The organism is Gemmobacter caeni (genome assembly GCF_003054195.1).
GTDB lineage: Bacteria > Pseudomonadota > Alphaproteobacteria > Rhodobacterales > Rhodobacteraceae > Gemmobacter > Gemmobacter caeni.
Genome location: NZ_QBKP01000012.1, coordinates 1 through 55,510 on the forward strand (window position 1 = coordinate 1; position 55,510 = coordinate 55,510).

Consider the following 55,510-nt stretch of genomic DNA (forward strand, 5'->3'; position numbering starts at 1 on the left):
ACTGCCTCCCCTTCAACGTCGCCCGCGCATACGACGAAGCAAAAGGCATCGACACTCCCAAAATCTGGACCGCACAACGCGATCAACAAATGTGGAATGATCTCCAGGCGTGAAAATATAACGCGGGACGGTGTTCAGATCGCCGGATTGGCTACGGCGCGATGAAGCGCCGCAAGACCCTGATCCAGCGCTGCGCGCTCGGCCTCTGTCATGGCGCCAAGAATGGCATTCGCCCGTGCTTCGACCTGTGAAAAGGCGCGGGCGAAGGTGCTGCGGCCCAGCGGCGTGATGGTGTAGAGCCGCAGCCGCCGGTCCTCAGCCGGGATGGAGCGCAGGATCAGCCCCTTGTCCTCAAGCCGCTGGGTCGCGCGGCTGACCTGCACCTTGTCCAGGGTAGTGCGCCGGGCCAGTTCCAGCGAATTGATCTCTTCCGCGCCCTCGATCAGGAACAGAAGCCGCCATTCCTCCCGTGTGAGGCCATGGTCATGGCCATAGACCTCGACCAGTTGACGCGAAAACGCTTCGGCGACGACCGCCAGACGATAGGGAAAGAAGGATTCCAGTTGCATAGGCCGCCATACTGCTGATGTGCCTTCATTGCATATGTAATGAACCGGATCAAACGGTGCGTGCATCCTTGCCGCAGCGAAAACCGGCAGCGGAATCGTTCAAATTCGAAGTATTTCCGCTTTAAACCGCCATACCCGTTTCGGTTCTGCGCAGATCGTCAGCGACCGAAACTGTGGCGCTGTTTTTTTGACCGGAATGCAGCAGCAGCGCAGCGACGGCTTTCTGCGGCGCGGCATCTGTCTTGCGTGCTCTGACACGGCTGCGGCTTATTCGTTCTGCGGCAGCACAGCGCAGGCGGGAACGACCGCGCACTGCCTCCGCAAAAGGAAAAGAAAAAAACGTCGGAACGGTTTTGTCGCGCCTGCTGTCAGGCGCGGCCCGATCCCGGCATGCAACGGGGAATGGATATGAATCTGACACGTCGCTCGCTTCTGGCCACAGCCGCCGCCGCCCTTGCCGCGCCGCTGACCGCGCCGCGTTTTGCCTTTGCGCAGGAAGGCCCGATCAGGATCGGCGTCCTGCATTCGCTGTCGGGGACCATGGCGATTTCTGAAACCACGCTGAAAGACACGATGCTGATGCTGATCGAGGAACAGAACGCCAAGGGCGGCGTGCTGGGCCGACAGCTTGAGGCGGTGGTGGTCGATCCGGCCTCTGACTGGCCGCTGTTCGCCGAAAAGGCGCGCGAGTTGCTGACCGTGTCCAAGGTGGACGTGATGTTCGGCTGCTGGACCTCCGTCAGCCGCAAATCGGTGCTGCCGGTCATCGAGGAACTGAACGGCCTGCTGTTCTACCCGGTGCAATACGAGGGCGAGGAATCCTCGAAAAACGTGTTCTACACCGGCGCGGCGCCGAACCAGCAGGCGATTCCGGCGGTGGATTACTTCCTCAACGAGTTGGGGATCGAGAAATTCGCGCTGCTGGGCACCGATTACGTCTATCCGCGCACCACGAACAACATCCTTGAAAGCTATCTGAAGGCGAAGGGCATCGCGGCCGAGGATATCTTCGTCAACTATACCCCGTTCGGCCACAGCGACTGGTCGAAGATCGTGGCTGACGTGGTGGCGCTGGGGGCCGATGGCAAGAAGGTCGGCGTGGTTTCCACCATCAACGGTGACGCCAATATCGGTTTCTACAAGGAACTGGCCGCAGCGGGCGTCACCGCCGACAAGATCCCGGTCGTGGCCTTCTCGGTCGGCGAGGAAGAGCTTTCGGGGCTGGATACCACCAACCTCGTCGGCCATCTGGCAGCATGGAACTATTTCATGTCGGCCGATACGCCCGAGAACAAATCGTTCATTGAGGCGTGGCACAAGTTCATCAAGGACGACAAGCGTGTCACCAACGACCCGATGGAAGCGCATTACATCGGCTTCAACATGTGGGTGAATGCGGTGACAGCGGCGGGCACCACGGCGGTCGATCCGGTGATCGACGCCATGGTCGGGCAGAAGTTCCCCAACCTGACCGGCGGCATGGCCGAGATGCTGCCGAACCACCACCTGACCAAACCCGTGCTGATCGGCGAAATCCGCGCTGATGGTCAGTTTGATATCATCAGCCAGACCGAGCCGGTGCCCGGCGACGCCTGGACCGATTTCCTCCCGGAATCGGCGGTGCTGGAATCGGATTGGAAAGACCTGAAATGCGGCATGTATAACACCGAGACCAAGACCTGCGTGCAGCTGACCTCCAACTACTGATCTGATCCGCGAGGGGTGCCGTGGCGCCCCTCGCCCTATCGAAGGGGTTGGAATGTTCCGTTTCCTGCTGCCGCTTGCCATGGCGGTCTGTCTTGCCTTGCCTGCCCTTGCGCAGACCCTGCCCGAAGTGGTGGAGGCATCGCGCGCCCAGATCGAGAAACCCTCGCGCCAGACCGTTGGCCCGGTGATCGACGCCATCGCCTCGACCGGCGATCCGGCGGCGGCGGCGCTGTTGCAGGCCTGGGCCGACCGCAAGTTGGGGGTGCGCAAGGCCGATGGCGTGTTCTTCCTGCTGGAAAAGGCGCCGGAGGGCTGGGCGCTGACCGGACTGGACGGAGCTGCCGCCGGAACCGCGCCGACATCGGACATTACCGACCTCAAACCCAATGCCGGTGTGCGCGAACTGATCGGTGCGGTGCTGGTGCAGTTCACCCTGACCGACCCCGATCCGGCGCAGCGCACCCGTGCGCTGGACGCCATCGCCCGCTCGCCTGCCAAGGCGCAGCTCGCGCCCTTGCGTGCTTCGATCGAGGATGAGGCCGACCCGGGGCTGAAAGCCCGGAAGGAACACCTCGCCACTTTCCTGACCCTGCAATTCGGAGACGACAGTGCGACCCGCGTCGTCGCCATCGAAAGCCTTGCAGGCGATACCGCACTGGACGTGCGCGCCGCGCTGAACCCGCTGCTGGTCACCAGCCGCAAGGTCGCCGTGGCGCTACCGCAGGGCGTGAACATCGCGGCTACCCTGACACCGGGCAAGGACATCCCGCGCGAGGCCGCCTATGACCTGCTGGTCGGTGCCGGCCTCGCCCCCGCGCGCCTTACGCTGGCCGATCAGAAGGCCGCGCTGGCCGCCCATCTGGAAAACGGGGCTGTCGGTGGCGTGCCGCTGGCCGAACTGGCCAGCCAGCAGCTTCGTGACGCGGCCTATGAGGCGCTGGAGAAATCGGGCCAGGTGCCCGCCGCCGCTACTGATGCCGAGGTCGCTGCCGCGCTGGAGGCGCATGTGTTCTACGATCAATATGCAGAACCCGACCCGGCCGTCACCGATGCGGCCCGACGGACTCTTGCCAGTATCGAAACCCGCGTGGGCTTGATGACGGCCGCCGATCTGGGGCTTGATGCCCTCTCGCTTGCCTCGATCTACTTCCTTGCCGCCATCGGTCTTGCCATCACTTTCGGCGTGATGCGGGTGATCAACATGGCCCATGGCGAGTTCATCATGATGGGCGCCTATACCGGCTATGTCGTGCAACAGATGATCCCGAATTACACCGTCTCGATCCTTGTCGCGCTTCCGCTGGCCTTCGCGGTGACCTTCGCGGCGGGCGTGGCGATGGAACGGCTGGTGATCCGTCACCTCTACAAACGCCCGCTGGAGACGCTGCTTGCGACCTTCGGCATCTCCATCGCGCTGCAACAGATCGCCAAGAACATCTTCGGCACTCAGGCCCGGCCGCTGACCGCGCCTGCCTGGCTGGACGGTGCGCTCAGCTTCAACGACATCATCTCGATCAGCTATATCCGGGTCGCCATCTTCCTGCTGGCGCTGCTGTTCCTCGGCTTCTTCCTCTGGCTGATGAAACGCACCCGGCTGGGGCTGGAGGTGCGCGCCGTGACGCAGAACCCGGCCATGGCCGCCAGCATGGGCATCGACCCCGACCGCATCAACATGCTGACCTTCGGGATCGGCTCGGGCATCGCCGGGATCGCGGGCGTCGCCATCGGGCTTTTTGCCAAGGTCACCTCGGAGCTTGGCTCGGATTATATCGTGCAAAGCTTCATGACAGTCGTGGTGGGTGGGGTCGGCAATATCTGGGGCGCGCTGGCGGGCGCCGCCATGATCGGCGGCTTCCAGAAGGTGATCGAGTGGCTGAACCCCTCGAACACGCTGGCCGCACAGACCTACATGATCCTTTTCATCATCCTGTTCATCCAGTTCCGCCCTCGCGGCATCATCGCCCTCAAGGGCCGCGCGGCAGGAGATTGAGCCGATGTTCAGACCGCCGCTGTCCTTCCCTTCATCTTGGCCCAAATATCCCACGGGGGCGCGGGGGTGTGAAACCCCCGCTGCAACGCCGGAAGCCCCGCAATGACCCGGACATTCCTTGCCCGCAACCCCTCGACCCTGTGGTTCCTGCTGGTGCTGGCGCTGTTCACCCTTTGCGTCACCGTTCTGGCCGAGGGCTTTGGCATCGGCCTCATCCCCACCGCCTTCGTCAAGGTGCTGGGCAAGACCTTATGTCTCTGCCTCGTCGCCCTGGCGATGGATCTGATCTGGGGATACACCGGCATCCTTTCGCTGGGCCACATGGCCTTCTTCGCCCTTGGCGGCTACATGACCGGCATGTGGCTGATGTATGCCCGCACCGAGGAGATCGTGGTGCAGGCGCTGGCCGGATCGCCCATCCCGCCCACGCCCGAAGAGGTGGCGCAGGGCGTTGCGACACAGATATTCGGTGTGGTCGGCGGATCTGACCTGCCTGTTGTCTGGACCTTTGCGCACAGCGCCTTCCTGCAACTGCCGCTGGTGCTGATCGTGCCGGGCGTTCTGGCGCTGGTCTTCGGCTGGCTGGCGTTCCGGGCGCGGGTGAACGGGGTGTACCTGTCGATCCTGACACAGGCCATGACGCTGGCGCTGACGCTTTACCTGTTCCAGAACGACAGCGGGCTGCGCGGCAATAACGGGCTTTCAGGGCTGCAAAATCTGCCTGGCCTCGCCGATGTGCCACAATCCACGTTGTCGATCCTGTTCTTCCTCGCCTCGGCCCTGTTGCTGGCGGCAGGGTATCTGTTGCTGGCCTGGGTCACCTCGGGCAAGTTCGGCAGTGCCCTGCGCGCGATCCGCGACGATGAACAGCGGCTGCGTTTCCTTGGCTACCCGGTCGAGGGTTACAAGCTGTTTGTCTTTACCCTGACCGCCATGGTCGCCGCCGTGGCGGGTGCTTTCTATTACCCGCAGGCGGGCATTATCAACCCGGCCGAGCTTGCGCCAATCGCCTCGATCTACCTCGCCGTCTGGGTCGCCATTGGCGGGCGCGGACGGCTTTATGGGGCGGTGATCGGGGCGGCCTTCGTCTCGTTGTTGTCCTCGTGGTTCACCGGGGGCATGGCGCCCGCCATTCCGCTCGGGTTCTACACAATCAAATGGGTGGACTGGTGGACGGTGCTTCTCGGCCTCGCCTTCGTGCTGGTGACGCTGTTCGCGCCACGCGGGATCGGCGGGCTGTTCGACCGGCTGCCCAGCCCGCGCCGCCATGGCGCCCAGCTTGGCCCCGATGACGGCGCGCTGCGCGAGAAGGAGGCCGACGCATGACCACCATCGCCCCCGCCCGCACGACCTCGCTGCTGGAGGTTTCCGGCGTCTCGGTCACCTTCGACGGCTTCCGCGCCATCAACAATCTGTCCTTCGCCATCGGCCCGCAGGAACTGCGCGCAGTGATCGGACCGAATGGCGCGGGCAAGACCACCTTCATGGACATCGTGACCGGCAAAACCCGGCCGGACGAAGGCACGGTTGTCTTCGGGGAGGTGCCCCGCTCATTGCTGCGGATGTCCGAGGCGCAGATCGCGCGCGCAGGCGTCGGCCGCAAGTTCCAGCGCCCCACGGTGTTCGAGGATCAGAGCGTTTCCGAAAACCTGATGTTGGCGCTGAAGGCGGCGCGCACGCCCTGGCGGGTGCTGTTCTGGCGCGAAACGGCGAAAGACCGTGTCCGCGTGGCGGAGCTTGCAGCACAGGTGGGCCTTGCCGATCACCTGTCCCGCAAGGCGGGCGAGCTGTCCCATGGCCAGAAGCAATGGCTGGAAATCGCCATGCTGCTGGCACAGGAACCGCGCCTGCTGCTGGTCGATGAACCTGCGGCGGGGATGAGCTTTCTGGAGCGCGAGCAGACCACCGCGCTGCTGGTCGAACTGGCGAAAACCCGCGCCGTCGTCGTGGTGGAGCATGACATGGAGTTCATCCGGCGGCTGAACTGCAAGGTCACGGTGCTGCACGAAGGCTCGGTTTTGGCCGAGGGCAGCCTGGATCACGTCACCAAGAATCCGCAAGTCATCGAAGTCTATCTGGGGCGCTGAACATGCTGACAACCGAAGGGCTGACCCTGCATTACGGCGGCAGCCAGATCCTGAACGGCATCGACCTTGAGGCGAAGGCTGGTGTGGTGACCTGCGTCATGGGCACCAATGGCGTAGGCAAGACCTCGCTTCTGAAGGCGCTGGCCGGAACGCATCCGCGCTCCGGTGGCAGGCTCACGCTGGATGGCGAGGTGCTGCCGGTCCTGCCCGCGCAACATATGGCGCGGCGCGGACTGGCGGTGGTTCCGCAGGGGCGGATGATCTTTCCGCTGCTGACTGTGCGCGAGAACCTCGAAACCGGCTTTTCGCTGCTGCCGAAGGCCGATCACAAGGTGCCCGACGAAATCTATGACCTGTTCCCGGTGCTGAAGGATATGGGCCACAGGCGCGGCGGCGATCTGTCGGGCGGGCAGCAGCAACAGCTTGCCATCGCGCGGGCGATGATCATGCGTCCCAAGGTGCTGTTGCTGGACGAACCGACCGAGGGCATCCAGCCCAATATCATCCAGCAGATCGGCCGCGTGATCGAATATCTGAAGGCCAAGGGCAATATGGCCATCATTCTGGTCGAACAGTATTTCGATTTTGCCTTCGATCTGGGCGACCAGTTCTATGTGCTCAAACGCGGCGCGGTGAACCTGTCGCATCCGAAAGAGGGCCTGACGCGCGAGGCGCTGCAAGCCGCGCTGAGCATCTGATTACGCCCCCAGCGCGTATTGGCGCAGCCGGTCGTAATGTGGCAGCGCGGCCTCGACCAGCCCCGCATATTCGGGCGCAAGGTCGGGCAGCGGGCCTTCCGGGGCATCAAAGCCGGTGGAGGCATGGACCGCATTATACCAATGCGGCGCCCATGCCCCGTCAAAGGGCTTCGGCCCCGCAGGCCAGCGCAGCATGCTTTCGGTGAACGGAATGTCCAGGGCCGCACAAAGGACATGCAGGCTGACAGCCGGGTTGGCGCGGATATCCTCGCTGTCCACCACCACCGGCGCCGCGCCGGTCATGTCAGCCACCTGATCAAACAGTTCCCCTTGCTGGACAAAGCCGATGTCGGCCAGCGTCGGGCTTTCGCGCTTCCTGGAGTAGCTTGCCACCACCCGCGCCGGATGGCGGATCAGGAACACATTGGTCAGCCCGCGCAGAAAGCCCCGATCAAAGCCGGGGATCATATGAAGCGTCATATGCTTCTGATACCACAGCGGTTTTCCGTCAGGGTTTGGCCCCGGACAGGCAGCGGCGACCTTTGCCGGATCGGCCTCGCCCGCCGCGATCACCTCGGCCGACATCGGATGGTCTATGCCGGTCGCGGCCAGATAGGCGGCATAGAAGGGTTCATCCCACACCGCGCAATCACCACGCGCGGCGAAAGCATACATCATGGCGGTCGACAGATTGCGCGGGCCGCTCCACATCGCGATTTTCATGGTGCTGACCGTCATGCCAGCACGAGTTGCTTGTAAAGGCCGCGCAGGCGTTCCGTCATCGGCCCCATCTGGCCGCTGCCGATCTGCCGCCCATCGATGCTGCCGACCGGGGTTTGCGCGCCGAAAGTGCCGGTCAGGAAGGCCTCATCCGCCGAATAGGTGTCGACGAGGCTGAAATTCCGCTCGAACACCGGGATGCCATTGGCGCGGCACAGGTCGATCACCTTGCGGCGGGTGATGCCGTTCATGCAGTAATCGCCGGTCGAGGTCCAAACCTCGCCCTTCTTCACGATGAAGAAGTTGCAGGCATTGGTCGTGTTCACAAAGCCATGCACGTCCAGCATCAGCGCCTCGTCCGCGCCGGCCTTCTGCGCCGCGATACAGGCAAGAATGCAGTTCAGCTTGGAATGCGAGTTCAGCTTCGGATCCTGCGTCATCGGCAGCCCGCGCAGATGCGGCACGGTGGCCAGCGTGATCGGGCGCGGGATTTTGGGGCGCGAGTGCTCCATGATGATGGTGACGGTCGGCCCCTGCTGCGACAGCTGCGGATGCTGGAAGGGGCGGGTCTTCACCCCGCGCGTCACCATCAGCCGCGCATGAGCGTCGGTGGTCATGCCATTCGCTGCCTGGGTGTCGCGCAGCGCCTGTTCCAGTTCGGCTGCGGTCATCCTGATATCAAGGTCGATGGCCTTCGCCGCCTCGAACAGCCGGTCAAGGTGCTCGTCCAGAAAGGCCCAGCGGCCCTCGTAAAGCCGCATCCCTTCCCATACGCCGTCGCCCATCATGAAGCCGGAATCGTACACTGAAACCAGTGCTTCGGCCTTGGGCACGATCCGGCCATTCAGGAACAGCATCAGGTTTTCGTTGCGGGCGTCCTCTTCCGCCTGGTGGGTGGAAACGTGTTCAGTCATGGCGCCCTCCTGTTCGCGGCCCACGCTAGGGCCGCACCGGGCGGGGTTCAAGATGCGACGCTCACGCAGGCTTGTGTTGTGCCGGGATGTGGTTGGGGCGAGCCTGTTGCGGGATGCAACAGGAGGGTGCGATGCGGCGGATCTATGCAATTCTGGTGCTGGCCGTGGCCCTGACCGGTGGTGCGGCGGTTGGAGAGGCTCGCGCGGCGGAGGAAAAGGCGCTGGTCGCCGGGGGCTGTTTCTGGTGCGTCGAAGCCGATTTCGAAGGCGTCAAAGGCGTGAAATCCGTGGTGTCGGGTTATAGCGGCGGCAAGGTGCAGAACCCGAGTTACAAGCAGGTCTCTGCCGGGGGTACGGGCCATTACGAGGCGGCCGAGATCACCTTTGACAACAGCGTCATCAGCTATCACGACCTGATTGCGCTGTTCCTGCGGTCAGTTGATGTCACCGACGCGGGCGGGCAGTTCTGCGACCGGGGCGACAGCTATCGCACAGCGATTTTCGCGCGGGGCGCGGCGCAGAAGGCGGCGGCGGAGCAGGCGGTGGCCGAGGCTCAGGCCGCGCTTGGGCAGGAGATCGTGACGCCGGTCCTCAAAGCCGGGAAGTTCTGGCCAGCCGAGGAATATCATCAGGATTACTATCGCTCGTCCGACATCGTGCTGACGCGCGCCGGACCGAAGCAGAAGAAAAATGCCTACAAATTCTATCGCAAGGCCTGTGGCCGTGATGAGCGGGTGAAGGCGTTGTGGGGCCAGATGGCCTTCCGGCCCTGAGGGTCAGACGGTGCGCAGGCCCTGAGTGCCCAGTCGTTGCACGTTGTCGCGGGTCCGGTCGCGCACTGGCGCAAGCGCAGCCATGGCCACCTGACCGGCGCCTTGCCCGCCCATCAGCGCCTGCCCGGCGGCGGCCAGCGATTGCAGCGCCGCTTCGGCTTTTTCCTGCACCATGCGCACGGGCTCGTCCGAGGTCACATTCCACAGGCCAGCCATTCCCCAAAGCCGCATGGCAACAACCATCTGCGCCTCGGCCAGCATGAGGCCGGTTTCCATCGACAGCAGCGTCGCCTCTTCCGGGGTAAAGAACATCATCGGCCTCCGGTTGCGCGGCTTTCCGCAAGCCGTCACATCAGAATGACTGCATGCGATCCGGGTGCAAGCATTACGCTAGGTTAATTGCACGAAAGTCTTAATCCTGGATACCGCATTTCAGCCCCTCCAGCACCGCATCCTCGGCGCTGCGCGGGGTCAGCGCGTCACCGATGATCTCGACCCGACCCGGCCAACCGGCGAGCGCCGCGGCCAGATCACGGTTGCTGTCATGGCCCTGCGCCAGCACCAGCGTGTCCACCGCCTCCGCCACGATGGCATCGCCGCTGGCGGAATGCGTGAAATAAACACTGTCCGAATCCGCTCCGAACAGGCGGGCATAGGGCCGGATTTCAACCCCCAGGCGATGCAGACGCGCGGCCATTTCATCGCGCACATAGAAGGGCAGGGTTTCGCCGGGCGCGATGCCCTCAACAAACAGACGTACCGAACAGCCGTCCCGGGCGAGCTTTTCCGCCAGCCCCATCCCGATCCAGTCGCCGCGCCAGTCCGCGATCACCACGCGGCTGCCCGGATTGCCCTCGCCACGGAGCACGGCCCAGGCGTCCAGCACATGCGCGCCCTCGGTCTCGATGGCAGGCGCGCGCGGGCGGGCGCCGGTGGCGAGGATCACCCGGTCGGGCGCCTCCGCTGCCACCAGTTCTGCCGTGACGGGGGTATTCAGCCGCAGGGTCACACCTGCCTCGCGTACCTCTCGCAGAAGATTGGTGACAATGCCGCCAAACTCTGCTCGGCCCGGCAGAAGCTGCGCCAGAAGGGCCTGCCCACCCGCCTGCGGCCCGGCCTCGCAGAGTGTGACCGCATGGCCGCGCGCCGCCAGCACGGCCGCAGCCTTGAGCCCGGCAGGACCGGCGCCTGCGATCAGGATGCGCCGGGGCGTCGCGGTCCGGGTCTTGCGGGGGGCCAGCGTGGTTTCCCGCCCGCTTTCCGGGAACTGGATACAGGAGATCGGATAGCCCCGGTGGAAATGCCCGATGCAGGCCTGATTGCAGCCGATGCATGCCCGGATGCGATCCGGCGCGCCTGCCCGTGCCTTGGCAGGCATCTCCGGGTCGCAGATCATCGCGCGGGTCATGCCGCACAGATCGGCGTGACCTGCGGCAAGGATGGCCTCGGCCTCCTGCGGCTGGTTGATGCGACCCGTCACGATCACCGGGCGCCCGACGGCTGCCTTCACCTGCGCCGCCAGCGGCGCGGTATAGCCCGCCGCATAGAACATCGGCGGCACGATGTGGATGGCCCCCGACAGCGAGGCCGAATTGCCCGCCGTAACATGGAAGCAATCGACCAGGCCCGCCGTATCAAGGTGCCGACAGACCGCGACGGTTTCGGACTGATCAAGCGCCTCGACATCGCGCTCGTCGCCACTCAGCCGCAGGCTGATCGCGAAATCCGGCCCGGTGGCGTGGCGGATCGCCGCGGCGATCTCGACCAGAAACCGCATCCGGTTCGCCAGCGGACCGCCGTAGTCATCGTCCCGCAGATTGACCGCGGGGTTAAGGAACTGCGCCGGAAGATACCCGTGCGAGGCGACGATTTCACACCCGTCGAATCCCGCGCGCTGCAATCTTGCCGCGCTGTCGGCATAACCCTGCACGATCTCGGCAATCAGGTTGAGGCTCAGGGGGATCGGCATAACCCGAAAGCGCGAATTGGGCACGGCCGAAGGGGCATAGGCGATCGCGGCGGTACCATCATCGGTTTCCATGATCTCGCGGCCGGGGTGGAACAACTGCCCGAAAATCCGCGTGCCATGCGCCTGCACCGCCTGCGCCAGCCGGGTATATCCCGGAATCGCGTCATCCGATGTCGCCATCAGCATATGCGAGGTGTATCGCGCGGTCTCATGCACGCCCGAAACCTGCACCACGATCAACCCCGCCCCGCCTTCGGCCCGCGCCTGATGATAGGCGATCAGGCGGTCGGTGACATGACCCTCTTCGGCCATCACCGTATCGTGCCCGGTGGAAACGATCCGGTTTGCCAGCTCGATGCTGCCGATGCGAACGGGGGAGAAGAGTTTGGCGAACATGGCGGACTCCGGCTGTGTCGGGGTCAGCATCGGCGAGCGTTCGTCGCCGGGCAAGTCCGCCCCCGACATCAGGGAAAAGATTTGCGGGGCGCTCGTCTCTTCTGCAAGTTGAGTCAGGGACAGCCCGGTTACTGCACGATGAACTCGGCATGGAGGGCCCCGGCCGCGTTGATGCTTTTCAGAATGTCGATCATGTCATGCGGCGCCACGCCCAAAGCGTTCAGTCCCGAAACGACGGATGACAGGCTGGTGCCCTCGGTCAGTTCGGCAAGGCCCGTGCCCGGCGCCTTGGTCACGGATGCCTGGCTTCGGGGCACCACCACGGTTTCCCCCTGGCTGAAAGGGTTGGGCTGCACCACAACCGGCGCCTCCTCGACCGTCAGGGTCAGGTTGCCCTGCGCCACCGCGACGCTGCTGATGCGCACATCCGCCCCCATGACAATGGTGCCCGATCGCTGATCGACGATTACCCGGGCGCGGGTTTCGGGTTGCACCAGCAGGTTCTCCAGCCTGCCGATCACATGCGCGGGCGAGTCCATGCGTGTGCGCTCCAGATCAAGTGCGACCGTACCCGCATCTGTCATCACGGCGACGGTTCGGCCGAATTCGCGATTGATGACGCTTTCAATCCGCGCCGCCGTGGTGAAATCCGGCTGCCGCAGGGCCAGCCGGATCGCACTGATCGAGGTGAAATCGAATTCAACCTCGCGTTCGACCCTTGCGCCGGAGGGGATGACCCCGGCGGTCGGCACGCCCTGCACGACCCGCGCCGCCTGCCCCTCGGCAGCAACACCCCCGGCGATGATCGTGCCCTGCGCCACGGCGTAGATCTCGCCGTCGGCCCCATTCAGCGGCGTCATGATCAATGTGCCGCCCAGCAGGCTTTTGGCATCCCCGATGGCCGAAACGGTCACGTCAATGCGCCCGCCCGAACGCGCGAAGGGTGGCAGGGAGGCTGTCACGAAAACGGCGGCAACATTCTTGGGGCGAAACTCCTCGCCCGTAACGTTGACGCCCAGCCGCTCCAGAAGGTTGGCCATGATTTCTTCGGTAAAGGGGGCATTTCGGATGCCGTCGCCGGTGCCGTTCAGCCCGACGACAAGGCCATAGCCCACCAGATCGTTGCCGCGCACCCCGTCAAACTCGACCAGATCCTTGATGCGGATCGGTGCGGCATGCAGTGGCGAGGCTAGCAGGATCAGCAATAGCAGGAGCCGTATCATCCAAGGTAATCCGCAAGGCTGAGGCCGGAAAGGCGGGCCGTGAGTGTATAGATGAGCTGGAGCTGCGTTTCGGCCTCCTGCACGCGGCTTGCAGCCTCGAAGGGATCGGCTGCCCTGATCTGGCTTTCCGCGAATTTCAGGGCCGTCATTTCCGCCCCATTCCGGGTTTGCGCATCGGCAATCCGCTGCTCGGTGATGCCGAGGTCGGCGGACAGCGCAGCCCGTGCCCCGCTGCTGCCAATCAGCGTGTCACCTGCGGCGGCCAGCATGGCGGCCTTGTCTTCTATACCCGGTCCTGGCAGATCGCGACCTGCGAGTGCGGCAAGTGCCAGCCCCTTCAGCGTGTCCCGTATCCCGTCGGACAAGGCGGTCGGTGTCAGCCGGGCCGTTTCTCCCTGTGCGATGGTCACAGGCTCCAGCGCGGCACCGCCACGCCAAGCTGCGGTTTCAAAGCCGCCGCCGGGGCCGAACCAGGTGTCGAGCCGGTCACGCAGGTCAGCCACCGACGTGGCACCTTGCGCGACTTCTGCAACCTGATTCAGCAGGCTGGCGCTATCGGGCAGGGGCGAATGATCCGTCGCCACGCCGCCGAACAACGCCCGTCCGTCGAGCGAGGTGTTCAGATACCCGACCGCCGCAAGGAAGGCTGCCTCTCCCTCCCCGCCCACCGCTGCGAATGTCGCAGGTTGCCGGGCAGAGGCGGCGGACAACAGCTGTGGCCCCAGTTCGATGGCCCGGTTGTCGATGGCCTCCAGCGCCGATTGCATGGCGCCGGACCAGAGTTGCATCTCGGATGTCACCGAGGCGAGGGTCTCCAGCCGGGCAAGGGAGGCCGAGATCGCGTTCAATGGCCCCAGATCGCCGTCGGTTCGCCTGGCAATATCGGTGATAAGGCCGGTGGTCATTTCCTGCGTGTGCAGGGCCAGATCCGCCTTCACCTGCCCCATGTGACGCCGCAACATGAAGCTTTGCGCCATGTCGCCCAAGGATACGAGGCTCATCTATATCTCCATCAGCCGGGCCAGAAGATCATCCAGCACCTGAAGGACGCGCGCATTGGCCGACCAGGTGTTTTCGATGGTCAGAAGCGATTGCATTTCCTGATCGGTGTCCACACCGCCAGCCAGTTCCTGCTCTTGCAGGGCGCTGGCGCGGGCGGCTGCGAAGCTTTGCGCAGAGTCGGCGGAGAGGCGTGCCGCCGCAGCGTCGGATGTCAGGTCCGACACGCGGGTTGCAAGACTGCGGGCACCCGATGGCAGCGCGGGCGAACTGGCCGGGAGCGCGGCCGTCATCGCAGCATGAAGTGCGTTGAGCCTCGTGGCATCGCCGGCCGGACCCGGGGAGGGTGCGCCGAGCCCATCGCGCAGCCGCCACGTTGCCCCGTCCAGCGCTGCATTCACCGCCAGGCGCGTTGCCAACCCTGTCTCCTCCCCGGAGAAACCGGCCTGCGCATCGGTGAACAGGCCAGGGGCGTCGGGGGGCAGACTGTCATCCAGCCCCGAAAACCGCTCGATCAGGTCGCGGGCCAGCCCGTCAAGGCTTGCCTGCGCGGCGGGGGCGCTTTCATCACGGATGGCGAATTGCGCCGCCAGACCGCCGCCATCAATGAAACTGCCGGGACCCGTCGCGATGGCCCGTCCGTTCAGCGTCAGCCCGGAAAGTGCGCCATTTTCCTGCGTCATGTCGGCGGTCACCACCGGATGCGGCGTGAAGCCGAAAACGGAGGGGGATCCTTCCAGCAAGGATGCCCCGCCTAGTGTGAACAGCGCAACTGCGCCATCGGCGCGCGCCACTTCGCGGATGGGCAGGATTTCTGCAACGGAATCGATCTGCTGCTGGCGCAGGTCCAGCAATGCGGACGTGTCCTGCCCGGCAATGCTGCCGATCTGGATGCGCGTGTTCAGATCGGCGATTTGCGCCAGGGCATCGTTCAGCCTCCCGACCTGGGATGCAATGCGTGAATCAGCGGTGGCGCGGGCTGTCTGGATTGTGGCGCTGGCGGCCCCGAGATGGTTGGTCAAGGCTGCGGCGGCATCGACAACTGCGCCAAGCCGCACATCAGAATCCGGCCTGCCCGCCGCGGCCAGCAGGGCGCTGTCGAGCGCATTGACGCGGGCCGACAGTGAGCTTGACGTATCGGCGGTTCCCACGGCGTGTTCGGCCACGGCCAGAAAGGCTGCTCGCGCAGCTGCCCCTGCTTCCCCCGCTTGTGCCATGCGGCGTTCGCTCAGAAGATGCATGTCTGCGGTGCGCAGGATGGCGACAAGCCGTACCCCCTGGCCCCCGGTTTCGCGCGCTGCAAGTTCTGCCGTACGGCGAACGTAGCCGGGGGTCATTGCGTTGGCGACATTGGAGGAAACCAGCTCGGCCATCCGGGCGCTGACGGTCAGACCCGAAAGGGTCGCATTCATGGCGGAGGAAAGGCTCATGGCGGGTTACCGTTTGATATTGGTGGTTTCCTGCAACATTTCGTCCACGGTCTGAATCACCTTGGCATTGGACGAATAGGCGCGCTGGGTCTGGATCAGGTTGGTCAATTCCCCGGCGACATCGGTGGTCGACCCTTCCCGCGCGTAGCCCGCGACCGAGCCAGTCGGCCCGTCCCCCGCATCCCAGAGGAAGAACGACCCGGAATCGGGCGAAATGCCGTAGGTCTGGTCGTTGTAGGAGGTCAGGCCGTTCAGATTGGGCACGTCAACCAGCGGGATCTGGTACAGTGTGCGGGTAAAGCCCGTGTCATAGGTGGCCCGCAGCATGCCGTTCTGATCGACCTCCACCTCCATCAAATTGCCGACGGGCGAGCCGTTCTTGACGATGGAGGTCGGCGCGAAATTGTCGGAAAGCTGGGTCAGCCCCGTCGCATCCCCGAGCTTGCCGATGCTCAGTTCCAGTGGCCCGCCCGCGACCGTCAGATTGATTGCGCCGGTCGCGGGGTCATATGCGCCACCCGAAACAGCGCTGACCGAGGCCAGTGTGCCGCCATTGGCGCGGCTGTCGTCGAAGGTGAGCGTATATTCCCCGATCACCGCGCCGTCTTGCGCGGAATCGGTGATCGTCATGGTCCATTGGTTGGAGCGCCCGCCGGTGCCCGGCGTCGGGGTGAAGGTGATGTCCAGCGATTCCGAGGTGCCGAGATTGCCGAAATATTCCACCGAAAGCGGCAGCGGATCGCCCGGGGCGCTTTCGTCAGTTGCTGTGGCGGGCAGGTTCACGCCAAGTCGCACGGCGGTCGTCGGGTCGCCCGCCTGCTGGTTGGTGTTGACCACCACCGGAGAGAGGCCCGACATGGCATCGCGTGGCATCACCGGAATTGTGCCGTCGGCATTGGCGGGCCAGCCCAGCAGCACGAGGCCCGAGGCGGTGCGCAGCACACCGTTTTCATCGGGGCGGAATGCGCCCGTTGTCGTCATCAGCAGCTCGCCCTGACTGCCGCCCATGTTCACGGACCGCATTACGGGCAGCATCCCCCGCCCGGATACCGCGAGATCCAGCGCGCTTGCGGTAGAAACCAGCGACCCGCGTTCGTCGATCAGTCGCGAGGCATTCGCCCGAACGCCACCGGCAGAATAGCTGCCCGCGTTTTGCGCCCCGCTGAGCACGAGCGACTCAAACTCCGTCCAGGCGCGTTTATAGCCATAGGTGCCGGAATTGGCGATGTTGTCGGAAATGGAGGCCAGGCGGCTGGCATTCGCGTTCAGCCCGGCCACCCCGGCATTCAGGGCAGAGGAAATGGTCATCGGAGAGGGCACCTTTCTGCGTGTCGATTCCACTTGCAGAAAGACCCTGCGCTCTCGCGCTTAACATTGCCCTAATGCGGCACAGGCGACTTTGCTATCTGTCCCGCCGCAACAGAACCACCTCAACCCGGTTGTTCCGGTTTGCCATGGGATCGGCGGTCACCGGCTTGCGGTCGGCGTGGCCGGTGATGCGCCGCAATCGCGAGGCGGGCACACCGGCGGATTGCAGCAATCCGCGCAGGGCATCGGCGCGGGCCGCCGAAAGCTCCCAAATCGGATTGCGTGCCAAAGCCATGGGATAAGAGCGGACATGGCCATTCACCGCGAGTTCGTTGCTGGTGATGTCCAGAACCTCTGCCAGCATCGTCGCAATCTCGCGCAGAACCGGCTCTGGCCTGGCAGAATCGGGGGCGAAAAGGGCGGCGTGGTCCAGATCGAAAATCTCGATCACCAGACCTTCGTCGGTGACGCGGGTGACGACATGGCGCAAGGCGCGCTGCATCGTCATGCTTTCGCCGCTGAACGCGGTCAGATGCTTGTCGATCTCGGTCTTGATTTCATGCAGTTCACCCGCCCCGCCCTCGCCGGTTTCCGAAGGCGAGCGACCGCCCGCCAATCCGGTGCCAGAGCGCGCACGCGCGTCTTGCGAAAAGGGAGAATCTCCCCCCAATACGTCGACCCCACCCCCTGAAGGCGAGATTGAGGCGGTCGGGGCGAAGTAATCCGCCACACCCTTGCGCTGTTCTTCAGTCGTCGCGCCCAGCAGCCACATCAGCAGGAAAAACGCCATCATGGCGGTCACGAAATCGGCATAGGCGACTTTCCACGCCCCCCCGTGGTGACCATCGCCCCCGACGATCTTTTTCCGTTTGATGATGACTGGCGCGGCAGAATTCTTGCCGGCCATCACACACCCATCCTTTTACACCCATGCCCAGACTAGCCCGGCGGGGTGAACTGGCGGTTAAAGGATAAAAGGCGCGGGATATTCCGGCTCAGACCCCGTGCAGCACCAGTGCCAGGCCCTGACCGACACCGACGCAGAGCGTGGCCAGCGCGGTCTTACCGCCGGTTTCCGCCAGTTGCCGTGCGGCGGAAAGGGCAATACGTGCGCCGGACATGCCAAGGGGATGCCCCATGGCGATGGCCCCGCCGTAGCGGTTCACCTGCGGCGCATCGTCGGGCAGACCCCATTGCCGCAGGCAGGCGAGCGCCTGCGCGGCGAAGGCCTCGTTCAGCTCGATCACGTCGCAATCGGCGGGGCGCAGGCCGGTGCGGGCGGTGATGCGTTCAACGGCTGCAACCGGGCCGATGCCCATGATACGCGGCGCGACGCCTGCGCTGGCGGCGGCACCGATTCGGGCCAGCGGGGTCAGGCCATGCGCTTTCACCGCCGCTTCCGAGGCCAGCAGCAGCGCACAGGCGCCGTCATTCACGCCCGAGGCATTGCCTGCCGTCACGCTGCCCCCCTGGCGGAAGGGCGTGGGCAAGGCGGCGAGCTTCTCCAGCGTCGTCGCACGGGGGTGTTCATCCCCGGCCACCACCGTATCGCCCTTGCGGCCCGGAATGGTGACCGGCGCGATGTCGCCTGCATGCCATGCGGCATCGTAGCGGCTTTGGCTGCGCAGGGCGAAAGCGTCCTGATCGTCGCGGGACACACCGAAATCGGCGGCCACATTCTCTGCGGTCTCGGGCATCGACTCGACGCCGAATTCCGCCGCCATGCGCTTGTGGATAAAGCGCCAGCCGATCGTCGTGTCATAAACCGCATTCGAGCGCGAAAACGCGCTGTCCGCCTTGGGCATGACGAAGGGCGCGCGGCTCATGCTTTCGACGCCGCCCGCGATCACCAGATCAGCGGCGCCGGTGGCGATGGAACGGGCGCCGAGGATGACAGCATCCAGCCCCGAGGCGCACAACCTGTTCACAGTGACGCCCGGCACGCTTTCGGGCAGGCCGGACAGCAGGACAGCCATGCGCGCGACGTTGCGGTTGTCCTCGCCCGCCTGATTGGCGCAGCCGAGGATCACCTCGTCCACCGGCAGGTCACGCCCCGCCAGCGCGGCGGTGATGGCATGGGCCGCCAGATCGTCGGGCCGCACCGCCGACAGGCTGCCAGCGTAGCGGCCGATGGGTGTGCGTTTGCCGGAGCAGAGATAAACGGCGGTCATGCAAGGGCCTCCAGCGCGGGGGATGCGTCATAGCGGGGTTTCAGCGCGTCGGGCGCGGCGGCGCGCAGGCGGGCGAGTTCGGCCCGGATCACGGACAGGCCATGGACACGCGCGCTTTCAAACGGGCCGCGCGGGAAGTTCAGCCCCAGTTTCAGCGCAGTATCGATGCCCGCCATATCGGTGCCGCCTTCGGCCAGCAGTGTCGCGGCCTCGTTGGCCAGCATCGCCTCAATCCGCAGGACAATCGTCGCCGCATCGGCAGGGGCAGGCGGGAGCGGGTCGGGGTGGAGGAAACCCCGACCCGTCTTGCGGCCAAGATGGCCGCTTTCCACCTGCGCACGCAGCGCGGGGAACACATGATAACGCGGGCTTTCCCCCATCGCGGCCAGCAAGCTTTCGGTGGCGGCAAGGTTGATGTCGGCCCCTACAAGGTCGATCAGTTGGAACGGCCCCAGCCGATAGCCTGCCGCGACCATGGCCGCGTCAATCTCGCCTGCGCTGCGACCTTCGTCCAGCAGGGCCAGCGCCTCGCCGTAATAGGGCCGGGCGCAGCGGTTGACGATGAAGCCGGGCGTGTCGGCGCAGGGGATGACGGTCTTGCCGGTCGCTTCGGTCAACCGGCGGGCGGTTTCGGCTGCGCCGGGCGTGGTGCCGGGCAGGGTGATGAACTCCACCAGCTTCATCACCGGCGCGGGGTTGAAGAAATGCAGCCCGACCAGACGGCCCGGATCGGTCAGGCCAACCGCAATCGCCCCCACGGACAGCGACGAGGTGTTGGTAGCCAGGACCGCGTCGGAAATCCGTTCAACTTCTGCGAAAAGCGTCTGCTTGGCGTCAATCTTTTCGGCAATCGCCTCGATGATCAGCGCACAGGGGGCGAGGTCGGCCATATCGCAGACCGTGATCCGGTCCAGCAGCGCCTCCATCTCTGCCGCGGGCATCTTGCCCGAGGCGACGCGCGGCGCCAGTCCGTCGCGCAGGCGCTGCATGGCGCTTTCGCGCGCGGGCGCCCAGGCATCTGTCACGCGCACTTCGTGGCCCGTCGTGGCGTAAACCTGCGCGATACCAAGCCCCATGACGCCCAGACCGACAACTCCGATCACTGCCATTCTCGCCCTCCTGCTTTGATCCCATGCTGAGCCTTTGGCAAAAAGATTTCAAGTCAGAAATTTCAAGCTTGAAATAACGGCGCGACGGTGGCAGCATGATTGCAAGGAACGCGAAAACCGCGGGAGGTTTACGATGAAAGTGCTCTGCCTTGGGGGCGGCCCGGCCGGTCTCTATTTCGCCATCTCGATGAAGCTGCGCGACCCGTCGCATCAGGTGACGGTGCTTGAACGCAACAAGGCCAACGATACCTTCGGCTGGGGTGTTGTGCTGTCGGATGACGCGCTGGGCCGGATGCAGAAGAACGACCCCAAATCGACCGAGGCGATCCGGTCGAACTTTGCCTATTGGGATGATATCGCCACGATCCATAACGGCGTGCGCACCGTGTCGGGCGGGCACGGGTTCGCCGGGATCGGCCGCAAGGCGATGCTGGTTCTGTTGCAGGAACGGGCGCGCGAACTGGGCGTGGATCTGCAGTTCGAGACCGAGTTCAAGGCAGCCGAGGAATATCGCAAGGAATATGACATCGTCGTCGGCTGCGACGGCATCAATTCCGTTGTGCGGCGGGAATATCAGGCCGAGTTCAAGCCCGATATCGACGTGCGCAAATGCAAGTTCATCTGGCTGGGCACGCATCAGAAATTTGACGACGCTTTCACCTTCATCTTCGAGAAGACGAAGCATGGCTGGGTCTGGGCGCACGTCTACCAGTTTGACGACAAGACCGCGACCTTCATCGTCGAAACCCTGCCCGAGACCTGGGATAAATGGGGTTTCGAGACGATGAGCAAGGAAGAGATCATCGAGACCTGCCGCCAGATCTTTGCCGCGCATCTGGGCGGACACGAGCTGATGTCGAACGCCAATCACCTGCGCGGCTCGGCGGTGTGGATGCAGTTCCCCCGCGTGATCTGCGAAAAGTGGTATCACGAAAACGTCGTCCTGATGGGCGATGCGGCGGCGACCGGGCATTTCTCGATCGGCTCCGGCTCGCGTCTGGCTTTCGACAGCGCCATTGCGCTGGCCGAATATCTGCACAGCGAGCCGACGCTGGAACGCGCCTTTGCCCGCTATCAGGACGAACGCCGCGTCGAGGTACTGCGCCTGCAATCGGCGGCGCGCAACAGCCTTGAATGGTTCGAGGAGGTCGAGCGTTACCTCGACATGCACCCGACCCAGTTCGCCTATTCGCTGCTGACCCGCAGTCAGCGCATCAGCCACGAAAACCTGCGCCTGCGCGATCCGAAATGGCTGGCCTCGGCTGAAGACTGGTTCCAGGAGCAGGCGGGGGGCGAAAAAGGCCGCCGCCCGATGTTCGCGCCCTTCAGGCTGCGGGACATGACGCTGAAGAACCGCATCGTGATGTCGCCCATGGCGCAATACAAAGCGGTGGATGGCTGCCCGACCGACTGGCACTTCACCCATTACGCCGAACGCGCCAAGGGTGGTGCTGCGCTGATCTATACCGAGATGACCTGCGTCTCGGCCTCGGGCCGCATCACCCCTGGCTGCCCCGGTCTTTACAAGCCGGAACACGAGGCGGCGTGGAAACGACTGGCCGATTTCATCCATGCGGAAACCACGGCGAAGCTGTGCATCCAGATCGGCCATGCCGGGCGCAAGGCTTCGACCTGCGTGCCGTGGGATGGCGGGATCGACAAGCCGCTGCCCTCGGGCAACTGGGAGATCATCGCCGCCTCGGCCATCCCCTACCGCCCCGAGAACCAGACCCCCCGCGCCATGACCCGTGCCGATATGGACGAGGTGAAGGCGCAGTTCGTGGCCTCGGCCCAGATGGCCGACCGTGCAGGCGTCGACATGATCGAGATGCACGCGGCGCATGGCTATCTGCTGGCCACCTTCATCAGCCCGGTGACCAACAAGCGCGACGACGACTACGGCGGCAGCCTTGAAAACCGCATGCGCTATCCGCTGGAAGTGTTCGAGGCGATGCGCGCGGTCTGGCCTGCCGGCAAGCCGATGTCGGTGCGGATCAGTGCTCATGACTGGATCGACGGCGGCGTGACACCGACCGAGGCGCTGGAAATCGCCCGCATGTTCCGTGCGGCGGGGGCCGACATCATCGACGTCTCCTCGGGTCAGACCGACCCGGCGGAAAAGCCGGTCTACGGTCGCATGTTCCAGACCCCGTTCTCGGACCGCATCCGCAACGAGGCAGGCATGCCCACCATGACCGTCGGCAATATTTCGGACTGGGATCAGGTGAATGGTATCCTGATGGCAGGCCGGGCCGATCTGGTCTGTCTGGCGCGGATGCATCTGGCGAACCCCTACTGGACGCTGCATGCTGCGGTCGAGCAGGGCGATACCGCCGCCGAATGGCCGGCGCCCTACAAGGGCGGGCGCGATCTGCTGTATCGCCTGCGCGAGCGCCAGCAGGAAACCATCCGGGTCTGAGGAGACGGGTATGAGCATCGAGGGCAAGCGCGTTCTGATCACCGGCGGCGGCACTGGCGTGGGGGCCGACCTTGCGCGCGGCTTCGCGGCGGCGGGCGCCGAAGTGGTGATCGCCGGGCGCCGCCTTGCCCCGCTGGAAGATGTGGCCGCGCGGGTCGGTGCTCGCGCGGTGACGGCCGATGTGACGGATGAGGAGTCGGTTGTGGCGATGTTTGCTGCTGCCGGTCCCTGCGACATTGTCATCGCCAATGCGGGCGCTGCCGAAAGCGCGCCCTTGGGCCGCACGACGCTGGCGCAATGGAATGCCATGATGGCGGTCAACCTGACCGGCGTGTTCCTGACCTTCCGTGCGGGCCTTGGTCAGATGAAAGGCTGGGGGCGGCTGATCGCCGTCGCCTCGACCGCCGGGCTGAAGGGGTACGCCTATGTCGCGCCTTATGCGGCGGCGAAGCACGGGGTGGTCGGCCTGACCCGCAGCCTCGCGCTGGAAGTGGCAAGGAAGCCGGTGACGGTGAACGCGCTTTGCCCCGGTTTTCTGGATACCGAGATGACCGCGCGCTCGGTCGCCAATATCATGGACAAGACCGGGATGGATGCGGCGGCGGCGCGTGCTTCGCTGGAGGCGACAAATCCGCAAAAACGGCTGATTCAGCCTGCCGAAGTGACCGCCGCGGCACTTTGGCTCTGTGCAAACGGGTCCGAGGGGATAAACGGTCAGGCAATTGCGATTGCCGGAGGAGAGACATGACCGACCCCGCGAAGCCCGATCCCCTGTCGAAACGCCGTCTGAAAAGCTGGATCCGCCTCTTGGGTGTGACAAGGGCCGCCGAAAACCACCTGCGCGAATTTCTGCGGGTAAATCATGACACCACGCTGCCACGCTTTGACGTGATGGCTGCACTCTGGCGCCGCCGCGAGGGTGTCACCATGAGCGAGTTGAGCCGCATGCTGCTGGTGTCGAACGGCAATGCAACGGCGGTGGTGGACCGGCTGGAAAAGGACGGGCTGGCGAAACGCACGCAAAGCGCCACCGACCGGCGCACCGTTTATGTGGCCCTCACCGAAGAGGGCCTGCGCCAGTTCGAGCAACTGGCAACAGATCACGAGGGCGAGGTGAACAAGCTGTTCGCCAGCCTCACCGAAGACGACCTTGATGCGCTGACGGAAATCCTGAAGCGCGCGGGGCAGAGGGGAGAGACGGCATGACCGAGCTGGAACTGGCGGGGCTGAAGCCCGAACATTTTCTGTGGGAGGTAAAGGACCGCATTGCGACGGTTCGGCTGAACCGCCCTGACCGCAAGAACCCGCTGACCTTCGACAGCTACGCAGAGCTGCGCGATACGTTCCGCAAGCTGGTTTATGCGACCGATGTGGATGTGGTGGTCTTTGCCTCGAACGGCGGCAATTTCTGTTCCGGCGGCGATGTGCATGATATCATCGGTCCGCTGGTCGGCATGGACATGAAGCAGTTGCTGGCCTTCACCCGCATGACCGGCGATCTGGTCAAGGCGATGATCGGCTGCGGCAAGCCGATCATTTCGGCGGTAGATGGCATCTGCGTGGGGGCTGGCGCGATCATCGCCATGGCCTCGGATCTTCGGATCGCCACGGCCGAGGCGAAGTGTGCTTTCCTGTTCACCCGAGTCGGTCTGGCGGGCTGCGATATGGGCGCCTGCGCCATGCTGCCACGTATCATCGGGCAGGGTCGCGCGGCAGAACTGCTGTATACCGGCCGGGTGATGAATGCCGAGGAAGGCGCCGCCTGGGGCTTCTGGAACGCCTTGCATGGCGCCGAGTCGCTGGAGGCCGAGGCGCAGAAGCTCGCCACCCGCATCGCCGCCGGGCCGACCTTTGCCCATGGCATCACCAAGACCCAGCTGAACCAGGAATGGAACATGGGGCTGGAGCAGGCCATCGAGGCCGAGGCGCAGGCGCAGGCGATCTGTATGCAGACCCGCGATTTCGAGCGCGCCTATCACGCCTTCGTCGCGAAGGAAAAGCCGGTGTTTCAGGGCGATTGAGTGCGGACCGGGGGTTTCACACCCCCGGACCCCCTTGGGATATTTGAGGACAGAAAATGGCAGACCGGACTTTCCTTTCCTGGCCCTTCTTTGAAGACCGTCACCGCGAGCTGGCGGAAGCGGTTGACGCATGGGCGGGGGCGCATCTGCCGGTGGATCATGGCGATGCCGATGCGGCCTGTCGCGGTCTGGTGGCCAGTCTGGGCGCGGCGGGGTTCCTGCGCCATAGCGGCGCGGCCGAGGGCGAGGTGCTGGATGTCCGCTCGCTTTGCCTGATCCGCGAGACGCTGGCACGGCATGATGGTCTGGCGGATTTCGCCTTTGCGATGCAGGGGCTGGGCATGGGCGCCGTCAGTCTGTTTGGCAGCCCTGAACAGCGGGCCTGGCTGGACCGGACGCGGGCGGGCAAGGCGATTTCGGCCTTCGCGCTGACCGAGCCGGGTTCCGGGTCGGACGTGGCGCATACCGCGACGACGGCAGAGCGTGTGCCGGGCGGGTTCCGGCTGAGTGGCGAGAAGACCTATATCTCCAACGGCGGGATCGCCGATGTCTATGTGATCTTCGCCCGCACGGGCGAGGCGCCGGGCGCGCGCGGGTTGTCGGCCTTTCTGATGCCGGCCGATGTCGCAGGGCTGGAAATCCTTGACCGGATCGACGTGATCGCGCCGCATCCGCTGGCGCATCTGCGGCTGAACGACGTGTTCCTGCCGGACAGCGCGCTGATCGGGCAAGCCGGATCGGGCTTCAAGATCGCCATGTCGGTGCTGGATGTGTTCCGCTCTACCGTCGGGGCGGCGGCGCTGGGCTTTGCGCGCCGCGCGCTGGATGAGGCGCTGGCGCGGGTGCAGGTGCCGCGCGTCAGTGGCGGGACGCTGGCTGATTACCAGATGGTGCAGGGCCATATCGCCGATATGGCGCTGGAGGTTGATGCCGCAGCGCTGCTGATCTATCGCGCGGCCTGGACCAAGGACAGCGGTGCCGCACGGGTCAGCCGCGAGGCGGCCATGGCCAAGCTTTACGCCACCGAGGCGGCGCAGCGGGTCATCGACACCGCGCTGCAACTGCATGGCGGCGATGGCGTGCGGCACGGGTTCGCGGTGGAAAGCCTTTACCGCGAGATCCGGGCGCTGCGCATCTATGAAGGCGCGACAGACGTGCAGAAAGTGGTCATCGCGCGCTCGGTTCTTGGCTGATCAGGGAGGACGGCATGAGCAAGGCACTGGACGGCGGCATCACCCGCAACGGCACGGGGATCGAAGGTCTCGAATGGAACATCCTCGGTCAGCGGTATTTCCCGAAGGCCGATTGCGATGCGGCCTTTGCGTTTGAAACTAACAGCGAGCCGGGCCAGTTCGTGCCCGTGCATATCCACCCGACTCAGGACGAGTTCATCCTCGTGCAGGAGGGGGAGCTGCATCTGAAGCTTGACGGCGTGTGGTCGGTGGCGAAGGCGGGCGATCTGGTGCGGATGCCGCGCGGCGTGCCGCATGGCTATTTCAACAAATCCGACAAGCCCGCGCGGGCGCTGTTCTGGGTCTCGCCCGCCGGCAAGCTGCGCGACCTGTTCGAGGTGCTGCATGACATGACCGATGTCGATGCGGTGGTGAAAGCCTCTGCCGAACACGATGTGGATTTCCTGCCACCGGAGGCCAACGACTGATGATCTACGAGCGGCTCATCCAGATCGAGTTCAATCACTGCGATCCGGCGGGGATCGTGTTCTATCCCCGTTATTTCGAGATGACCAATTCGGTGGTCGAGAATTTCTTCGCCGATGTGGTGGGCCGCAGTTTCGCGCAGATGCATCTGCAAGGCGGGGCGGGGGTGCCTACCGCGCGGCTGGAGGCGAATTTCCGCGTCCCCTCGCGGCTGGGCGAGAAGGTAACCTTCGGGCTGGAACTGCACCGCGTCGGCGGCAGCAGCGTCAACCTGACGATCACCGCCCGGCTGGGCGACGAGGTGCGGATGGTGGCGGAGATCACGCTGGTCTGGGTGGAAGGGCTGAAAGCCGCCCCCTGGCCCGAAGACATGCGCAGGCGCATGGTGGAATTCATGGAGGCAAAGGCATGACGATCGAGGCACTGCACCCGAAGGGGTGGAAGGCGACACCGGGCTATTCCAACGGGATGGCGGCAACCGGGCGGATGGTGTTCACCGGCGGCATGATCGGCTGGAACGACCAGCAGGAATTCGAGACCGACGATTTCGTGGGACAGGTCGAAGCTGCGCTGAAAGGCATCGTGGCCGTTCTGGCAGAGGCCGGGGCGAAGCCCGAACATCTGGTGCGGCTGACCTGGTATGTGACGTCGAAAAGCGAATACCTCGACAGTCTCAAGGATCTGGGTCGCGTCTACAAGGCGGTGATCGGGCGGCACTATCCGGCGATGGCGCTGGTGCAGGTGGTGGCGCTGGTCGAGGACCGCGCAAAAGTCGAAATCGAGGCCACGGCGGTCATTCCGCAGGGCTGACACATCCGGCAGAGGCGCGCAGAAGACGCGCCCTGCCATTATCACATGGGAGACTGACATGCCGGAACCGATCCTCGGGCCCACTGGCCATATCGACACGTTCACACGCGACAACCTGCCGCCCTTCGATCTGTGGCCCGAGATCGAGCTCGGTCCCTACCGTTATCCCGACTGGCTGAATGCGGCGGTGGAACTGACCGATGCGATGGTCGCCAAGGGCTTTGGCGACAATGTCGCGCTGATCGGCAATGGCCGGATGCGGACCTACAAGGAACTGACGGACTGGACCAACCGCATCGCGCATGCGCTGGTCGAGGATTATGGGGTGAAGCCGGGCAACCGCGTGCTGATCCGGTCCGCCAACAATCCGGCGATGGTGGCCTGCTGGCTGGCCGCGACCAAGGCGGGGGCGGTTGTGGTGAACACCATGCCGATGCTGCGCCATGGCGAGCTGAACCAGATCATCGACAAGGCCGAGATCACCCATGCGCTGTGCGATACCCGGCTGATGGAAGAGCTGGTCGTGGCGGCCAAGAACAACCGTTTCCTGAAAACGGTGGTGGGCTTTGACGGCACCGCCAACCATGACGCCGAGCTGGACCGGATGGCGCTGTCGAAGCCGGTGAAGTTTGATGCGGTGAAGACGGGCCGCGACGACGTGGCGCTGCTCGGTTTCACCAGCGGCACCACGGGCGAGCCGAAAGCGACGATGCATTTCCACCGCGACATCCTGATCATCGCGGATGCCTATGCGCGCGAAGTGCTGAACGTGCAGCCCGAGGATGTGTTTGTCGGCTCGCCTCCCTTGGCCTTCACCTTCGGTCTGGGTGGGCTTGCGGTATTTCCGCTGCGCTTTGGCGCTTCGGCCGCACTTCTGGAAAATGCCTCGCCGCCGAACATGATCGAGATCATCCAGAAATACCGGGCGACGGTCTGTTTCACTGCGCCGACCGCCTATCGCGTGATGCTGCGCGCGATGGAGGAAGGCGCCGATCTGTCCAGCCTGCGCGCCGCGGTTTCGGCGGGGGAAACCCTGCCCGGCCCGGTCTATGAAGACTGGATCGCCAAAACCGGCAAGCCGATGCTGGATGGCATCGGCTCGACCGAGATGCTGCATATCTTCATCACCAACCGTTTCGGCGACAGCTTCCCCGCCTGCACCGGGCGGCCCGTGACCGGCTACAAGGCCATGATCATGGCGCCCGATGGCTCCGAAATGCCGCGTGGCGAGATGGGGCGTCTTGCGGTGAAAGGCCCGGTCGGCTGCCGCTACATGAGCGCGCCGGACAAGCAGCGCGCCTATGTGAAGAATGGCTGGAACCTGACGGGCGACAGCTTCTGGCAGGATGAGGCGGGCTATTTCCACTTCGCCGCGCGGACCGACGGCATCATCGTCTCCTCGGGCTACAATATCGCGGGGCCAGAGGTGGAGGCGGCGCTGCTGGCGCACCCGGATGTGGCCGAATGTGCGGTGATCGGGGCACCGGATGCGGAACGCGGCCAGATCGTCGAGGCGCATGTGGTGCTGGCGGCGGGCGTGCTGGCCGACCGCGCCACGATCAAGATGTTGCAGGATCATGTGAAAGCGACCATTGCGCCCTTCAAATACCCCCGCTCCATCGTGTTCCGCGAGGCGCTGCCCAAGACTGAAAGCGGCAAGATCCAGCGCTTCAAGCTGCGCGACGGGATGTAAGGCCCGGCGGGGCGGTCAGTCGCGGCGCCAGAGCAGCGCATCCAGCGACCACCGCCCCGGCCCCCGCGCGATCAGCGCAAGGAAACAGGCCGCCCAGGTGCCATGCACCTGCCATGCCTCGGGGTAGACGAAGATCTGGATGGCTAGCGTCATGCCCAGCAGCGCCAGTGCCGACAGGCGCGTCGCCAGGCCCAGCACCAGCAGGATCGGGAACAGATGTTCCGATACCGTGGCCAGCACGGCAGCAAGGTCTGACGGGATCAGCGGCAGCGCATATTCATTTTTGAACAGGAACCATGTGCTGTCCCTGATGGTGAACAGCCCCTCGACCTTCGTCCGGCCCGAGGTAAAGAACACGGCCGCCGGAAAGACGCGCAGCGCAAGCCCTGCGATGTCCCACAGCAGGGGAGCAAAGCGGGCTTCGGCTGTTTCAAGGCGAGTTTGCAGGCGGGGGGAGAGAAGCGCGGTCATGGGGTTTCTCCGAAGGTGATCTGGGTGATGGCGCCGTGGCGGATCAGGCGCATCAGGAACGGGCCTGCATCGTGGCGGGGCTCGGCTGCGGTTGCGGCCTCGGCTGCGGCGAGCAGCGAATGGCCCGCCATCAAGCTGGCAAGAAAGGCATTGTCGCCGGGAGCAAGCGTCTCGACCTGCACGGCGTCCTGACGATCCCGCAACACCAGCGCGGCCTCGGTGCGGGCAGCCTCGATCTTGCCGGGCGTAGCGGTGCCGGGCTGGTTGGCCTGCCAGATGGTGACAAAGGCCCAGGGCGCCACAAGCCGCTGCACTGACGGATGCAGGGGCAGGCGTGCGCGATCCGCCCCGGCAGCCGCAGCCGCCACAGCCTCGGGCGGGGCAGGTGCTGCATCGGCTGCGTGATAGGCGCGGCCGCGCGCCAGTTCCAGCCGCGCGACATCGGGCAGGTAGGGCAGCCCGGCCAGCGGCGGAAAGGCTGCGAGGAAATCGGGGAAGGTCTCGCCCCATTGGAACAACACAGGCGAGGGGGGCGGGCTGTCCTTCCAGTAGACTCCGGCCATGGCGGCGAAGAACTCCGCCCCCACCAGCCGCTCCACAACCGGGAACCGGGCTTTCAGGGCCTCGGTCAGCGAATGCGCCACATTGTTGCGATAGACGGCGAAACGGCGCTCCGCCTCATCCGGCGCTGTTGCGGTCACACCAGGGGGCAGGCCCCCCGCTGCGATGGCCTGTCCGAAGGCGGCAATGAACTCAGGATGCGAGCGCACGGCGGGCCTCTTGCGCAAGGGTCAGGATGACGCTGGCGCGGTCGGCCTCCGCCATCAGCTCGGCAAAGATCGGCACGTCATTGTCCCATTCGATCAGCGTCGGCAGCGGGCCGCTGCGCATCACGGTTTCGGCAAACAGCGCCCAGACCGGATCGGCGACCGGGCTGCCATGCGCGTCGATCAGCAGCGGACCAGAGGGCAGTTCCTCCTCGGCATGGCCGCCCAGATGAATCTCGCCCGCCAGATGCAGCGGGAAATCGGCCAGCCAGGCGCGCGGGTCCATCCGGTGATTGGTGCAGGACACAAAGACGTTGTTCACATCCAGCAACAGGCCGCAGCCGGTGCGGCGCGCGATTTCGGTCAGAAACGCGGTCTCGGGGATTTCCGACTGTTCGAAGATCACATAGGTCGACGGGTTTTCCAGCAGCATCCGCCGCCCCAGCGCGGTCTGCACTTCGTCGATATGGTCGCAGACAACGTTCAGGGTTTCCGGCGTATAGGGCAGGGGCAGCAGGTCGTTCAGGTAATCGGTGCCATGGCTGGACCAGGCCAGATGTTCGGAAAAGCTCTCGGGTTGATAGCGATCCACCAGCGCACGCAGCCGGGCCAGATGACCGGCGTTCAGCCGCCCGGCGCCGCCGATGGACAGGCCCACCCCATGCAGCGACAGCGCATAATCCTGCCGCAGGGCGGTCAGCATCCGGTGCGGCGGGCCGCCTGCGCCCATGTAATTCTCGGCATGCACCTCAAAGAACCCCAATGCAGGGCGGGTGTCGCGGATGGCGGGAAAATGTTCGGGCTTGAAGCCAAGTCCGGCGGCGGCGGGAAGGGCGGGCTGCATCTTGTCCTCCTCGGGGCAGGGTGGCCGGGGCTGGGGACGCCCCGGCCGGTCGCTTTGCCGGGGCCATGCGAGGCCCCGGCGGCGATCACATCTTGACCGGCTCCAGCGAACCCATGCCATGCGGGGTCTCGATGCTGGCGCAGGTGCCGGCGGGGACGTATTTCCAGGCGTTGCCCTGATAGTCTTTCGTCGCAGTGCCGGCGCAGGTGGTGCCTGGGCCTGCCGCGCAGTCGTTCTGCCCCGCCATGGCGACGCCATAGCACTTTTCCATATCGCCCTCGGCCTGCGCCTGTGCGGCGGCCAGCGTCAGCGCGGTGGCCAGCGTGGCGGTCAGCGACAGGGTCTTGGTCATCATGGTCATCGGGTCATCCTCCGTTGGATCTGAAGCAAGGGCGCGTCCGGCCCTCGCAGTGCATTTCGCCGGACGGGCCGGGGGCGTTACTGGCATCACGCTTATGTGTTCACCCGTGATCCATTGCAGAAATGTCGTGAGCGGCTGTAACAAGGTCAGGCTGACGGCGTAATGCAGGACAGTATGAGAGACAGCGAAAGCGAATGGTCGGTGCTGATGCGGGCTGCGATCGGCGGTGACGGGCGTGCCTATGCACGCCTGCTGACGGAGATCACGCCGGTGCTGCGCGGGATCGTGCGGTCGCGCGGGCGGACGCTGCCGCCGGACCGGCACGAGGACATCGTGCAGGATGTGCTGCTGGCGATTCACGAGAAGCGGCACACCTGGCGTCCCGACAGTCCGCTGAAGCCGTGGCTCTATGCCGTGACGCGGCACAAGGTGGTGGATGCCTTTCGTCGCCGGGGCGCATCGGTGCATCTGCCCATCGAGGATTTCACCGAATTCCTCGAAAGCGAGCCTGGCCCCGACCCGCTGGCGCGGCGCGATACCGACCGGCTGCTGGCCGGGATCGACGACCGTTCCGCTGCAATCGTGCGGGCGGTGGCGATTGAAGGCGAGGAAACCGGCGCCGTGGGCGCGCGGCTGTCGATGACCGAGGGTGCGGTGCGCGTGGCGCTGCACCGGGCGATGAAGAAATTGGCCCGTCTGGGCGCCGGGAGCGGCGGCGATGGACCGGGCCGGGGACGTGACGAATGAGAACCGAAGATCTCATTTCCCGACTGGTGGCGGAGCCGCCACGCCCGCCGCTTCGCGCGGCGGCGATGGCGCTGGCCATGCTGGTCGCACTGGCGCTGCCGCTGGGGTGGTTTCTGGGCAGCATGGGGATGCGGCCGGATCTGGAGGCGGCGCTGCTCGCGCCGGTGACGGCGGCGAAGTCGCTGCTTCCCTTCGTGCTGGGCGCCACGAGTGTCGCGCTGGCGCTGCATCTCGCGCGGCCCGAGGCACGGGTGGGGCGTCGGCTGGTTCCGGCTGCGCTGGTCGGGCTGGCGGCGCTGGGGCTGTGGCTGGGCTTCTGGGTGCAGACGCCAACGCAGGCGCTGGGTGCGGCAATCCGTGGCTCTACCCAGGTGAAATGCCTGACGACCATTACCCTGATGTCCCTGCCGCCCCTGGCGGTAGGGCTGCTGATGCTGCGGCGCGGGGCGAGTTCTGCGCCCGCGCTGTCAGGGGCTGTGCTGGGGCTTGCCTGCGGTGGAATGGCGGCGGCTGGCTATGCGCTGCACTGCACCGAGGATAATCCGCTGTTCTACGTCACATGGTATGGCGCCGCGATTCTTGCCGCAGGTGGCATCGGCGCGCTTCTGGGGTGGCGTTTGCTGCGCTGGTAAGGCTTGCCGCTTCGGGCGTTATCGTTTTAACCTTGAAGCATCAGCGACAGCGGAGATTTGGCGATGCAGGATATCGTGACGGGGCTGGAGGAACTTCTGGGCCCCGACGTGGTCACCCGTGCGGGTGATGTGCCCGAGGCCTATCGCCATGACTGGTCTGGCCTGACCCCGGTGGAGCCGCTGGCGCTGTTGCGGCCCCGCGATACGGCGGGGGTGTCAGCGGCGCTGCGGTTCTGCAACGAACATGGCGTGGGCGTCGTGCCGCAGGGCGGGCGCAGCGGCATTTCCGGTGGCGCCATGCCGGTGGCGGGGGCGGTTGTGCTGTCGCTCGACCGGCTGAATCAGATCGAGGAGGTCGATCCGCAGATGGCCACACTGACCTGTGGCGCGGGTGTGGTGCTGGAAAAGGCGCAGCAGGCAGCGGCGGAGGCAGGGCTGATGCTGGCCGTCGATCTGGGCGCGCGGGGGTCGTGCACCGTGGGCGGCGTTATCTCCACCAATGCGGGCGGCAATCAGGTGATCCGCTACGGCATGGCGCGCGAGCATGTGCTGGGGCTGGAGGTCGTTCTGGCCGATGGCACGGTGATCACCGCGCTGAACAAGATGCTTAAGAACAACGCCGGGCTGGACCTGAAACAGATGTTCATTGGCACCGAGGGGCTGTTGGGCGTGGTCACCCGCGCCGTGATGCGTTTGCAACCGCGCCCGCCCCATACCGCTACCGCCTTCCTTGGCCTTGCCGATACGGCGGCGGTGATCGACATGCTGGCCCGCGCCCGCGCGGCACTTGGCCCGCAACTCACCTCGTTCGAGGTGATGTGGCCGAGCTTCTTTCACCATATGTCCGAAGGCACCGGCATCGGCAGCCCGCTGACCGGGCGCCATGGCGTCTATGTGGTGATCGAGGCCAGCGGCTTTGCCGAAGGCGGCGCCCGTGCCGCGCTGGAAACCTACCTTGAGGCCGCGCTGGATGCGGGCATGGTCGAGGATGCGGTGATCGCCGCCAACAGCCGCGAGGAACGCAGGCTCTGGGCCGTGCGCGAAAGCGTGGCCGAATTTGCCCGCGTGGTCGGCCCGATCATCGCCTTTGATGTCGGCCTGCCGCTGATGCGCATGGACGAGGCCGTGCGGCGCTGCGAAAGCGGCATTGCCGAACGCTGGCCCGGTGCGCTGGCGCTCAGCTATGGCCATATCGGTGACAGCAACCTGCATCTTGTGGTCTCGGTCCCTTCGGCTGGCAAGAACCAGCCGGAGTCCGAGGTCAAGAAGCTGGTCTACGGCATCGTGCGCGAGATGGCGGGCACGATTTCCGCCGAACATGGCATCGGCCTGATCAAGCGCGATTACCTTGCCTACAGCCGCAGCCCCGAGGAAATCGCCACCATGCGGGCGGTCAAAGCCGCGCTGGATCCGAAGGGGATTCTCAATCCGGGCAAGGTGCTTTCGCCCTGATTGAAAGAGCATGTGTCTGCAACCTTCTTATGGGCGGCCCGGTCAGTGCAGGGTCGCCCTTTCTTGTGGCCGAATCTGAAATATTGCACATTTTTTCAATGACTTGATAGTGAAAAGGTGGAGGGTGAACTTCGCTTTTCGGATATTTCAGGTTTGAACTTGTTTTATTTGCATATGCATGTTTTAATCCGCTTCATAAGAGTTTCGGCCGGGGTCCGGCGGGCATTGCCCGCACCGCTCCCGGTGATCGGAAAAAGCGGACGACAGAGCCGCTGCCGGTCTTGCGATCCTGACAGAAAAGACATCCAACGGAGGTTATGCTATGAGAATGTTCAAGGCCTTTGCCGCCGCGGCCCTGCTGGGGTCGTTCGGCACGGCTTCTGTGGCGGAAGATGTGATCGAAGCGGTCCACTTCACGCCGACCCAGGTGGGCTTTGCCCAAAGTTTCCTGCGCTTCGTCGACCGGGTGAACGAGCGCGGCAAGGGTGTCGTGCAGATCAACGTGCGCGGTGGCCCCGAGGTTGTGCCGAACCCGCAGCTGGGCACGGCTCAGCAAAGCGGCCTGATCGACATGATGAATGCGCCTGCGGGCCTGTATCTGGAAATCGTGCCGGAAGGCGAGGTGTTCTCGGCCTCGGGGATCAAGCCCTGGGAAGCGCGTGAGAACGGTGGCTGGGATGCGATCGACAAGATCTATCAGGAAAAGGGCAATGCCAAGCTGCTGGCCCATGTCGACGCCGGGGCCGGTTTCTGGCTGTGGACCGTGGACGAGCCGAAGCTGACCGAGGATGGCATGCTGGACTTCAGCAAGCTCGTGATCCGCGCCTCGCCGCTTTACAAACAGTTCTTCGAAAGCCTTGGCGCGCAGATGATCGTGCAGCCGGCCGGGGATGTGTATACCTCGCTGGAGCGCGGCGTGATCAACGCCAATGCCTATCCTTCCATCGGGTACAAGGCCTTCGGCTGGGACAAGTTCACCCGCTACCGGGTCGAGCCGGGGTTCTTTCACCTCGACGTGCTGATCTCGATGAACCTCGATAAGTGGAACTCGCTTTCGGACGAATCGAAGAAGATCCTCAACGAGGTTGCCATCGAATACGAACGCGAAAGCTATGACGCGATTGCCAAGGAAGACCAGGAATCGCGCGCTGCGATGGAAGCCGAGGGCATGAAGATTGTGGAAATGACCGGCGCAGGCCGTGACAAGTTCCTCGCCGAAGCTGCCAAGGCAAGCTGGGACCGCATGAAGGACCGCGATCCGACCCATGTGGAAGAGCTGCGCAAGTTGTTCCCCTGAGACCTGCCGGGCCGCACCTGATGTGCGGCCCTTTTCCTTGCGAGGGGGTGCGTGACACGTGCTCCGCCCCCCGACTGGCGCCAGAGTTCCCGACAGGGTGAACCGGCGCATGGCCCGGATGGGCTGCTTTGCGGATGGAGCGGATGACCACCTTCTTCGATATTGTCGGCCGGGTTTCCTGGCTGCTGGCCGTTGTGGCAAAACTGCTGATCGGGCTGCTGATCCTGTTCGTGGTGTCGGATGTCGTTGCCCGGAACCTCGGGATGCGCGCGCTGACCTGGGCCATTTCGGCCTCCGAATACAGCCTGCTGTATCTGACCTTCCTGTCGATGCCCTGGCTCGTGCGCAACAAGGGACATGTCTTTGTCGTGTTCCTGCGGGGGCTTTTGCCGCCTGCCGGACGAGCGCTGCTGGAAAAGCTCATGTACATCGCCTGCATCGTACTGTGCCTCTACCTCGGCTGGATCGCGGCAACCTCGCTGTCGGTGGCGGTGGCAAAGGGCACCTATGAAACCCGCACCTTCGACATGCCGAAATGGGCGGTGTTCCTGCCGATCATGCTGGGCTTTGGCCTGTCCGCGCTGGAGTGGCTGCGCTTCCTGCTGACGCCGGTGTCGATGTACGACATCAACCCGACCGAGATGGAGGGCATGTGATGGACTGGCTTTATCCTTTCGCCGTGCTCATCGGCTCGATCATCACGCTGATGGGGCTGGGCCTGCCGGTGGCCTTTGCCTTCTTCGCCACCAATATCCTTGGCGCGCTCCTGTACTTTGGCGGTACGCGGGGCATCACGCAGATGGTGGCGAATTTCAACGATGCGGTGGCGACCTATGCACTGGCGCCGCTGCCGATGTTCCTTGTCATGGGCAGCCTGTATTTCCGGTCCGGTCTGGGCGAGAAGGTCATCCACGCGCTTGATCTTGCCATCGGCAACCTGCGAGGGCGACTGTCCTATGTCGTGCTCAGCGCCGGGGCGATCTTCGCCGCGCTGTCGGGGTCGAGCCTTGCCAATGCGGGGATGATGGGCTCGCTGATGGCGCCCGAGATGCTGAAGCGGAAATATAAACCGCATATGGCCTATGGCCCGATCCTTGGCGCGGGCAGCCTTGCCGTCATCATCCCGCCCTCGGCGCTGGGGGTGCTGCTGGGTTCGCTGGCGCAGATCGACGTGGGGGCGCTGCTGATTGCCGGAGTGTTGCCGGGCCTGTTGCTGGTGTCGATGTATGCCGTGCTGATCTGGGTGCAGACCCGCATCGACCCCGAGGCCGCGCCGCAATATCCCGTGCCGCAGGTCACCGGCCGCGAAAAGCTGAAAGCCGTGCTGGTGAACATTATCCCCATGGGCTTTCTGGTGTTCATGGTGGTGGGCACCATCATCCTTGGCATCGCCACGCCGACGGAATCTGCCGGTCTGGGCTGTGCGGGCGTCGTGCTGTTGCTGATGGTCTATCGCAAGTTCAGCTTCGCGGTGCTGTGGAAGTCGCTGGATGATGCGATGAAGGTCACGGCGATGACCTTCCTCATCATCTCGGCCTCGATGACCTTCTCGCAGATCTTCGCCTTCTCGGGTGCCTCGAACGGGTTCATCCAGTATATCACCGGCTTCGACCTTGGCCCGCATGGCATCGTGCTGATGATGGTGGTGACGGTGCTGATCCTTGGCATGTTCATGGATCAGGTCTCGATGATGCTGATTACCCTGCCGCTGTTCATGCCGATCGCCAGCCAGTACGGGTTTGATACGGTCTGGCTGGGGCTGATCCTGCTGCTGGCCTATGAGGTGGGCTTCACCACGCCGCCGTTTGGCATGTTGCTGTTCGTCGTACTGGGCGTGGCGGAACCGGGGACATCCCTGAAAACCATCGCCATGTCGGCGCTGCCCTATGTGCTGCTGACGCTGCTTCTGATCGTGATCATCATGATCTTCCCGCAGCTGGCGCTGTTCCTGCCGAGCCTGATCTGAGGAGCTGACCGATGAGCTTTGCACTGGTGATGTTCTGGCAGGGTGGCGCGGCACTGACCGAGGCGGGGCGCGGCAGGCTGCGCGCCCTGCTGGGCGGGCTGGCGGGTGTGGATCGGTCGATCCTCTACACCCCCGCCAGGGCAAGCGATCTTTACACCGACGATGGCGCGGGCCCCACGCTGGGTGTGCAGATCGAGGCCCCGAGCCTTGAGGCGCTGGAGGCGGCTTGCGCCGCTGACGGCGCCTTGCAGGCGCTGGCCGATCCAGATTTCCTGCCGGAACTGGCGGGGGCTCAGGCGGATCAGCAGATGTTCGTCCTGCGCCGCTATCCGGTGGATGAGGCGCAGATGCAGACGCCCGCGGGCGAAATGCCTTGTTCCTATGTGGTGCACTATCCCGGCCCGGCACAGGATTATAATGCCTGGATGACGCATTACATCGCCGGACATCCGCCGATCATGCGCCGCTTTCCCGGCATTCGCGGCATCGAGATCCTGACGCGCTGCGACTGGATTTCCGCGCTGCCCTTCGCCCGTGCCGGTCACATGCAGCGCAACCGTGTGCTGTTCGACAGCCCGGCCGCGCTGACTGCCGCGCTGCATTCGCCGGTGCGCCACGAGATGCGGGCGGATTTCCATACCTTCCCGCCCTTCGAGGGCGGGAATTACCACTTCCCGATGTCGACCGAGGTGGTCTGAGCCTTATGGCAGCAGGATCAGCCGTCCGCGGCTGATCTCGCCCGCCGCAAGCCGGCGCTGCGCCTCCGCCGCCTGATCCAGCGACAGGCGGTCCGCGATCTGCGCTTTCAGCACGCCCTGCGCCGCAAGGTTCAGCACCTCGGTCACCACGCTGGCATCGTCCGTGATCATCGCGCGGGTGACGCGGACGCCGTGTTCCGCGCCGCGATCCTCGAACGGGGCGGCGGTCAGCCAGACCAGATGTCCGCCGCGTTTCAGAACGGCATAGCTGGCAGCATGGACCGCGCCGCCCATCAGGTCGAACACCACATCCTGCGGCGGCAGCTCGGTCAGGGCGTCCCGGTCATAAGCGATGATCCGCGTGGCCCCCAGACCGCGCACATAATCGGCGTTGCGGCTGTGGCAGGTGGCGCTGACCTCGGCCCCCAGATGGGCGCAAAGCTGCACCAGCAGCCCGCCCACCGCACCCGCGCCGGAATGCACCAGCACGCGCTGCCCCGCTGTCACCCCCGCCGCGCGGCAGGCGATCAGCGCGGAAAGGCCGGAGTTCACCAGCGCGGCGCCTTCTTCCATAGCCAGCGCATCGGGTAGCGGCACGGTCAGGGCCGCATCGGCGGCGATCATGCTGGCATAGCACCCTGCTCCGCGCGCGGGCGGCGCCATGACGGCGACGCGCTGTCCGGGCGTAAAGCCGGTGACACCCGGCCCGCAGGCGAGCACGCGGCCCGTGCCATCCCGGCCGGGGATCTTGGGAAATTCGGGCGTGAAATGCGCAGCCAGCATCCCGGCGCGCAGTTTCCAGTCCAGCGGTGCGACGCTGGCGGCCTCCAGCGCGACCAGAACCTGACCGGGGCCAGGCTCCGGGTCGGGCAGGGTGCCATGTTCCAGCACTTCGGGGCCGCCATAGCCGCGATAAAAGATCGCCTGCATCAGAACCCCTCCCGCGCGCGCGCCACGGCGGCGCCCGCAGCATCGGCCAGATGGCGCGCATCATTGCCGATCAGGAAGAAGGTGATGCCCAGTTCGCGCCAGCCCGGCACCTCGTCGGGCGAAGCGCAGAACATGCCCACCGCCTTGCCCGCCGCGCGCGAGACCTTGGTGATGCGCTTGATCGCCGCCATCAGCCTTGGTCGCCCCTCCGGCCCCAGCGCGCCCAGCGTCACCCCCAGATCGCCGGGGCCGATGAAGATGACATCCACACCCTCCACGGCCGCGATGTCCTCGATATTCTCCAGCGCGCCGGGGGTTTCGGCCTGAATGGCCAGCAGGATGCGACTGTTCGCCGTCGCCAGATAATCGGGGATGCGATAGCCGAACCCCGCCGCGCGCCCTGGCCCGACCCCGCGCACTCCGACCGGCGGATAGCGCGTGGCGGCGACGGCGGCGCGGGCCTCGTCGGTGGTGGAGACGCGGGGCACCAGCACCCCGTCGGCGCCGCTGTCCAGCACGCCCGCGATGCTGTCGGGCAGATGCCCCGGCACGCGCATGATGACCGGCACGCCATGCAGTTGCGCGGCGCGGATCATCTCTTCCGCGCGCTCGCGGCCGATGGGGGCGTGTTCGCCGTCAAGACACAGGAAATCCGGCGCGGTGGCCGCGCAGATTTCCACCGCCGTCGGATGCGGGATGGCGCAGAACAACCCGGCCAGCGGCTCGGGGGCGATACAGCGGCTGCGGAAATCGGTCATCTGGGCCTCGCGCGCAGGAATGATATTTCAGGATTAAAGTATTTCCCCGTCCGCGCCGCAAGCCCCCTCGCGCGCCATGGCCTGCGTAAGCTCCGCCAGCCGGTCGCGCGCGGGCGAGGGCGTGCCGCGATGCCAGACCAGCGCCAGATGCAGCCGCACCTCCATGTCGGTGACCGGCAGGAAGCGCACGCCGGGCGGCGGGCGGTGCCGCTGGTTTTCATTCACGAAGGCCATGCCCAGCCCGGCATTCACGAGTGCGAGGATGTCGGCCTCGCTTTCCGTCTCGGCGATGCGGCGCGGGGTAACCCCGGCACCGCGCAGTGCGGCGGTCAGATCATCCGACAGGCGTGGGCTGGCACCGCGACGAAAGCCGATCATGTCTTGTCCCTCCAGATCGGCCAGCCGCACCCCGGTCCGCGCCGCGAAGGGGGCGCCAGAGGGCACGGCGAGGATCATCCGGTGAAAGCCAAGCGCCAGCTGCCCCAGCGCCGGATCGTCGGGCGGGTTATACAGGAACCCGGCATCCAGCGTGCCGCCTTGAATCGCGGCAAGCTGCGCGGGGGAGGACATGGCGCTGAGCGCGAGTTCGACCTGCGGAAATTCGGCGCGGAAGCGGCGGATGGTTTCGGGCAACAGGCCCTGCCAGGCCGCCACCTCGATCAGCCCCAGTCGCAGCCGCCCGCCAGTGCCGGCCGCTGCCGAACGCGCCGCCGCCACGGCGCGGGCAAGCTGCGCCTTCACCTCGCGCGTCTGGTCCAGAAACACCCGACCTGCCGGGGTCAGCCGCACCCCGCGCGGCAGCCGTTCGAACAGGTCGATCCCCAGTTCCGCCTCAAGAAGCTGCATCTGACGGCTCAGCGCCGGTTGCGCGATGCGCAGACTGGTCGAGGCGCGACCGAAGTGTTCGGTCTCGGCAATGGCAATAAAATAGTGAAGCTGTCTCAGTTCCATGTGTTTTGATAGTAAGTTGCTATCAATCCGACAAGGCAATTGAATTGGAACGATGGGACAGCGGCCCCTAAGCTGACCGAAAGAACAGAGGTGCCCATGCTGCTGCCGACGCCCTTCCATGCCTTCGACCGCAAGGCGCAAACCCGCCCAGATCTACCCTTTGTCATGGCTCCGGCCAGCGCGGGCCTGCCGTATGCGCCGGAAGGATTCAGCTACACTTACGGTGCGGCGGCGGAACAGATTGCCGCCCTGCGCGTGGGCTATGCGGCGGCAGGTTACGGCCATGGGTCGCGCGTCGCGCTGATCTTGCAGAACCGGCCGGAGTTCCTGTTTCACTGGCTGGCGCTGAATGCGCTTGGCGCTTCCATCGTGCCGGTGAATGCCGATATGCGCCCCGACGAGCTGCGCTATCAGATGGAGAAATCGCAGGCCGAGTTGATGGTGGCGCTACCCGAATTTGATGCGCTGGTACTGGCCGGGTGCCCCGAGGATATGCCGCGCAGCCATCCCGGCGCAGCCATCCCGCCTGCGAAGGCAACCCGCCCCGCCGCCGAAGGCCAGCCGGGCGACGAATGCGCACTGCTGTTCACCTCGGGCAGCACCGGGATGCCGAAAGCCTGCATCCTGTCGAATTACTACTTCATGAATGTCGCGGACTGGTATGTCTCGACCGAAGGCATGGGCGGGTTGGCGGAGGATTGCGAAGTGTCGCTGACGCCGCTGCCGTTCTTCCACATGAATGCGCTGGGCTGCACGGCGGTCGGCATGATGGTCGTCGGTGGCTGCATCGTGGCGCTGGATCGCTTCCATGCCTCGCGCTGGTGGCAGACCGTGGCCGACAGCGGCGCGACCATTGTGCATGCGCTGGGCGTCATTCCGGCGATCCTACTGCAACTGCCGTCCCACCCGGCTGAAACCGCGCACAAGGCGCGCTTTGCCTTCAGCCCCGGCGTTGATGCTGCGCACAAGATCGAATTCGAGCGGCGCTATGGCCTGCCGATCCTTGAAGGCTGGGCGATGACCGAGACGGGCGGCACCGGCGTCACCTGCACCTTCGGCGTCGATTGTCCGCCCGGCCAGCGCTGCATTGGTGTGGCGCGCAGCGGAATGGACTGGCGGCTGGTCGATGACGAGGGCCGCGATGTGCCCCCCGGCACTCCCGGCGAATTGTGGGTGCGTGCCAAGGGCGACGACCCGCGCAAGGGGTTCTTCACCGGCTATCTGGGCGATGAAAAGGCTACAGCGGAAGCCTGGGAGGGTGGCTGGTTCCATACCGGCGATGTGATGAGTGTCGATGCTGAAGGCCGGTTCTATTTCGTCGATCGCAAGAAAAGCATCGTGCGGCGGTCGGGCGAGAATATCTCGGCGCTGGAGGTGGAGATGGCGCTGATCGCCGATCCCGCGGTGAAGACCGCTGCCGTGACGCCTGTCGCAGATGACACCCGCGGCGAAGAGGTATTTGCTTTCGTGGTGACGGAAGCTGCCGCCGACCCTGCCGCTGCAAATGCGCTGCTGGAACGTCTGGCGGCGAAGCTGAGTTACCATAAGCTGCCCGGCTGGCTTGCCTATACCGAGGCACTGCCGGTCAGTTCGACCAACAAGCTTTTGCGCGGCGTGCTGAAATCTGATGCGGCCGAGGCGGTGGCATCGGGCCGCGCCTTCGATCTGCGGTCGGAAAAGACCGCGCTGCGCAAGAAGGCATGACAGGAAAGGATACGCGAATGACCCCCGAGAAGATCCTCTATACCGCTGAAATGACCTCCACCGCCGGACGTCAGGGCACGTCCAGCCGCCCTGACGGCAGCTTCCCGCTGGCGCTGACCATCCCGAAGGAACTGGGCGGTCCGGGCGGTGAAGGCACCAACCCCGAAGAGCTGTTCGCGGCGGGCTATTCGGCCTGTTTCATCGGCGCGCTGAAGCTGGTGGGGCGGCAGAAGAAGGTCAGCCTGCCCGATGACCTGAAGGTGACCGCCAAGGTCGGCATGGGGCCTGTGCCCACCGGCTATGGGCTGACGGTGGAACTGATCATCCACCTGCCGGGTGTCGAGTCGGCGCTGGCGCAGGAAATCGTGGAGGGCGCGCATCAGCGTTGCCCCTATTCCAATGCGACGCGCGGCAATATCGACGTGACGCTGACGCTGGTCTGACCGGATGGCGCGGCGCGGGTATGAGGATGTCGTGCTGACGGTGCCGGTGACGGTGCCCTATCAGCGCTATTCGGTCGAAAGCACCGCCTGGTGGGCCGGGCGGGCGCTGGCCGCGCTGGCGGCGGGTGCGGGGATGAGCCATCGGGACTTCGACGGCTTTTCCTTCGCCAGCTTTTCGGCCGCGCCGGACAGTGCCATCGGCCTGACCCAGCATTTCGGCCTGTCGCCGCGCTTTCTGGATTTCGTGCCGCTGGGCGGGGTGGCGGGGGTCGTCAGCCTGCGCCGTGCCGCGCGGGCGGTGCAGATGGGCGATGCCGATGTGGTGGCCTGTGTCGCAGCCGAAACCAACGGCGTGCATACCTTCCGCTACGGGCTGGAGAATTTCAGCCGCTTTTCACAGGATGCCGTCTACCCCTACGGGGCGGGCGGGCCGAATGTGTCTTTCGCGCTGATCTGCCAGAACTACATGGCCCAGACCGGCGCGACGCGCGAGGATTTCGGCAAGCTCTGCGTCGCCATGCGCGACAATGCGTTGAAGAACCCCAATGCGCTGATGAAGAAGCCGCTGACGCTGGAACAATATCTGGGTGCCCGCGCCATCGCGCCGCCGATCCACCTGTTCGATTGCGTGATGCCCTGCGCCGGGGCCGAGGCGTTTCTGGTGATGCGCGAGGAAACTGCCAAGGCACAGGGCCTGCCCTATGCGCATCTGCTGGGCAGTATTGAACGGCACAATGCCTTTGCCGAAGACCCGGTGCAGATGCGCGGCGGCTGGGCGAAGGACATGCCGGAGCTTTACGCCATGGCGGGCACCACGCCCGACGGGATCGACGTCGTGAACACTTATGACGATTACCCCTTTGTCTGCATGATGCAGTTCGAGGATCTGGGCTTCTGCAAGAAGGGCGAGGCGTCCGATTTCGTGCAGGCGCATGATTTCACCATCGCCGGGGACTTTCCGCATAACACCTGTGGGGGGCAGTTGTCGGCCGGGCAGGCGGGTTGCGGTGGCGGGCACATGGGCATTGTCGAGGTGCTGCGGCAGGTCACCGGGCAAGCCGGGCCGACGCAGGTTTCGGGCGCGAAACGCGGTCTGGCCTCGGGCTTTGGCATGATCAACTTCGACCGGGGGCTTGGCTCGGGCGCGGTGATCCTTGGCGGGGAGGGCGCGTGATGGCTCCGCTTCAACCACCGCGTCGCAAAGATCCGCTGAAACGCACGCGGCTGCCGCTGTTGCCGCCGGGCCAGCGCAGCCGCGCGGCGCATCACCTGACCGCTGCCGCCGCCGAGGGGCGCTTTGCCCTGCCGCGCTGTGCCGTTTGTGGCGCCTTCCACTTCCCGGTGCGCGAGGCGTGCCCCGACTGCCTGTCGGCGCGGATCGAGATGGTCGAGGCGCCGGAGGGGGCCACCGTCCTGTCGCAGACCACCGCCGAAGTGCCCGCCGACAATTACTTCCGCGAGCGCGCGCCATGGCGGGTGGGGCTGGTCAAGATGGATGCTGGACCGACCGCGCTGGTGCATCTGCATCCCGAAGGTATCGCCGGGTCGCGGCTGCGGCTTGTGCTGATGCTGGACCGCGCCGGGCAGGCGGTGCTTTATGCGGGGCCGGAACAGAAGGGGGCCGATCCGATGACCGATCCGCAATGGCGCGAGATGACCGCCGATCCGCTGCATCGCCGGGTGCTGATTACCGATGCGCGCAGCTTCGCGGCCCCGGCGCTGGTGAAGGCGCTGGTGGAGGCGGGCGCGCGCGAGGTGCGGTTGGGCCTGCCCGAGGCGTGGAAGCCCTTTGCGACGGAGAAGCTGACCGCCCTGCCGGGGGTGAGCGTGGTGCCGCTGGATCTGGGCTCGGAACGGTCTGTCGCCGATCACGCGCGCGATTACGGTGGCAAAACCGAAATCGTGATCAATACCGCCGACCACATGCGCCCCGGTGGCGCGCTGGGAGGCAGTATAACCGCCACCCGCGACGCGATGGAGGCGGTGGTCTTTGGCCCGATGCGGCTGGCACAGGCGCTGGCCCCCGCGATGATCGGGCGCGGTGCCGACGGGCCGACCGGCGCGGCGGCCTGGGTCAACCTGCTGTCGGTACATGCGCTGGCGCCTTCGCCTGCGCTTGCCGGTTGGTCGGCTGCGCAGGCGGCGGCGCTGGCCTGGTCGCACAGCCTGCGGGCGGACCTGGCGCAGGGGGGTGTGAAGCTTCTGAACCTGTTCTGTGGTCCGGCGGACAGCGACTGGTTCCAGACCTGGCCCCAACCGAAGGTCGGGGGCTCTGCCGTCGCCACCGCTGCGGTATCCGGGCTGAAACGCGGGCTGGAGGAAATGTTCGTCGGCGATGTCGCCAAGGACGTTCAGGCCCGGCTGGCCGCCAACCCCAAGGCGGTCGAACGCGAAATGCGGCAGGGATGAGGAGCATCGCATGACCAACCCGTTGACCCTGCTTGTTTCGGCACTCGGCTCCGGCGCGGTGGAGGTGGTGGACCTGACGCAGACCCTGCGCGAGGACAGCCCCACCATCGTGCTGCCGCCGGAATTTGGCGCCTCGGCCCCGGTGCGGATCGAACGCATCTCGCGATATGATGCCAATGGCCCGGCGTGGTATTGGAACAACCTCAACTTCGGCGAACATACCGGCACGCATTTCGACGCGCCGGTGCATTGGTTCACCGGGCGCGACCTGCCGCTGAACACGGTCGATACGCTGCCGGTGGCGGATATGATCGCCCCGGCCTGTGTGATCGACTGCTCGGCGGAAAGCGCCGACCCGGATTTCCTGCTGACCATCGCCCATGTCGAGGCGTGGGAGGCGAAACACGGTCGCATCCCGGCGCGGTCCTGGGTGCTGATGCGAACTGACTGGTCGAAACGGCAAGGCGCGGCTTATGCCAACCTGCGCGACGATGGCGCCCATACCCCCGGCCCTGATGCGGCTGTGATGCGCTGGCTGGTCGACGAACGGGGCATCCTTGGCTTTGGCACCGAAACCATCGGCACCGATGCGGGGCAGGGCGGGCATCTGACACCGCCCTATCCTGCGCACCACTATCTGCATGGTGCCGGGCGCTACGGGCTGCAATGCCTTGCGGCGCTGGATCGCCTGCCGCCGACCGGGGCGGTGATCCTGGCCGCGCCGCTGAAGGTTCACGAAGGTTCGGGCAGCCCGCTGCGGGTGCTGGCCCTGATCCCGAAGGAGGGGTGAATGCGCATCTACTGGCAAAGTTTCATCGACGCGACCGCCAGCGCCGCCTATCTGGCGAAGCTCTCGTCCTATCTGAACGAGATCGCCAGCCCCGGCACCACGGTCGAGGTGCATGGCATCTCGCCCCCCGACCGCGGCTTCGGCCGGTTGTCAGAATTCCGCTGTGCCGTGCAGGCGGTGGATCAGGGGATTCAGGCCGAGGCGGATGGTTATGACGCCATCGTCATGGGGCACTTTCAGGACCCTGGGCTTTATGAACTGAAATCGGCGGTGGGCATCCCTGTCGTGGGCACCGGCGAAGCGACGCTGCATCTGGCGGCGCAACTGGGGCGGATGATCGCGCTGGTCTCGCTGGATGACGTTTACCGCAACATGCACCGCGAACAGGCCGATCTTTACGGCCTTGGCCACCGGATCAGCCATATCGCCGGGCTGAACATTCTGCCTTCTGATTTCTCGGCGGCCTTTGCCGGGGACGAGGCCGCGAAGGTGCGGATGATTGACGGCTTCCGCAAGGTAGCCGAACCGATGGTCGCGGACGGCGCCGATGTCATCGTGCCGGCGGGTGTATTGCCGGGGCTGCTGATCGGCGGCGAATACGGGCTGAAGATCGGCGCTGCGCCGGTGGTGAACTGCGCTGCCGTCGCGCTGATGCAGGCGGAAATGCAGGTGCGGCTGCACCGGCTGAACGGGTTGGAGCCGAACCGCGGGCCGCATTGCTGCCGCGCGCCGGAACAGGCGATGGGCGATTTCCGCCAGCTTGCGGCACAGGGCTTCCGGCGCGGCTGAGAATCCGCTGCGGCCATGTATTTCATGCTTGAAATATTGACCGCAGCCTCTAGTCTGATCCCGACGCGCGCCTCCTTTCCCCTGACCGACTGACCACAGGTCAGCCGCCTTTTTCACGAGGCTCCGATGACGCGACTGCATCCCCTGAAAGGCCCGAACAAGCTGAAGCTTGGTATCTTTGCGGCAAATGCCGACGGTGGGCTGGCCATTACCGATGTGCCCGAACGCTGGCGCGCGCTGTGGAACGACAACCTGTCGGCGGCGCAGATCGCCGACCGCGCGGGGATCGACTTTTTCCTGCCCATCGCCCGCTGGGCCGGGTTCGGCGGCAAGAACAAGGTGCGCGAATGGTCTTACGAAACCTTCAGCTGGGCGGCGGGGCTTGCGGCGGCGACGCAGCGCATCGGGTTGTTCATGACCGTGCATGTGCCGATCGTGCATCCGCTTTACGCGGCCAAGGCGCTGGCGACGGTGGATCATATCTCGGGCGGGCGGGCCGGGCTGAACATCGTCTGCGGCTGGAACCCGAAGGAATTCGGGATGTTCAACATCCCGCTGGTGGATAAGGGCTATGATCAGGCGTCGGAATGGCTGCGGATCATCGAGCAGGTCTATGCCGCCGAGGGGCCGATTGATCTCAACGGCGATTTCTACCAGCTGAAACAGGCGGTCAGCCGCCCGGCCAGCCTGCAAACCCCGCGTCCGGTGACGATGAACGCGGCTTTCGGTGGCCCTGGCCGTGACTTCGCGGCGGCGCATTGTGAATATCTGTTCACAACATTCACCGAGATTGCCGAGGCAGGCAAACATGTCGCGGATATTCGTGGCCGCGCCGAAAAGGTGGGGCGCGATGTCGGCTGTTATACCGTCTGCCATGTGGTCTGCCGCGAAACGCAGGCCGAGGCGGAAGAGTATTACGAACGCTATGCCGTGACACTGGCGGATAAAGAAGCCGTCGATCAGCATATGGCGGGCAAGAAGGAATTCTCGCATTCCCATGACGCCGATGCCTATGACCGTTATCGCAAGCGTTTTGCCGGTGGGGCGGGCAGCTATCCGCTGGTCGGCACACCGGAAAAGATTGTCGAAGAGATGAAGGCGATTTCGGAGCAGGGTTATGCCGGGATCGCGCTGTCTTTCGCCAACTACCTGTATGAACTTCCTTATTTCTGCGACAGGGTTCTGCCGCTTCTGCAAAAGGCGGGCCTGCGCACATGACGACCCTTGCCGCGCTGCTGGCGGATAAAGCTGCCGAACGCCCCGATGCGCCGCTGTTCCTGCTGCCTGCCTCGGTTCAGGCGATGTGGGGCGCGAAGGCGCAATGGAGCTATGGCGAGGTTCAGGCCGAAGTGGCGCGGCTGGCGTCTGATTTCGCAGCGGCTGGCTATGGGCCGGGGCACCGGGTGGCGCTGCTGCTGGAGAACCGGCCCGAGCATTTCCTGCACTGGCTGGCATTGAACAGCCTGGGCATCAGCGCGGTGCCGCTGAACCCAGATGGCAGCGCCGAGGAGTTCGGCTATGTGCTGGGCCATAGCGGCGCGGTTCTGGCGATTGCGCTGGAAGCGCGTGCGGCCCATGTCCGCAGTGCCGCTGCCTCGCTGGGCCTGCCGGTCATCGGACCGGGTGAGGCCCCCCCGCCAGCCCCGCCCGCGCCGGGTGGCGCTGCGGGCGAAGAGGCGGAGGCGGCGCTGGTCTATACTTCCGGCACGACGGGTAAGCCCAAAGGGTGCATCCTGTCGAACCTTTACTTCCTGAACTGGGGGCGCTGGTATGCCGCGCAGGGCGGCGCGATCTCGCTGCATCCTTGGGCCGAGCGGTTGATGACGCCGCTGCCCGCGTTTCACGTCAATGCCTCGGGCCATTCTTTCATGGGGATGCTGACCACCGGCGGGGCGCAGATCATTGTGGATCGCTTCCACCCCCGCAACTGGTGGCACGAGGCGGCAGAGACGGGCGCAACCTGCTTCCATTATCTTGGTGTCATGCCCGCCATCTTGCTGGAACTGCCGGAAGGCCCCGAGGATCGCGCGCATGGCATGCGGTTCGGTCTGGGCGGTGGCGTGCATCCTGATCACCATGCGGTGTTCGAGGCGCGCTATGGTGTGCCGCTGCTGGAAGGCTGGGCCATGACGGAAACAGGCGGTGCCTGTGTGCTGTGCGCATGGGAGGAGCCGCGCGTGCTGGGCAGCCGTTGCATCGGAAACCCCGCGCGCCCCGGCCCGGCGATGGAGGCGCGCGTGGTCGATGACACGGGCACCGATGTGCCCGACGGAACGCCGGGCGAACTTTGGGTGCGGGCGTCGGGGGACGATCCGCGCCGGGGGCTGTTCTCGGGCTATCTGAAGAACCCGGAAGCCACGGCCGAGGCCTGGGCGGGCGGCTGGTTCCATACCGGCGATGTGGTGATCCGCGACGCGGCGGGGCGGCTTTACTTCAACGACCGCAAGAAGAACATCATCCGCCGCTCGGGCGAGAATATCGCTGCCATCGAGGTTGAAGGCGCGGTGGCCTCCTGCGCCGGTGTCGCACAGGTTGCCGTGGTCGCCATGCCCGAACCGCTGCGCGGCGAGGAGGTTCTGGCCGTCATCGTGCCGAAGGCGGGGCAGGACGAAGCCGCGCTGGCGCAGGCGGTGTTCGACCGTTGCGCGACGCAACTCAGCTACTTCAAGGTGCCGGGGGTGGTTGTGTTCGTGGACAGTCTGCCCACGACCTCGACCCAGAAACTTCGGCGCGCCGATCTGGGCGCGCTGGCCGAGGCACCTTTGGCGGCGCCCCGCGGTCATGACCTGCGGGCGCGCAAGCAGGGCCTGCGCGCCCGGTCGGATCAGTAACGTTTCGCCATCGCCTCGACCGGCATGACGCGGATCTTGTCGGCGTTGCCAGCGGTGCCGAAAGCCTCGAACCGCTGTTTGCAGACTTCGGTCATCATGCCCATCGCGGCTTTCAGGTATTTGCGCGGGTCGAACTCGGCCGGGTCTTCCGAGAACGACTTGCGGATCGCGGCGGTCGCGGCAAGGCGGTTGTCGGTGTCGATATTGATCTTGCGCACGCCCGACTTGATGCCGCGCTGGATTTCCTCGACCGGCACGCCCCAGGTCGGCTTGATGTCGCCGCCATAGGCGTTGATGATCTTTTGCAGATCCTCAGGCACCGAGGACGAGCCGTGCATCACCAGATGGGTGTTCGGCAGGCGGCGGTGGATTTCCTCGATGACATGCATGGCGAGGATGTCGCCGTCGGGTTTGCGGGTGAACTTGTAGGCGCCATGCGAGGTGCCCATGGCGATGGCCAGCGCGTCGACGCCGGTTTCCGCCACGAATTTCTCGGCCTCCGCCGGGTCGGTCAGAAGCTGGTCATGGCTCAGCTTCTCGGTCGCGCCATGGCCGTCTTCCTGATCGCCCATACCGGTTTCAAGGCTGCCCAGAACGCCCAGCTCGCCCTCGACCGACACGCCGCAGGCATGGGCCATATCGACCACCGCCCTGGTGATGTTGCGGTTATAGGCGTAGTCGGCCGGGGTCTTGCCGTCCTCTTTCAGCGACCCGTCCATCATCACCGAGGTGAAGCCGTTCTGGATGGCGGTCGCGCAGGTGGCGAGGTTGTTGCCATGGTCAAGGTGCATGCAGACCGGGATGTCCGGGTAGGTTTCGGTCAGGCCGTCGATCAGGCGGGCCAGAACGCGGTCACCGGCATAGGCGCGGGCGCCGCGGCTCGCCTGAATGATCACCGGCGAATTGGTCGCCTTCGCGGCGGCCATGATGGCCAGCCCCTGTTCCATGTTCGAGATGTTGAAGGCGGGAACGCCGTAGCCGTTTTCGGCGGCGTGGTCGAGCAGTTGGCGAAGCGTGATCCGGGCCATGGAATCATCCTTGTCGGGGGTTGGGGGCGCCGAGGTAGCAGCCGATGGTATCGACCTCTTCCGCGGCACCGAAGATCAGTGCGGTATTTTCGTGCAGGGACTGCGGCTGCCGGTCAAGGATCGGCACGGCGCCATCGGTGGCCTTGCCGCCCGCCTGCTCCATCAGAAAGGCAATGGGCGCAGCCTCGTAGACCAGCCGCAGGCGGCCGTTCTCATACCCTTTGCGGCGGTCGGCGGGATAGAGAAACACGCCGCCTTGCAGCAGGATGCGGTGCAATTCGCCCACCGCCGCTGCCAGCCAGCGCATGTTGAAATCCTTGCCGCGCGGGCCTTCCTTCCCGGCGCGCAGATCGCGCGCCCAGGCTTGCAGCCCCTCTGGCCAGTGCCGTTCGTTCGAGGCGTTATAGGCGATGCTTTTCGTTTCCGGCTTCAGCGTCACACCCTCGCGGGCGATGCGGAACCCGTTCAACTCGCGGTCGAAGGTGGCGATGATCACGCCTTCGCCCAGCGAGAAGCCGAAGTCGCAGCTATGCCCGAAAGAGGCATAGCCCGCCGCCACGATGGCGCGGCCGGTCCGCAGAAAGCCCTCGGGCGCGGCGGGCAGGATGGAAAACAGCATCCCCAGCGGCGCACCGATCCCGATGGAGCCGGAGCCGTCGATCGGGTCGATTGCCACGTCGAAGGCGCCTTCGGCGGAAAGGTCGATCACCGCCTCGGCCTCTTCCGACAGCACCTTGCGCACGCCAGCAGCGGCAAGGGCGGCCAGCATGTGATCATGCGCGGCGACATCCAGCGCCTTCTGCTTGTCGCCGGAATCGTTGGTGCCGACGATGGCCTCGGGGTCGCCATGCAGGCGTCCGGCGGCCAGCCGGTCGGCCAGCGGCGGCAAGGCATGGGCCAGCGCGGCGACAATGGCCGCCGCCCCGCCGCGCGCGCGCAGGTATTCGTCCAGCGGCGTGCCGGTGGCAGCGCCGTCATTGGGCAGGCGAAGCATCATTGCCCCTTTCGGATTGGCTGGGGTGCGGGCCAACGCACCCCGTCAAGCTCTCTCATCAAGCGATTACCGCTTGTTGTACTTCGCGTCCACCTCATCAATGGCGCAAACATTGCCGGCGGACCGGCCGCTCGCGTCAAAATTCATCGTTTCGGCCAGCCAGGCGTCGGCGATGGCCTTCGCAAGCTCGGTTCCGATGACGCGGGCGCCCATGGTGATGATCTGCGCATTGTTCGACAGCGCGGCGCGTTCGGCGGAATAGGTGTCATGCGTCAGCGCGGCGCGGATGCCCGGCACCTTGTTCGCCGCGATGCAGACGCCGATGCCGGTGCCGCAGACGAGGATCGCGCGGTCATAGGTGCCCGCCAGAACCTCGCTTGCTACGCGGTCCGAGAGGTTGGCGTAGAAGGTGTCGGGGCCAGCCTCGGTGCGGCTGATCTCGGCCACATCGTGCTTATCCTTCAGGTGTTCGGCCAGAACCTTGGCCAGACCTTCACCCGCGCTGTCGCCTGCAATTGCCAGTTTCATGTCGTGATCCTTCACAGTTTGGCAGCGCAACGGGCCAGAATGTCGAGGTAACCTTCGACATTCCAGGCCGAGCGCCCGATGAACAGCCCGTCGATATGCGGGCAGGAGATGAGTTCCTCGCAGTTGCCCGGATTGACCGAGCCACCATAGAGGCAGGGGATGCGGCGGCCGAGCACGTCTTCGGCCACTGTGATGATCTCCGCCTGCCGCGCATCGGCGTAATCGGAGGTCGCGGGGATGCCATTCACCCCGATGGCCCAGACGGGTTCATAGGCCAGCAGGATCTGCGCCTGTTTCTGCGCCCCCGACAGCTTGTCCAGGGCGCCACGCACCTGCGTCTCCAGCACCTCTTGCGCGCGGCCCGATTCGCGTTCAGCCAGCGTTTCGCCGATGCAGATCAGCGGGATCAGCCCGTGGCGCACCGCCGCCTCGGTCTTGAGGCCGACGGTTTCATCGGTCTCGCCGAAATGCTCGCGCCGCTCGCTGTGGCCGAGTTCCACGATGTCCAGCCCGCAATCCGTCAGCATCACAGGCGAGACCTCGCCGGTCCAGGCACCGTCATCGGCCCAGTGCATGTTCTGCGCACCGACCTTGACGCTGGTGTCGGCCAGGGCCGCCTTCACCTCGCGCACAAGGGTGAAGGGCGGGATGACGAAGCGCTGGATGCGCGGATCGCGCGCGGTGTCGGCAGCACGCAGCCCTTCAGCAAAGGCGCGACCTTCGGACAGCACCTTGTTCATCTTCCAGCTTGTGCCGATCCAGACTTGCGGTTCCATGTATCAATCCTTGGCAATGGTCAAAGCGATCCCCGCGCGGTCCAGCGCGGCGCGATCCTCAGGCGCGGGGGCATCGTCAGTGATGATGGTGTCGAACTCGGCCAGATCGGCCAACACATGCAGCGCCGAGCGGCCGAAACGGGCGTGGTTGATCAGCAGGCAGCAGCGGGCCGAAGCCGCCATCATGGCGCGCTTGGCGCGCACCACGGCGTCATCCATGTGAAAGGCTTGCAGGCCCGAGACGGCAGGGGAAGAGATGAAGGCGATATCGGCGCGCAGCCGTGCGAGTGCGCCTTCGGTCACCACACCGAAAAAGCCGTTGAATTTGGCGCTGAACACGCCGCCGAGGGCGATCAGCGTGATGCCCGCTTCGTTCTTCAGCCGGTCAAGGATGGCGGCATTGTTGGTGATGACGGTCAGCGGCCGCTTGTCCACCAGCGAGGCACCCAGCAGCGCGGCCATGGAGCCATCGTTGATCATCACCGTCATGCCCGGCTCGATCAGATCCAGCGCGGCGCGGGCCATGCGGGCCTTGGCGGCGCCGTCCTGCAATTCGCGGATGCGGAAGTCGCTTTCGAACTGAGTTCCGGCCTCGATGGTGGCGCCGCCACGCACCTTGCGCAGCAGGCCCGCCTGTTCCAGATCGTCCAGATCGCGGTGAATGGTCATTTTCGACACGGCAAAGCGGTCGGCCAAGTCATCCAGATCGACGGCGCGCGCCTCGACCAGCAGATCCATGATCGCCTGTCTGCGTTCCTCGCGCTTCACGATTCCCTCCTGCTGCTGATCGCTTTCTAACATGGGCGCGGCATATCACAACAACATTATTGTTATGTTGTGATTTTATGATGTGATTTTTGTTGTGAAATCACAGAGCAGAAGTTACGTTAGCGCAAACAGGAGGACGCCCATGCCGATGGACAACGCCATCGCGGCCAAGGCCGCGCTTGACCCGCAGAACTTCGCTCTTGCCAACTGCCTGCGCGCGCTGGCCATCGACGCGGTGGAGGCGGCGAAATCCGGCCACCCCGGCGCGCCGATGGGGATGGCGGATGCGGCCGCAGTGCTGTTTCGCAAGCATCTGAAATTTGATGCGAAGAATCCCGCATGGCCGGATCGTGATCGTTTCGTGCTGTCGAACGGCCATGCTTCGATGCTGCTTTACGGGCTGCTGCATCTGACGGGCTACGAGGACATGACGCTGGATCAGATCCGCAACTTCCGGCAGTGGGGCGCGATCACGGCGGGCCACCCGGAATATGGCCATGCGCAGGGGATCGAGGTCACGACCGGGCCGCTGGGGCAGGGCATTGCCACCGCTGTCGGCATGGCGCTGGCAGAACGCAGGCTGGCGGCCGAGTTCGGCGCCGATCTGGTGGATCACCATACCTATGTGTTTCTGGGCGACGGCTGCCTGCAAGAAGGGATCGGGCAAGAGGCGATCAGCCTTGCCGGGCATTTGGGACTGGGCAAGCTGATCGTGCTTTACGATGACAATGCCATCACCATTGACGGGCCGACCTCGGTCAGCTTCTCCGAGGATGTGCCGGCGCGGCTGCGCGCCTGCGGCTGGCATGTGCAAAGCTGCGATGGCCATGACGGGCAGGCTCTGGATGCGGCCATCGCGGCGGCCAAGGCGGAAACCGCGAAGCCCTCGCTGATCGCTATGAAAACCGTGATCGGCTTCGGTTCGCCCGGCAAGGCAGGCACCTATGCGGTGCATGGCTCTCCGCTTGGTGCGGCTGAGGCCGAAGCGACCAAGGCGGCACTTGGCTGGACCGCCGCGCCGTTTGAAATTCCCGCCGAATTGGGCGCCGAATGGCGGGCCATCGGGGTGCGCGGGGCTGCGGATCGTTCGGCATGGGAATCCCGCCTTGCCGCCCGCCCCGAGGCGGAACGGGCCGAGTTTCTGCGCCGCCTGTCGGGCGATCTTCCCCCGGCATATGATGCCGCCGTGGCCGAGGCGCGCGCGGCGCTGTTCGCCCAGCCGAAGAAGGCCGCCACCCGCAAGGCCAGCCAGATGGCGCTGGAGGCGCTGACCCCGGCGCTGCCCGAAATGATCGGTGGTTCGGCTGACCTTACCGGCTCGAACCTCACGCGCGTTCCGGCGGTGGACAGCCAGTATACGCGCGAGGCGCCGGGTCGTTACATCGGCTATGGCGTGCGCGAATTCGGTATGGCGGCCGCGATGAACGGCCTCGCCCTGCATGGCGGGTTCATTCCTTATGGCGGCACGTTCCTTGTGTTTTCCGACTATTGCCGCAATGCGATCCGGTTGTCGGCGCTGATGGGTCTGGGCGTCGTCTATGTGATGACGCATGACAGCATCGGTTTGGGCGAGGACGGCCCGACCCACCAGCCCATCGAACACATGGCCTCGTTGCGCGCTATTCCGGGGCTGACGGTGTTCCGCCCCGCCGATGTGGTGGAAACGCTGGAAGCCTGGGATATCGCCATTCGCAACCGCCATGTGCCCTCGCTGATGGCGCTGTCGCGTCAGGACGTGCCGCAACTGCGTCTGGAGGCGGGAGCCGAAAACCTGACCGCGAAGGGCGCCTATGTGATCCGCCAGTTCGGCGAAGGGCGGGATGTGACGCTGATCGCGACGGGCACCGAGGTTGCGCTGGCCGTCGAAGCCGCCGGGGCGCTGCATGGCGAAGGCATAGCGGTTGTCGTGGTC

At 65.2% G+C, this 55,510-nt stretch carries 55 protein-coding genes and 1 pseudogene (1 of these 56 cut by a window edge); 32 read left to right on the top strand and 24 right to left on the bottom strand.

Going from position 1 to position 55,510, the window contains the following annotated elements; genetic code table 11:
* Positions 1–113 (top strand): annotated as a pseudogene (locus tag C8N34_RS26920) (MBL fold metallo-hydrolase); the annotation flags it as partial.
* A 21-nt stretch (positions 114–134) separates the two neighbouring features.
* Here the strand turns inward: C8N34_RS26920 and C8N34_RS16930 are convergent.
* Complete coding sequence (locus tag C8N34_RS16930; protein WP_054304357.1) at positions 135–569, bottom strand: MarR family winged helix-turn-helix transcriptional regulator; 435 nt, start codon at positions 567–569, stop codon at positions 135–137.
* 408 nt (positions 570–977) lie between these two features.
* Between C8N34_RS16930 and urtA the strand changes: the two genes are divergently transcribed.
* The 5 genes from urtA (at position 978) to urtE (ending at position 7,051) form a co-directional block, all read left to right on the top strand.
* Positions 978–2,276 (top strand): urea ABC transporter substrate-binding protein, encoded by a 1,299-nt coding sequence (gene urtA / locus C8N34_RS16935; RefSeq protein ID WP_054304369.1) that lies wholly within the window; start codon positions 978–980, stop codon positions 2,274–2,276.
* 52 nt (positions 2,277–2,328) lie between these two features.
* On the top strand, positions 2,329–4,266 hold the full coding sequence (gene urtB / locus C8N34_RS16940) for an urea ABC transporter permease subunit UrtB (protein ID WP_108129768.1): 1,938 nt from the start codon (positions 2,329–2,331) through the stop codon (positions 4,264–4,266).
* A gap of 102 nt (positions 4,267–4,368) precedes the next feature.
* On the top strand, positions 4,369–5,592 hold the full coding sequence (gene urtC / locus C8N34_RS16945; protein WP_108129769.1) for an urea ABC transporter permease subunit UrtC: 1,224 nt from the start codon (positions 4,369–4,371) through the stop codon (positions 5,590–5,592).
* Positions 5,589–6,353, top strand: coding sequence for an urea ABC transporter ATP-binding protein UrtD (urtD, locus tag C8N34_RS16950; RefSeq protein WP_108129770.1), 765 nt, complete (start codon positions 5,589–5,591; stop codon positions 6,351–6,353). Before urtC ends, urtD begins: the two co-directional genes overlap by 4 nt.
* A gap of 2 nt (positions 6,354–6,355) precedes the next feature.
* The gene (urtE, locus tag C8N34_RS16955; protein WP_054304353.1) at positions 6,356–7,051 is read left to right on the top strand and encodes an urea ABC transporter ATP-binding subunit UrtE; all 696 of its coding nucleotides are present in this window, start codon (positions 6,356–6,358) and stop codon (positions 7,049–7,051) included.
* On the opposite strand, the gene C8N34_RS16960 is transcribed toward urtE, so the two are convergent.
* Complete coding sequence (locus C8N34_RS16960; RefSeq protein ID WP_242013818.1) at positions 7,052–7,774, bottom strand: sulfotransferase-like domain-containing protein; 723 nt, start codon at positions 7,772–7,774, stop codon at positions 7,052–7,054.
* Between the two features lie 11 nt (positions 7,775–7,785).
* On the bottom strand, positions 7,786–8,685 hold the full coding sequence (locus C8N34_RS16965) for a D-amino acid aminotransferase (RefSeq protein ID WP_108129771.1): 900 nt from the start codon (positions 8,683–8,685) through the stop codon (positions 7,786–7,788).
* A 131-nt stretch (positions 8,686–8,816) separates the two neighbouring features.
* Here C8N34_RS16965 and msrA point away from each other — a divergent pair, with 131 nt between their 5' ends.
* Positions 8,817–9,458, top strand: a complete 642-nt coding sequence (gene msrA / locus C8N34_RS16970) for a peptide-methionine (S)-S-oxide reductase MsrA (RefSeq protein ID WP_199750689.1) — start codon at positions 8,817–8,819, stop codon at positions 9,456–9,458.
* 3 nt (positions 9,459–9,461) lie between these two features.
* Here the strand turns inward: msrA and C8N34_RS16975 are convergent, their stop codons facing one another.
* The 9 genes from C8N34_RS16975 to C8N34_RS17015 form a co-directional block, all read right to left on the bottom strand.
* Positions 9,462–9,770, bottom strand: coding sequence for an antibiotic ABC transporter (locus C8N34_RS16975; protein ID WP_145693632.1), 309 nt, complete (start codon positions 9,768–9,770; stop codon positions 9,462–9,464).
* A 100-nt stretch (positions 9,771–9,870) separates the two neighbouring features.
* Positions 9,871–11,823, bottom strand: coding sequence for an oxidoreductase (locus tag C8N34_RS16980; protein ID WP_108129872.1), 1,953 nt, complete (start codon positions 11,821–11,823; stop codon positions 9,871–9,873).
* A gap of 128 nt (positions 11,824–11,951) precedes the next feature.
* Positions 11,952–13,046 (bottom strand): flagellar basal body P-ring protein FlgI, encoded by a 1,095-nt coding sequence (locus tag C8N34_RS16985; RefSeq protein ID WP_082401127.1) that lies wholly within the window; start codon positions 13,044–13,046, stop codon positions 11,952–11,954.
* A complete protein-coding gene (locus C8N34_RS16990) occupies positions 13,043–14,047 on the bottom strand; it encodes a flagellin (RefSeq protein WP_108129774.1) in 1,005 nt (334 codons plus the stop codon). Before C8N34_RS16990 ends, C8N34_RS16985 begins: the two co-directional genes overlap by 4 nt.
* Positions 14,048–15,475, bottom strand: coding sequence for a flagellar hook-associated protein FlgK (gene flgK / locus C8N34_RS16995; RefSeq protein ID WP_108129775.1), 1,428 nt, complete (start codon positions 15,473–15,475; stop codon positions 14,048–14,050).
* Positions 15,476–15,481: 6 nt separating this feature from the next.
* Entirely contained in the window at positions 15,482–16,783 is a 1,302-nt protein-coding gene (locus C8N34_RS17000) for a flagellar hook protein FlgE (protein ID WP_054304347.1), read from the bottom strand.
* A gap of 94 nt (positions 16,784–16,877) precedes the next feature.
* Complete coding sequence (locus C8N34_RS17005) at positions 16,878–17,690, bottom strand: flagellar motor protein MotB (RefSeq protein WP_108129776.1); 813 nt, start codon at positions 17,688–17,690, stop codon at positions 16,878–16,880.
* A gap of 88 nt (positions 17,691–17,778) precedes the next feature.
* The gene (locus tag C8N34_RS17010; protein ID WP_108129777.1) at positions 17,779–18,954 is read right to left on the bottom strand and encodes an acetyl-CoA C-acyltransferase; all 1,176 of its coding nucleotides are present in this window, start codon (positions 18,952–18,954) and stop codon (positions 17,779–17,781) included.
* A complete protein-coding gene (locus C8N34_RS17015) occupies positions 18,951–20,063 on the bottom strand; it encodes a 3-hydroxyacyl-CoA dehydrogenase (RefSeq protein WP_108129778.1) in 1,113 nt (370 codons plus the stop codon). Before C8N34_RS17015 ends, C8N34_RS17010 begins: the two co-directional genes overlap by 4 nt.
* 133 nt (positions 20,064–20,196) lie before the next feature.
* Here C8N34_RS17015 and C8N34_RS17020 point away from each other — a divergent pair, with 133 nt between their 5' ends.
* The 9 genes from C8N34_RS17020 to C8N34_RS17060 all read left to right on the top strand — a co-directional run bounded on the left by C8N34_RS17020 (position 20,197) and on the right by C8N34_RS17060 (position 28,664).
* Positions 20,197–22,482 (top strand): bifunctional salicylyl-CoA 5-hydroxylase/oxidoreductase, encoded by a 2,286-nt coding sequence (locus tag C8N34_RS17020; RefSeq protein ID WP_108129779.1) that lies wholly within the window; start codon positions 20,197–20,199, stop codon positions 22,480–22,482.
* 10 nt (positions 22,483–22,492) lie between these two features.
* Complete coding sequence (locus C8N34_RS17025; RefSeq protein ID WP_108129780.1) at positions 22,493–23,230, top strand: SDR family NAD(P)-dependent oxidoreductase; 738 nt, start codon at positions 22,493–22,495, stop codon at positions 23,228–23,230.
* Positions 23,227–23,688, top strand: coding sequence for a MarR family winged helix-turn-helix transcriptional regulator (locus tag C8N34_RS17030; RefSeq protein ID WP_054304341.1), 462 nt, complete (start codon positions 23,227–23,229; stop codon positions 23,686–23,688). The genes C8N34_RS17025 and C8N34_RS17030 overlap by 4 nt, the downstream gene beginning before the upstream one ends.
* Positions 23,685–24,503 (top strand): enoyl-CoA hydratase family protein, encoded by an 819-nt coding sequence (locus C8N34_RS17035; RefSeq protein WP_054304340.1) that lies wholly within the window; start codon positions 23,685–23,687, stop codon positions 24,501–24,503. Before C8N34_RS17030 ends, C8N34_RS17035 begins: the two co-directional genes overlap by 4 nt.
* Before the next feature lie 56 nt (positions 24,504–24,559).
* A complete protein-coding gene (locus C8N34_RS17040) occupies positions 24,560–25,696 on the top strand; it encodes an acyl-CoA dehydrogenase family protein (RefSeq protein ID WP_108129781.1) in 1,137 nt (378 codons plus the stop codon).
* Positions 25,697–25,710: 14 nt separating this feature from the next.
* On the top strand, positions 25,711–26,163 hold the full coding sequence (locus tag C8N34_RS17045) for a cupin domain-containing protein (protein ID WP_054304338.1): 453 nt from the start codon (positions 25,711–25,713) through the stop codon (positions 26,161–26,163).
* Positions 26,163–26,573 carry an acyl-CoA thioesterase gene (locus tag C8N34_RS17050; RefSeq protein ID WP_108129782.1) on the top strand — a complete coding sequence of 137 codons (411 nt, stop codon included), beginning with the start codon at positions 26,163–26,165 and terminating at the stop codon, positions 26,571–26,573. The genes C8N34_RS17045 and C8N34_RS17050 overlap by 1 nt, the downstream gene beginning before the upstream one ends.
* On the top strand, positions 26,570–26,971 hold the full coding sequence (locus C8N34_RS17055) for a RidA family protein (protein ID WP_054304336.1): 402 nt from the start codon (positions 26,570–26,572) through the stop codon (positions 26,969–26,971). Before C8N34_RS17050 ends, C8N34_RS17055 begins: the two co-directional genes overlap by 4 nt.
* Before the next feature lie 70 nt (positions 26,972–27,041).
* A complete protein-coding gene (locus C8N34_RS17060) occupies positions 27,042–28,664 on the top strand; it encodes an AMP-binding protein (RefSeq protein ID WP_199750693.1) in 1,623 nt (540 codons plus the stop codon).
* A gap of 15 nt (positions 28,665–28,679) precedes the next feature.
* On the opposite strand, the gene C8N34_RS17065 is transcribed toward C8N34_RS17060, so the two are convergent.
* From C8N34_RS17065 to C8N34_RS17080, 4 genes are all read right to left on the bottom strand, one after another.
* Complete coding sequence (locus tag C8N34_RS17065; protein WP_108129784.1) at positions 28,680–29,135, bottom strand: DoxX family protein; 456 nt, start codon at positions 29,133–29,135, stop codon at positions 28,680–28,682.
* Positions 29,132–29,905, bottom strand: coding sequence for an HvfC/BufC N-terminal domain-containing protein (locus tag C8N34_RS17070; RefSeq protein ID WP_158640713.1), 774 nt, complete (start codon positions 29,903–29,905; stop codon positions 29,132–29,134). The genes C8N34_RS17065 and C8N34_RS17070 overlap by 4 nt, the downstream gene beginning before the upstream one ends.
* Complete coding sequence (gene bufB / locus C8N34_RS17075) at positions 29,889–30,746, bottom strand: MNIO family bufferin maturase (RefSeq protein ID WP_108129786.1); 858 nt, start codon at positions 30,744–30,746, stop codon at positions 29,889–29,891. Before bufB ends, C8N34_RS17070 begins: the two co-directional genes overlap by 17 nt.
* A gap of 85 nt (positions 30,747–30,831) precedes the next feature.
* Positions 30,832–31,107 (bottom strand): BufA1 family periplasmic bufferin-type metallophore, encoded by a 276-nt coding sequence (locus C8N34_RS17080; RefSeq protein ID WP_199750690.1) that lies wholly within the window; start codon positions 31,105–31,107, stop codon positions 30,832–30,834.
* Between the two features lie 174 nt (positions 31,108–31,281).
* Here C8N34_RS17080 and C8N34_RS17085 point away from each other — a divergent pair, with 174 nt between their 5' ends.
* From C8N34_RS17085 to C8N34_RS17115, 7 genes are all read left to right on the top strand, one after another.
* A complete protein-coding gene (locus C8N34_RS17085) occupies positions 31,282–31,854 on the top strand; it encodes a sigma-70 family RNA polymerase sigma factor (RefSeq protein ID WP_199750691.1) in 573 nt (190 codons plus the stop codon).
* A complete protein-coding gene (locus C8N34_RS17090; protein ID WP_108129788.1) occupies positions 31,851–32,486 on the top strand; it encodes an NrsF family protein in 636 nt (211 codons plus the stop codon). Before C8N34_RS17085 ends, C8N34_RS17090 begins: the two co-directional genes overlap by 4 nt.
* Positions 32,487–32,549: 63 nt before the next feature.
* Positions 32,550–33,938: an FAD-binding oxidoreductase gene (locus C8N34_RS17095; RefSeq protein ID WP_108129789.1), complete on the top strand. Its 1,389-nt coding sequence runs from the start codon at positions 32,550–32,552 to the stop codon at positions 33,936–33,938.
* Between the two features lie 322 nt (positions 33,939–34,260).
* Entirely contained in the window at positions 34,261–35,235 is a 975-nt protein-coding gene (gene dctP, locus C8N34_RS17100) for a TRAP transporter substrate-binding protein DctP (RefSeq protein ID WP_108129790.1), read from the top strand.
* A gap of 143 nt (positions 35,236–35,378) precedes the next feature.
* The gene (locus tag C8N34_RS17105; RefSeq protein ID WP_054304327.1) at positions 35,379–35,891 is read left to right on the top strand and encodes a TRAP transporter small permease; all 513 of its coding nucleotides are present in this window, start codon (positions 35,379–35,381) and stop codon (positions 35,889–35,891) included.
* A complete protein-coding gene (locus C8N34_RS17110; protein WP_054304326.1) occupies positions 35,891–37,201 on the top strand; it encodes a TRAP transporter large permease in 1,311 nt (436 codons plus the stop codon). Before C8N34_RS17105 ends, C8N34_RS17110 begins: the two co-directional genes overlap by 1 nt.
* A gap of 11 nt (positions 37,202–37,212) precedes the next feature.
* A complete protein-coding gene (locus C8N34_RS17115) occupies positions 37,213–37,899 on the top strand; it encodes an EthD domain-containing protein (RefSeq protein ID WP_108129791.1) in 687 nt (228 codons plus the stop codon).
* 3 nt (positions 37,900–37,902) lie between these two features.
* Here the strand turns inward: C8N34_RS17115 and C8N34_RS17120 are convergent, their stop codons facing one another.
* The 3 genes from C8N34_RS17120 to C8N34_RS17130 are packed head-to-tail and all read right to left on the bottom strand — an operon-like array spanning position 37,903 to position 40,538.
* Positions 37,903–38,829, bottom strand: coding sequence for an NADP-dependent oxidoreductase (locus tag C8N34_RS17120; protein ID WP_108129792.1), 927 nt, complete (start codon positions 38,827–38,829; stop codon positions 37,903–37,905).
* A complete protein-coding gene (locus tag C8N34_RS17125) occupies positions 38,829–39,587 on the bottom strand; it encodes an HpcH/HpaI aldolase family protein (RefSeq protein WP_108129793.1) in 759 nt (252 codons plus the stop codon). Before C8N34_RS17125 ends, C8N34_RS17120 begins: the two co-directional genes overlap by 1 nt.
* Before the next feature lie 33 nt (positions 39,588–39,620).
* Positions 39,621–40,538 (bottom strand): LysR family transcriptional regulator, encoded by a 918-nt coding sequence (locus tag C8N34_RS17130; protein ID WP_054304322.1) that lies wholly within the window; start codon positions 40,536–40,538, stop codon positions 39,621–39,623.
* A gap of 96 nt (positions 40,539–40,634) precedes the next feature.
* Between C8N34_RS17130 and C8N34_RS17135 the strand changes: the two genes are divergently transcribed.
* The 8 genes from C8N34_RS17135 to C8N34_RS17170 all read left to right on the top strand — a co-directional run bounded on the left by C8N34_RS17135 (position 40,635) and on the right by C8N34_RS17170 (position 49,504).
* Positions 40,635–42,242 carry an AMP-binding protein gene (locus C8N34_RS17135; RefSeq protein WP_108129794.1) on the top strand — a complete coding sequence of 536 codons (1,608 nt, stop codon included), beginning with the start codon at positions 40,635–40,637 and terminating at the stop codon, positions 42,240–42,242.
* A 17-nt stretch (positions 42,243–42,259) separates the two neighbouring features.
* Positions 42,260–42,685: an organic hydroperoxide resistance protein gene (locus C8N34_RS17140; RefSeq protein ID WP_108129795.1), complete on the top strand. Its 426-nt coding sequence runs from the start codon at positions 42,260–42,262 to the stop codon at positions 42,683–42,685.
* 4 nt (positions 42,686–42,689) lie between these two features.
* Positions 42,690–43,859, top strand: a complete 1,170-nt coding sequence (locus C8N34_RS17145; protein WP_108129796.1) for a thiolase family protein — start codon at positions 42,690–42,692, stop codon at positions 43,857–43,859.
* Positions 43,859–45,094, top strand: coding sequence for an SDR family NAD(P)-dependent oxidoreductase (locus C8N34_RS17150; protein ID WP_199750692.1), 1,236 nt, complete (start codon positions 43,859–43,861; stop codon positions 45,092–45,094). The genes C8N34_RS17145 and C8N34_RS17150 overlap by 1 nt, the downstream gene beginning before the upstream one ends.
* 10 nt (positions 45,095–45,104) lie before the next feature.
* Positions 45,105–45,884, top strand: coding sequence for a cyclase family protein (locus C8N34_RS17155; protein WP_108129798.1), 780 nt, complete (start codon positions 45,105–45,107; stop codon positions 45,882–45,884).
* Positions 45,885–46,673 carry an aspartate/glutamate racemase family protein gene (locus tag C8N34_RS17160; RefSeq protein ID WP_108129799.1) on the top strand — a complete coding sequence of 263 codons (789 nt, stop codon included), beginning with the start codon at positions 45,885–45,887 and terminating at the stop codon, positions 46,671–46,673.
* A gap of 126 nt (positions 46,674–46,799) precedes the next feature.
* Entirely contained in the window at positions 46,800–47,891 is a 1,092-nt protein-coding gene (locus C8N34_RS17165) for an LLM class flavin-dependent oxidoreductase (RefSeq protein ID WP_108129800.1), read from the top strand.
* Positions 47,888–49,504 (top strand): AMP-binding protein, encoded by a 1,617-nt coding sequence (locus tag C8N34_RS17170; RefSeq protein WP_108129801.1) that lies wholly within the window; start codon positions 47,888–47,890, stop codon positions 49,502–49,504. Before C8N34_RS17165 ends, C8N34_RS17170 begins: the two co-directional genes overlap by 4 nt.
* Here C8N34_RS17170 and fba read toward each other — a convergent pair.
* The 5 genes from fba to C8N34_RS17195 all read right to left on the bottom strand — a co-directional run bounded on the left by fba (position 49,498) and on the right by C8N34_RS17195 (position 53,598).
* Positions 49,498–50,532 carry a class II fructose-bisphosphate aldolase gene (gene fba / locus C8N34_RS17175; RefSeq protein WP_108129802.1) on the bottom strand — a complete coding sequence of 345 codons (1,035 nt, stop codon included), beginning with the start codon at positions 50,530–50,532 and terminating at the stop codon, positions 49,498–49,500. The two genes, C8N34_RS17170 and fba, sit on opposite strands and share 7 nt — an antisense overlap.
* Positions 50,533–50,536: 4 nt before the next feature.
* A complete protein-coding gene (locus C8N34_RS17180) occupies positions 50,537–51,529 on the bottom strand; it encodes a class 1 fructose-bisphosphatase (protein ID WP_338419720.1) in 993 nt (330 codons plus the stop codon).
* A 63-nt stretch (positions 51,530–51,592) separates the two neighbouring features.
* Positions 51,593–52,054, bottom strand: coding sequence for a D-erythrulose-4-phosphate isomerase (derI, locus tag C8N34_RS17185; protein WP_054304312.1), 462 nt, complete (start codon positions 52,052–52,054; stop codon positions 51,593–51,595).
* 11 nt (positions 52,055–52,065) lie between these two features.
* The gene (locus tag C8N34_RS17190) at positions 52,066–52,830 is read right to left on the bottom strand and encodes a triose-phosphate isomerase (RefSeq protein ID WP_108129803.1); all 765 of its coding nucleotides are present in this window, start codon (positions 52,828–52,830) and stop codon (positions 52,066–52,068) included.
* 3 nt (positions 52,831–52,833) lie between these two features.
* Positions 52,834–53,598: a DeoR/GlpR family DNA-binding transcription regulator gene (locus C8N34_RS17195; RefSeq protein ID WP_054304310.1), complete on the bottom strand. Its 765-nt coding sequence runs from the start codon at positions 53,596–53,598 to the stop codon at positions 52,834–52,836.
* A gap of 142 nt (positions 53,599–53,740) precedes the next feature.
* On the opposite strand from C8N34_RS17195, the gene tkt reads away from it, so the two are divergent.
* Positions 53,741–55,510: the 5' portion of a transketolase gene (gene tkt / locus C8N34_RS17200; RefSeq protein WP_108129804.1), read on the top strand. It continues 249 nt past the right edge of the window; only the first 1,770 of its 2,019 coding nucleotides appear in the window; its start codon is at positions 53,741–53,743; the stop codon falls past the right edge of the window.

Bases quoted from the DNA above. Each gene is read 5' to 3' on its own strand.
- C8N34_RS17085 (WP_199750691.1), top strand. From the start codon at position 31,282: ATGAGAGACAGCGAAAGCGAATGGTCGGTGCTGATGCGGGCTGCGATC.
- bufB (WP_108129786.1), bottom strand. From the start codon at position 30,746: ATGCAGCCCGCCCTTCCCGCCGCCGCCGGACTTGGCTTCAAGCCCGAA.
- urtD (WP_108129770.1), top strand. From the start codon at position 5,589: ATGACCACCATCGCCCCCGCCCGCACGACCTCGCTGCTGGAGGTTTCC.
- C8N34_RS17180 (WP_338419720.1), bottom strand. From the start codon at position 51,529: ATGATGCTTCGCCTGCCCAATGACGGCGCTGCCACCGGCACGCCGCTG.
- C8N34_RS17110 (WP_054304326.1), top strand. From the start codon at position 35,891: ATGGACTGGCTTTATCCTTTCGCCGTGCTCATCGGCTCGATCATCACG.
- urtE (WP_054304353.1), top strand. From the start codon at position 6,356: ATGCTGACAACCGAAGGGCTGACCCTGCATTACGGCGGCAGCCAGATC.
- C8N34_RS17140 (WP_108129795.1), top strand. From the start codon at position 42,260: ATGACCCCCGAGAAGATCCTCTATACCGCTGAAATGACCTCCACCGCC.
- C8N34_RS17030 (WP_054304341.1), top strand. From the start codon at position 23,227: ATGACCGACCCCGCGAAGCCCGATCCCCTGTCGAAACGCCGTCTGAAA.
- C8N34_RS17000 (WP_054304347.1), bottom strand. From the start codon at position 16,783: ATGACCATTTCCTCTGCCCTGAATGCCGGGGTGGCCGGGCTGAACGCG.
- C8N34_RS17005 (WP_108129776.1), bottom strand. From the start codon at position 17,690: ATGGCCGGCAAGAATTCTGCCGCGCCAGTCATCATCAAACGGAAAAAG.
- C8N34_RS17010 (WP_108129777.1), bottom strand. From the start codon at position 18,954: ATGACCGCCGTTTATCTCTGCTCCGGCAAACGCACACCCATCGGCCGC.
- C8N34_RS17130 (WP_054304322.1), bottom strand. From the start codon at position 40,538: ATGGAACTGAGACAGCTTCACTATTTTATTGCCATTGCCGAGACCGAA.
- C8N34_RS17150 (WP_199750692.1), top strand. From the start codon at position 43,859: ATGGCTCCGCTTCAACCACCGCGTCGCAAAGATCCGCTGAAACGCACG.
- C8N34_RS16930 (WP_054304357.1), bottom strand. From the start codon at position 569: ATGCAACTGGAATCCTTCTTTCCCTATCGTCTGGCGGTCGTCGCCGAA.
- C8N34_RS17105 (WP_054304327.1), top strand. From the start codon at position 35,379: ATGACCACCTTCTTCGATATTGTCGGCCGGGTTTCCTGGCTGCTGGCC.
- C8N34_RS17125 (WP_108129793.1), bottom strand. From the start codon at position 39,587: ATGACCGATTTCCGCAGCCGCTGTATCGCCCCCGAGCCGCTGGCCGGG.
- C8N34_RS17050 (WP_108129782.1), top strand. From the start codon at position 26,163: ATGATCTACGAGCGGCTCATCCAGATCGAGTTCAATCACTGCGATCCG.
- C8N34_RS16960 (WP_242013818.1), bottom strand. From the start codon at position 7,774: ATGAAAATCGCGATGTGGAGCGGCCCGCGCAATCTGTCGACCGCCATG.
- fba (WP_108129802.1), bottom strand. From the start codon at position 50,532: ATGGCCCGGATCACGCTTCGCCAACTGCTCGACCACGCCGCCGAAAAC.
- urtB (WP_108129768.1), top strand. From the start codon at position 2,329: ATGTTCCGTTTCCTGCTGCCGCTTGCCATGGCGGTCTGTCTTGCCTTG.
- C8N34_RS16965 (WP_108129771.1), bottom strand. From the start codon at position 8,685: ATGACTGAACACGTTTCCACCCACCAGGCGGAAGAGGACGCCCGCAAC.
- urtC (WP_108129769.1), top strand. From the start codon at position 4,369: ATGACCCGGACATTCCTTGCCCGCAACCCCTCGACCCTGTGGTTCCTG.
- C8N34_RS17165 (WP_108129800.1), top strand. From the start codon at position 46,800: ATGACGCGACTGCATCCCCTGAAAGGCCCGAACAAGCTGAAGCTTGGT.
- C8N34_RS16980 (WP_108129872.1), bottom strand. From the start codon at position 11,823: ATGTTCGCCAAACTCTTCTCCCCCGTTCGCATCGGCAGCATCGAGCTG.
- C8N34_RS17090 (WP_108129788.1), top strand. From the start codon at position 31,851: ATGAGAACCGAAGATCTCATTTCCCGACTGGTGGCGGAGCCGCCACGC.
- C8N34_RS17190 (WP_108129803.1), bottom strand. From the start codon at position 52,830: ATGGAACCGCAAGTCTGGATCGGCACAAGCTGGAAGATGAACAAGGTG.
- C8N34_RS17170 (WP_108129801.1), top strand. From the start codon at position 47,888: ATGACGACCCTTGCCGCGCTGCTGGCGGATAAAGCTGCCGAACGCCCC.
- C8N34_RS17120 (WP_108129792.1), bottom strand. From the start codon at position 38,829: ATGCAGGCGATCTTTTATCGCGGCTATGGCGGCCCCGAAGTGCTGGAA.
- urtA (WP_054304369.1), top strand. From the start codon at position 978: ATGAATCTGACACGTCGCTCGCTTCTGGCCACAGCCGCCGCCGCCCTT.
- C8N34_RS16990 (WP_108129774.1), bottom strand. From the start codon at position 14,047: ATGAGCCTCGTATCCTTGGGCGACATGGCGCAAAGCTTCATGTTGCGG.
- C8N34_RS17055 (WP_054304336.1), top strand. From the start codon at position 26,570: ATGACGATCGAGGCACTGCACCCGAAGGGGTGGAAGGCGACACCGGGC.
- C8N34_RS17095 (WP_108129789.1), top strand. From the start codon at position 32,550: ATGCAGGATATCGTGACGGGGCTGGAGGAACTTCTGGGCCCCGACGTG.
- C8N34_RS17020 (WP_108129779.1), top strand. From the start codon at position 20,197: ATGAAAGTGCTCTGCCTTGGGGGCGGCCCGGCCGGTCTCTATTTCGCC.
- dctP (WP_108129790.1), top strand. From the start codon at position 34,261: ATGAGAATGTTCAAGGCCTTTGCCGCCGCGGCCCTGCTGGGGTCGTTC.
- C8N34_RS17025 (WP_108129780.1), top strand. From the start codon at position 22,493: ATGAGCATCGAGGGCAAGCGCGTTCTGATCACCGGCGGCGGCACTGGC.
- C8N34_RS17145 (WP_108129796.1), top strand. From the start codon at position 42,690: ATGGCGCGGCGCGGGTATGAGGATGTCGTGCTGACGGTGCCGGTGACG.
- C8N34_RS17040 (WP_108129781.1), top strand. From the start codon at position 24,560: ATGGCAGACCGGACTTTCCTTTCCTGGCCCTTCTTTGAAGACCGTCAC.
- derI (WP_054304312.1), bottom strand. From the start codon at position 52,054: ATGAAACTGGCAATTGCAGGCGACAGCGCGGGTGAAGGTCTGGCCAAG.
- C8N34_RS17115 (WP_108129791.1), top strand. From the start codon at position 37,213: ATGAGCTTTGCACTGGTGATGTTCTGGCAGGGTGGCGCGGCACTGACC.
- C8N34_RS17015 (WP_108129778.1), bottom strand. From the start codon at position 20,063: ATGGCAGTGATCGGAGTTGTCGGTCTGGGCGTCATGGGGCTTGGTATC.
- C8N34_RS17155 (WP_108129798.1), top strand. From the start codon at position 45,105: ATGACCAACCCGTTGACCCTGCTTGTTTCGGCACTCGGCTCCGGCGCG.
- C8N34_RS17045 (WP_054304338.1), top strand. From the start codon at position 25,711: ATGAGCAAGGCACTGGACGGCGGCATCACCCGCAACGGCACGGGGATC.
- C8N34_RS17080 (WP_199750690.1), bottom strand. From the start codon at position 31,107: ATGACCATGATGACCAAGACCCTGTCGCTGACCGCCACGCTGGCCACC.
- msrA (WP_199750689.1), top strand. From the start codon at position 8,817: ATGCGGCGGATCTATGCAATTCTGGTGCTGGCCGTGGCCCTGACCGGT.
- C8N34_RS16985 (WP_082401127.1), bottom strand. From the start codon at position 13,046: ATGATACGGCTCCTGCTATTGCTGATCCTGCTAGCCTCGCCACTGCAT.
- C8N34_RS17135 (WP_108129794.1), top strand. From the start codon at position 40,635: ATGCTGCTGCCGACGCCCTTCCATGCCTTCGACCGCAAGGCGCAAACC.
- C8N34_RS16975 (WP_145693632.1), bottom strand. From the start codon at position 9,770: ATGTTCTTTACCCCGGAAGAGGCGACGCTGCTGTCGATGGAAACCGGC.
- flgK (WP_108129775.1), bottom strand. From the start codon at position 15,475: ATGAGCCTTTCCTCCGCCATGAATGCGACCCTTTCGGGTCTGACCGTC.
- C8N34_RS17035 (WP_054304340.1), top strand. From the start codon at position 23,685: ATGACCGAGCTGGAACTGGCGGGGCTGAAGCCCGAACATTTTCTGTGG.
- C8N34_RS17065 (WP_108129784.1), bottom strand. From the start codon at position 29,135: ATGACCGCGCTTCTCTCCCCCCGCCTGCAAACTCGCCTTGAAACAGCC.
- C8N34_RS17160 (WP_108129799.1), top strand. From the start codon at position 45,885: ATGCGCATCTACTGGCAAAGTTTCATCGACGCGACCGCCAGCGCCGCC.